The organism is Rhodoferax sp. LS1R11, assembly GCF_056521395.1.
Genome location: NZ_JBWMAW010000016.1, coordinates 54,507 through 94,948 on the forward strand (window position 1 = coordinate 54,507; position 40,442 = coordinate 94,948).

The 40,442-nt window shown below is 58.8% G+C and carries 53 protein-coding genes and 1 tRNA gene (1 of these 54 only partly in view); 34 read left to right on the forward strand and 20 right to left on the reverse strand.

Annotation, left to right across the window (positions count from 1 at the left end):
* On the forward strand, window positions 1–256 hold the 3' end of the coding sequence (pssA, locus tag AC097N_RS17155; RefSeq protein WP_479583196.1) for a CDP-diacylglycerol--serine O-phosphatidyltransferase. It extends 356 nt beyond the left edge of the window; the window shows 256 of its 612 coding nt (coding positions 357–612); its start codon lies beyond the left edge, outside the window; it ends in the stop codon at window positions 254–256.
* 69 nt (window positions 257–325) lie between these two features.
* Here pssA and AC097N_RS17160 read toward each other — a convergent pair whose 3' ends face one another.
* A complete protein-coding gene (locus tag AC097N_RS17160; RefSeq protein WP_479583199.1) occupies window positions 326–466 on the reverse strand; it encodes a hypothetical protein in 141 nt (46 codons plus the stop codon).
* Between the two features lie 501 nt (window positions 467–967).
* Between AC097N_RS17160 and AC097N_RS17165 the strand changes: the two genes are divergently transcribed.
* From AC097N_RS17165 to AC097N_RS17190, 6 genes are all read left to right on the forward strand, one after another.
* Window positions 968–1,186 (forward strand): hypothetical protein, encoded by a 219-nt coding sequence (locus tag AC097N_RS17165; protein WP_479583202.1) that lies wholly within the window; start codon window positions 968–970, stop codon window positions 1,184–1,186.
* A 249-nt stretch (window positions 1,187–1,435) separates the two neighbouring features.
* The gene (locus AC097N_RS17170; RefSeq protein WP_479583204.1) at window positions 1,436–1,720 is read left to right on the forward strand and encodes a type II toxin-antitoxin system Phd/YefM family antitoxin; all 285 of its coding nucleotides are present in this window, start codon (window positions 1,436–1,438) and stop codon (window positions 1,718–1,720) included.
* Window positions 1,721–1,833: 113 nt separating this feature from the next.
* The gene (locus AC097N_RS17175; RefSeq protein ID WP_479583207.1) at window positions 1,834–1,956 is read left to right on the forward strand and encodes a hypothetical protein; all 123 of its coding nucleotides are present in this window, start codon (window positions 1,834–1,836) and stop codon (window positions 1,954–1,956) included.
* A gap of 43 nt (window positions 1,957–1,999) precedes the next feature.
* Window positions 2,000–2,140: a PIN domain-containing protein gene (locus AC097N_RS17180; protein ID WP_479583210.1), complete on the forward strand. Its 141-nt coding sequence runs from the start codon at window positions 2,000–2,002 to the stop codon at window positions 2,138–2,140.
* A gap of 94 nt (window positions 2,141–2,234) precedes the next feature.
* Window positions 2,235–2,417: a hypothetical protein gene (locus AC097N_RS17185; protein ID WP_479583212.1), complete on the forward strand. Its 183-nt coding sequence runs from the start codon at window positions 2,235–2,237 to the stop codon at window positions 2,415–2,417.
* Window positions 2,351–2,659, forward strand: a complete 309-nt coding sequence (locus AC097N_RS17190) for a helix-turn-helix domain-containing protein (protein WP_479583215.1) — start codon at window positions 2,351–2,353, stop codon at window positions 2,657–2,659. Before AC097N_RS17185 ends, AC097N_RS17190 begins: the two co-directional genes overlap by 67 nt.
* On the opposite strand, the gene AC097N_RS17195 is transcribed toward AC097N_RS17190, so the two are convergent.
* The gene (locus AC097N_RS17195) at window positions 2,644–2,991 is read right to left on the reverse strand and encodes a sll1863 family stress response protein (RefSeq protein WP_479583217.1); all 348 of its coding nucleotides are present in this window, start codon (window positions 2,989–2,991) and stop codon (window positions 2,644–2,646) included. The genes AC097N_RS17190 and AC097N_RS17195 overlap by 16 nt on opposite strands.
* Window positions 2,992–3,391: 400 nt before the next feature.
* Here AC097N_RS17195 and AC097N_RS17200 point away from each other — a divergent pair, with 400 nt between their 5' ends.
* Window positions 3,392–3,559 carry a hypothetical protein gene (locus AC097N_RS17200; protein WP_479583218.1) on the forward strand — a complete coding sequence of 56 codons (168 nt, stop codon included), beginning with the start codon at window positions 3,392–3,394 and terminating at the stop codon, window positions 3,557–3,559.
* 32 nt (window positions 3,560–3,591) lie between these two features.
* Here the strand turns inward: AC097N_RS17200 and AC097N_RS17205 are convergent, their stop codons facing one another.
* From AC097N_RS17205 to AC097N_RS17225, 5 genes are all read right to left on the reverse strand, one after another.
* Complete coding sequence (locus AC097N_RS17205) at window positions 3,592–7,044, reverse strand: DEAD/DEAH box helicase (protein ID WP_479583220.1); 3,453 nt, start codon at window positions 7,042–7,044, stop codon at window positions 3,592–3,594.
* A gap of 54 nt (window positions 7,045–7,098) precedes the next feature.
* Window positions 7,099–8,115, reverse strand: coding sequence for a lipoyl synthase (gene lipA / locus AC097N_RS17210; RefSeq protein ID WP_479583306.1), 1,017 nt, complete (start codon window positions 8,113–8,115; stop codon window positions 7,099–7,101).
* A gap of 26 nt (window positions 8,116–8,141) precedes the next feature.
* Window positions 8,142–8,786: a lipoyl(octanoyl) transferase LipB gene (gene lipB, locus AC097N_RS17215; protein WP_479583307.1), complete on the reverse strand. Its 645-nt coding sequence runs from the start codon at window positions 8,784–8,786 to the stop codon at window positions 8,142–8,144.
* Between the two features lie 64 nt (window positions 8,787–8,850).
* A complete protein-coding gene (locus tag AC097N_RS17220) occupies window positions 8,851–9,144 on the reverse strand; it encodes a YbeD family protein (RefSeq protein WP_479583223.1) in 294 nt (97 codons plus the stop codon).
* Window positions 9,145–9,197: 53 nt separating this feature from the next.
* The gene (locus tag AC097N_RS17225) at window positions 9,198–10,097 is read right to left on the reverse strand and encodes a D-amino acid aminotransferase (RefSeq protein ID WP_479583225.1); all 900 of its coding nucleotides are present in this window, start codon (window positions 10,095–10,097) and stop codon (window positions 9,198–9,200) included.
* Between the two features lie 99 nt (window positions 10,098–10,196).
* Here AC097N_RS17225 and AC097N_RS17230 point away from each other — a divergent pair, with 99 nt between their 5' ends.
* The 9 genes from AC097N_RS17230 to AC097N_RS17270 are packed head-to-tail and all read left to right on the forward strand — an operon-like array spanning window position 10,197 to window position 17,330.
* On the forward strand, window positions 10,197–10,691 hold the full coding sequence (locus AC097N_RS17230; protein ID WP_479583228.1) for an ATP synthase subunit I: 495 nt from the start codon (window positions 10,197–10,199) through the stop codon (window positions 10,689–10,691).
* Window positions 10,692–10,710: 19 nt separating this feature from the next.
* Window positions 10,711–11,604: a F0F1 ATP synthase subunit A gene (atpB, locus tag AC097N_RS17235; RefSeq protein ID WP_479583230.1), complete on the forward strand. Its 894-nt coding sequence runs from the start codon at window positions 10,711–10,713 to the stop codon at window positions 11,602–11,604.
* Between the two features lie 55 nt (window positions 11,605–11,659).
* Complete coding sequence (gene atpE, locus AC097N_RS17240) at window positions 11,660–11,905, forward strand: F0F1 ATP synthase subunit C (protein ID WP_058721792.1); 246 nt, start codon at window positions 11,660–11,662, stop codon at window positions 11,903–11,905.
* A gap of 37 nt (window positions 11,906–11,942) precedes the next feature.
* Window positions 11,943–12,413: a F0F1 ATP synthase subunit B gene (locus AC097N_RS17245; RefSeq protein ID WP_479583233.1), complete on the forward strand. Its 471-nt coding sequence runs from the start codon at window positions 11,943–11,945 to the stop codon at window positions 12,411–12,413.
* 9 nt (window positions 12,414–12,422) lie between these two features.
* Window positions 12,423–12,953: a F0F1 ATP synthase subunit delta gene (locus AC097N_RS17250; RefSeq protein ID WP_479583234.1), complete on the forward strand. Its 531-nt coding sequence runs from the start codon at window positions 12,423–12,425 to the stop codon at window positions 12,951–12,953.
* 49 nt (window positions 12,954–13,002) lie between these two features.
* Window positions 13,003–14,556: a F0F1 ATP synthase subunit alpha gene (gene atpA, locus AC097N_RS17255; protein WP_479583236.1), complete on the forward strand. Its 1,554-nt coding sequence runs from the start codon at window positions 13,003–13,005 to the stop codon at window positions 14,554–14,556.
* 29 nt (window positions 14,557–14,585) lie between these two features.
* On the forward strand, window positions 14,586–15,476 hold the full coding sequence (gene atpG, locus AC097N_RS17260) for a F0F1 ATP synthase subunit gamma (RefSeq protein ID WP_479583238.1): 891 nt from the start codon (window positions 14,586–14,588) through the stop codon (window positions 15,474–15,476).
* A gap of 24 nt (window positions 15,477–15,500) precedes the next feature.
* On the forward strand, window positions 15,501–16,904 hold the full coding sequence (atpD, locus tag AC097N_RS17265; RefSeq protein ID WP_479583240.1) for a F0F1 ATP synthase subunit beta: 1,404 nt from the start codon (window positions 15,501–15,503) through the stop codon (window positions 16,902–16,904).
* Window positions 16,905–16,913: 9 nt separating this feature from the next.
* The gene (locus AC097N_RS17270) at window positions 16,914–17,330 is read left to right on the forward strand and encodes a F0F1 ATP synthase subunit epsilon (protein WP_479583242.1); all 417 of its coding nucleotides are present in this window, start codon (window positions 16,914–16,916) and stop codon (window positions 17,328–17,330) included.
* An 84-nt stretch (window positions 17,331–17,414) separates the two neighbouring features.
* Here the strand turns inward: AC097N_RS17270 and AC097N_RS17275 are convergent, their stop codons facing one another.
* Genes AC097N_RS17275 through AC097N_RS17285 form a run of 3 tightly spaced genes read right to left on the reverse strand, consistent with a single transcriptional unit; the run spans window position 17,415 to window position 19,466 of the window.
* Window positions 17,415–17,936 carry a TPM domain-containing protein gene (locus AC097N_RS17275; protein WP_479583244.1) on the reverse strand — a complete coding sequence of 174 codons (522 nt, stop codon included), beginning with the start codon at window positions 17,934–17,936 and terminating at the stop codon, window positions 17,415–17,417.
* 2 nt (window positions 17,937–17,938) lie between these two features.
* Entirely contained in the window at window positions 17,939–18,862 is a 924-nt protein-coding gene (locus AC097N_RS17280) for a TPM domain-containing protein (protein ID WP_479583247.1), read from the reverse strand.
* Between the two features lie 16 nt (window positions 18,863–18,878).
* The gene (locus AC097N_RS17285; protein WP_479583248.1) at window positions 18,879–19,466 is read right to left on the reverse strand and encodes a LemA family protein; all 588 of its coding nucleotides are present in this window, start codon (window positions 19,464–19,466) and stop codon (window positions 18,879–18,881) included.
* A gap of 139 nt (window positions 19,467–19,605) precedes the next feature.
* Between AC097N_RS17285 and AC097N_RS17290 the strand changes: the two genes are divergently transcribed.
* The 3 genes from AC097N_RS17290 to AC097N_RS17300 are packed head-to-tail and all read left to right on the forward strand — an operon-like array spanning window position 19,606 to window position 21,634.
* Window positions 19,606–20,055 (forward strand): YybH family protein, encoded by a 450-nt coding sequence (locus tag AC097N_RS17290; RefSeq protein WP_479583250.1) that lies wholly within the window; start codon window positions 19,606–19,608, stop codon window positions 20,053–20,055.
* A gap of 42 nt (window positions 20,056–20,097) precedes the next feature.
* The gene (locus AC097N_RS17295) at window positions 20,098–21,102 is read left to right on the forward strand and encodes a YheT family hydrolase (protein ID WP_479583253.1); all 1,005 of its coding nucleotides are present in this window, start codon (window positions 20,098–20,100) and stop codon (window positions 21,100–21,102) included.
* Window positions 21,095–21,634, forward strand: a complete 540-nt coding sequence (locus tag AC097N_RS17300; RefSeq protein WP_479583255.1) for a DUF2946 family protein — start codon at window positions 21,095–21,097, stop codon at window positions 21,632–21,634. Before AC097N_RS17295 ends, AC097N_RS17300 begins: the two co-directional genes overlap by 8 nt.
* A 92-nt stretch (window positions 21,635–21,726) precedes the next feature.
* On the opposite strand, the gene AC097N_RS17305 is transcribed toward AC097N_RS17300, so the two are convergent.
* Complete coding sequence (locus tag AC097N_RS17305; RefSeq protein WP_479583257.1) at window positions 21,727–22,278, reverse strand: c-type cytochrome; 552 nt, start codon at window positions 22,276–22,278, stop codon at window positions 21,727–21,729.
* An 89-nt stretch (window positions 22,279–22,367) separates the two neighbouring features.
* Between AC097N_RS17305 and AC097N_RS17310 the strand changes: the two genes are divergently transcribed.
* A tRNA-Arg gene (locus tag AC097N_RS17310) sits at window positions 22,368–22,443 on the forward strand.
* Window positions 22,444–22,556: 113 nt separating this feature from the next.
* Window positions 22,557–24,266, forward strand: a complete 1,710-nt coding sequence (locus AC097N_RS17315) for a DUF6538 domain-containing protein (protein WP_479583259.1) — start codon at window positions 22,557–22,559, stop codon at window positions 24,264–24,266.
* Between the two features lie 101 nt (window positions 24,267–24,367).
* Here the strand turns inward: AC097N_RS17315 and AC097N_RS17320 are convergent, their stop codons facing one another.
* On the reverse strand, window positions 24,368–25,513 hold the full coding sequence (locus AC097N_RS17320) for an FRG domain-containing protein (RefSeq protein ID WP_479583260.1): 1,146 nt from the start codon (window positions 25,511–25,513) through the stop codon (window positions 24,368–24,370).
* A 609-nt stretch (window positions 25,514–26,122) separates the two neighbouring features.
* Here AC097N_RS17320 and AC097N_RS17325 point away from each other — a divergent pair.
* Window positions 26,123–26,353, forward strand: coding sequence for a hypothetical protein (locus AC097N_RS17325; protein ID WP_479583262.1), 231 nt, complete (start codon window positions 26,123–26,125; stop codon window positions 26,351–26,353).
* Window positions 26,354–26,398: 45 nt separating this feature from the next.
* Here AC097N_RS17325 and AC097N_RS17330 read toward each other — a convergent pair whose 3' ends face one another.
* Window positions 26,399–27,010 carry a recombinase family protein gene (locus AC097N_RS17330; protein ID WP_479583264.1) on the reverse strand — a complete coding sequence of 204 codons (612 nt, stop codon included), beginning with the start codon at window positions 27,008–27,010 and terminating at the stop codon, window positions 26,399–26,401.
* A gap of 195 nt (window positions 27,011–27,205) precedes the next feature.
* Between AC097N_RS17330 and AC097N_RS17335 the strand changes: the two genes are divergently transcribed.
* From AC097N_RS17335 to AC097N_RS17350, 4 genes are all read left to right on the forward strand, one after another.
* On the forward strand, window positions 27,206–27,592 hold the full coding sequence (locus tag AC097N_RS17335) for a BRO-N domain-containing protein (protein ID WP_479583266.1): 387 nt from the start codon (window positions 27,206–27,208) through the stop codon (window positions 27,590–27,592).
* 281 nt (window positions 27,593–27,873) lie between these two features.
* Window positions 27,874–28,353: a hypothetical protein gene (locus AC097N_RS17340; protein ID WP_479583268.1), complete on the forward strand. Its 480-nt coding sequence runs from the start codon at window positions 27,874–27,876 to the stop codon at window positions 28,351–28,353.
* A 29-nt stretch (window positions 28,354–28,382) separates the two neighbouring features.
* Window positions 28,383–28,598: a hypothetical protein gene (locus AC097N_RS17345; protein WP_479583269.1), complete on the forward strand. Its 216-nt coding sequence runs from the start codon at window positions 28,383–28,385 to the stop codon at window positions 28,596–28,598.
* Window positions 28,591–29,313 carry a hypothetical protein gene (locus AC097N_RS17350; RefSeq protein WP_479583271.1) on the forward strand — a complete coding sequence of 241 codons (723 nt, stop codon included), beginning with the start codon at window positions 28,591–28,593 and terminating at the stop codon, window positions 29,311–29,313. The genes AC097N_RS17345 and AC097N_RS17350 overlap by 8 nt, the downstream gene beginning before the upstream one ends.
* A 574-nt stretch (window positions 29,314–29,887) precedes the next feature.
* On the opposite strand, the gene rsmI is transcribed toward AC097N_RS17350, so the two are convergent.
* Window positions 29,888–30,811, reverse strand: coding sequence for a 16S rRNA (cytidine(1402)-2'-O)-methyltransferase (gene rsmI / locus AC097N_RS17355; RefSeq protein ID WP_479583273.1), 924 nt, complete (start codon window positions 30,809–30,811; stop codon window positions 29,888–29,890).
* Between rsmI and AC097N_RS17360 the strand changes: the two genes are divergently transcribed.
* Genes AC097N_RS17360 through AC097N_RS17370 form a run of 3 tightly spaced genes read left to right on the forward strand, consistent with a single transcriptional unit; the run spans window position 30,811 to window position 32,491 of the window.
* A complete protein-coding gene (locus AC097N_RS17360; protein ID WP_479583275.1) occupies window positions 30,811–31,197 on the forward strand; it encodes a YraN family protein in 387 nt (128 codons plus the stop codon). The genes rsmI and AC097N_RS17360 overlap by 1 nt on opposite strands.
* 59 nt (window positions 31,198–31,256) lie before the next feature.
* Window positions 31,257–31,850, forward strand: coding sequence for a phosphoheptose isomerase (locus AC097N_RS17365; protein WP_479583277.1), 594 nt, complete (start codon window positions 31,257–31,259; stop codon window positions 31,848–31,850).
* A gap of 2 nt (window positions 31,851–31,852) precedes the next feature.
* Window positions 31,853–32,491 carry a BON domain-containing protein gene (locus AC097N_RS17370; protein ID WP_479583279.1) on the forward strand — a complete coding sequence of 213 codons (639 nt, stop codon included), beginning with the start codon at window positions 31,853–31,855 and terminating at the stop codon, window positions 32,489–32,491.
* A 51-nt stretch (window positions 32,492–32,542) separates the two neighbouring features.
* Here the strand turns inward: AC097N_RS17370 and AC097N_RS17375 are convergent, their stop codons facing one another.
* Genes AC097N_RS17375 through AC097N_RS17390 form a run of 4 tightly spaced genes read right to left on the reverse strand, consistent with a single transcriptional unit; the run spans window position 32,543 to window position 36,315 of the window.
* Window positions 32,543–33,457, reverse strand: a complete 915-nt coding sequence (locus AC097N_RS17375) for an NAD(P)-dependent oxidoreductase (RefSeq protein WP_479583281.1) — start codon at window positions 33,455–33,457, stop codon at window positions 32,543–32,545.
* Window positions 33,458–33,461: 4 nt separating this feature from the next.
* Complete coding sequence (locus tag AC097N_RS17380) at window positions 33,462–34,598, reverse strand: PilT/PilU family type 4a pilus ATPase (protein WP_479583283.1); 1,137 nt, start codon at window positions 34,596–34,598, stop codon at window positions 33,462–33,464.
* Between the two features lie 17 nt (window positions 34,599–34,615).
* Window positions 34,616–35,245, reverse strand: a complete 630-nt coding sequence (locus AC097N_RS17385; RefSeq protein WP_479583284.1) for a cyclic nucleotide-binding domain-containing protein — start codon at window positions 35,243–35,245, stop codon at window positions 34,616–34,618.
* A 26-nt stretch (window positions 35,246–35,271) separates the two neighbouring features.
* Window positions 35,272–36,315 (reverse strand): type IV pilus twitching motility protein PilT, encoded by a 1,044-nt coding sequence (locus AC097N_RS17390; RefSeq protein ID WP_479583287.1) that lies wholly within the window; start codon window positions 36,313–36,315, stop codon window positions 35,272–35,274.
* 34 nt (window positions 36,316–36,349) lie between these two features.
* On the opposite strand from AC097N_RS17390, the gene AC097N_RS17395 reads away from it, so the two are divergent.
* Window positions 36,350–37,054, forward strand: a complete 705-nt coding sequence (locus tag AC097N_RS17395; protein ID WP_479583289.1) for a YggS family pyridoxal phosphate-dependent enzyme — start codon at window positions 36,350–36,352, stop codon at window positions 37,052–37,054.
* 21 nt (window positions 37,055–37,075) lie between these two features.
* On the opposite strand, the gene AC097N_RS17400 is transcribed toward AC097N_RS17395, so the two are convergent.
* Both AC097N_RS17400 and AC097N_RS17405 read right to left on the reverse strand, forming a co-directional pair.
* On the reverse strand, window positions 37,076–37,552 hold the full coding sequence (locus AC097N_RS17400) for an Lrp/AsnC ligand binding domain-containing protein (RefSeq protein WP_479583291.1): 477 nt from the start codon (window positions 37,550–37,552) through the stop codon (window positions 37,076–37,078).
* 12 nt (window positions 37,553–37,564) lie between these two features.
* The gene (locus AC097N_RS17405; RefSeq protein WP_479583293.1) at window positions 37,565–37,990 is read right to left on the reverse strand and encodes an Lrp/AsnC family transcriptional regulator; all 426 of its coding nucleotides are present in this window, start codon (window positions 37,988–37,990) and stop codon (window positions 37,565–37,567) included.
* 122 nt (window positions 37,991–38,112) lie between these two features.
* Here AC097N_RS17405 and AC097N_RS17410 point away from each other — a divergent pair, with 122 nt between their 5' ends.
* The 3 genes from AC097N_RS17410 to AC097N_RS17420 all read left to right on the forward strand — a co-directional run.
* Complete coding sequence (locus tag AC097N_RS17410) at window positions 38,113–39,210, forward strand: ornithine cyclodeaminase (protein WP_479583294.1); 1,098 nt, start codon at window positions 38,113–38,115, stop codon at window positions 39,208–39,210.
* Window positions 39,207–40,163, forward strand: a complete 957-nt coding sequence (gene rocF, locus AC097N_RS17415) for an arginase (protein ID WP_479583296.1) — start codon at window positions 39,207–39,209, stop codon at window positions 40,161–40,163. The genes AC097N_RS17410 and rocF overlap by 4 nt, the downstream gene beginning before the upstream one ends.
* A gap of 72 nt (window positions 40,164–40,235) precedes the next feature.
* Window positions 40,236–40,442, forward strand: a 207-nt coding sequence (locus AC097N_RS17420; RefSeq protein ID WP_479583298.1) for a transporter substrate-binding domain-containing protein, incomplete at its 3' end; no start/stop codon positions are given.

The following is a 40,442-nucleotide window of genomic DNA, read 5'->3' on the forward strand; positions in this document are numbered from 1 at the left end:
CCTGGCACGCTACAACGTGACGGCGGAAGAACTGTCTGATGACGCGGGCAAGGTGAAATACTTTGAAGGCACCCCCATCCCGACCTCCCTGCTGCTCGTCCTGCTGATGTTTGTGGCGGCGCTGCAGGGCGCGCTGCGTGAGTCGCTCTGGTTTGGACAGGTGACCTTGGGTGGTTTCGTGCTGCACCCACTGGTCTTGTTGTTTGCCCTATCGGGCTCCCTGATGGTCAGCCGCATCCGGCTGCCCAAATTCTGAAAGCGCTGAATTGCCGTCAGAAGACCGAGGTTCGCCATCAAAGTACAGGCCATTCAGGCGGCGCTGGGCTCACCCCAAGGCCATGCCACGGCGGCCGACCTGGCCAATTTCGCCGGGGCCGGTGTGGACCTGATGATGAGCGAAACGCGGATGGTGTGACGGGGCAAACAACTCGGACCGATATGGCTCGATGTCTTGTTTATTGAGCATATTTATGTATAAAATCGGCCTCTAGCCCAGGCAGGACGTGCGAAAACAGCTATTAAATAGATAGCGGCTTCAGCAGCTCCGCCAATCGCCTTCAGTAAACAAAGGCTGCTTGCGCCCCGTGGCGCCGCTGTACATGCTCTCGCTCAGCGCGTTGCGCTCGTCGCTCTGCCCGGTGAGCTTGACCCAAGACAGCTTGGCCTGCCTCTTGAATCATTTTTACAATTTAATAATTAAATTATGAATTTGTAAAATGATCCGTCACCAAGACGCCCAAGCTGTATTTGGTGGACACCGGTCTGGCCGCTTTTCTGCTGGGCATTCGCGATTCAGCGCATCTGTCGATTCACTCCGCGCGCGGGCCTTGTTCGAGAATTTTGTGATCAGCGAACTGCTCAAGCACCGCTACAACCAGGGGCTGCCGTCCAACCTTTATTTCTAGCGCAACAACACGGGCGACGAGGTCGATCTGGTGATCGAGCAGGCGGAGCAGTTTTGGTGCCAGTGGAAATCAAGTCGAGCCAGACCTTCAATACGGATTTTCTGGCCGGCCTGCACAAATGGACCCGCCTTGCCGGGGCTGTCGCTTTGCCGCCGGTGCTGGTTTATGGCGGTGACGACAACATGATCCGCCAGGGTGTGACGGTTCAGTCGGGGAAGCAGATTTATATGGAAAATCAGTCGCTAGTACCAGTAACACTGCGCATGCCGCTATCAAATTGAGAGCTATTTCATTTTTAAGCTGGGATTATTCGGAACAAGTTCAATGCCAAGGTATCGGACTGTGCTTTCAAGCTTGCTGTGACCAAGCAAAAGCTGAACCGCGCGAACGTTTTTGGTTCGCCGGTAAATGAGGGACGCCTTCGTGCGCCGCATGAATGTGTTCCGTCTAGCATCTGAGTTCACCAAAATAGTGAAAGTGTGTACACTTGGATTCACCAGTGTGCAATGACACACCGAAAGGTCAAAATCATGGAAACGACTAAAGTAGGCATCAAGGAATTCCGCGCAGGCATGGCGGAGTACATCGCGTCCAGCACGCCTGTGGCAGTGACGCGTCACGGTCAAACCGTCGGCTACTTCATCCCTACGCAAGGGAACGCTGACGCGGACATCGCGGCACTGAAGAAGGCAAGCAAGACCCTGGATCAGTTGCTTGCGGCACAGGGCGTTGACGTCGAAGAAGTGGTCGCTGAATTCAAAACTGCACGCAAACCGTTAAGCCCTCGCAAAAAGCCCAAGGCCGCCGCGGCATGAGTGACAAGGCCATCGTCCTGGATGCGAACATCCTGATTCGTGCGGTGTTGGGCAAGCGGGTGTGAGAACTCCTACTTGCACATGCGGCGACAGTCAGATTTTTCGCGCCAGACGTGGCGTACGCCGATGCCCGGAAGTACCTGCCGGCTTTGCTGGAGAAGCGTGGCGTCAAAAGCGCAGCCGCCATGACGGTTCTCGACACCCTTAAATCCATTGTTCGTCCCCCTCGAACTTGATCACTATGCTGGTCTGAAACAACAAGCCCTCCAGCGAATTGCCATGCGCGATGCCGATGACTGGCCGGTTCTTGCGTGTGCCATGACGATAGATTGCCCGGTTTGGACGGAAGATGCTGACTTTTTTGGCACGGGCGTGGCGACCTGGACCACCGACCGGGTTGCGTTGTATTTGGTGGCGTGATTCAGGCCTGCCCCGACCGTTATCGCGGATTTCTACTGCCATGGCTGTCACTGGCTGTTGCGGTTGGCGACCCGGGACTTTGTGGAGATATGTCATGACGACAAAACCAAAATTCAAAAGTGACGCCCTTGCGGCGATTCACGCCTCTGCTATCGCATTGCAAAAAGTGGACGCAATTAATCAAACAACCATGCGCAAGTTTGATATGTCATGGCTGCAACACCCGTTGCGCTGGAGCCTCAGGAAATTAAAAAAATCAGAGAACTTGCTCATGTGAGCCAGCCTGTTTTTGCGAGATACCTCAACACAAGTGAATCTACGGTTCAAAAATGGGAATCAGGGAGTAAACAACCCAGTGGGATGGCGCTGAAGTTGCTGGCAGTTGTGCAAAAGCACGGTCTTGACGTTCTTGCCTGGAGACTATTATTTTTGGAACGCCAAGGAAGCGAACCAAATAGGTGGCTTGCAGCAATGTACCCAAAGCGGCCAACAGAATGGTCTGTTCACACCTTCTTGTGAATGCTTGAATTGCCTGTTTTTTCAGCAGTGGTCGCAGGAGCGCTGGGACTGGGAGTTTGAAATAAAGAGAAAAAAGAATGCGTAAAGGCATCGTGCATTTTTTCCATGTCGGTGACCATGCTTTCCCAAGAATCTACGCTGGCCGCTTTTAGCTCATCGAGTTTGGCGCCGGCAACTTTGGACTGCTGACGCAGCTTGCTCATATCCTCCTTGTATTTTTGCCGGGCTTCCTCTTTCGCTTCCTGCGCTGTGGCTTCAAGTCCACTCATTTTTTTATTCAACTTATCGAGTTGAAGTTCCATCTTTTCGATGTATGCGGTACGTTGTGTCATGGTAATAATTCCTTGCTGTTTTAAAGTAAATTGATGGCTTGATGACAGTCAGATAATGGATTGCATCAACGTCATGTTTTAAACATGTGAAAGAATAATAGCCAGTGATAAAGGCGAGGTCTGTGTGCTCCCGTACATAGGCTTAACCGAAAAACTTTCAATCCCCTATTAGGCCAATCTATCGAAGCCAGTCAAACTTCTGGGAAGTTGACAGTCACCACGGACACCACTGCAGCGTGACCCAGTGCAGCTTTGCCTTGACGCAAAATAACTCAGGGCCAGCGAGATGCCGATGCACAGCAAAGCGCAACTTGCATGCTGACTGGCCGGCACTCACAGTGTCAACATTGAGAGGAATAGAGCAACAACACTAAGACAGCTCTTAGCGATGGTGGACGGCGTGCTTGACAGCGTCTTTTGCATCCTTGACGAGGATGCAAAAGACGGCGGCGCAGTGGCCGGGCGCACGCGCAAGGATATTGAGAAGCAGACCGGCAAGCCAGTGATCTCCAAAGAGAACTTCAAACAGTTGACGGTTAAGAAGACGAAAAAGCTGAAGGGTGATTAGGGGCGAGTCGGTGTCACGGTGACCACATGTGCTTACTCCGATAGCGGCTTCAGCAGTTCCACCAAATCACCCTCAGTGAACAAAGGCTGCTTTCGCCCGACGGACCCGCTGTACATGCTCTCGCTCAGCGCGGCCTTGCGTTCCTGCAGGGCGAGGATACGTTCTTCAATCGTGCCCTGCGCCACCAGCTTGACGACCCACACACTTTGCGTCTGGCCGATGCGGTGGGCGCGGTCGGTGGCTTGTGCCTCCACCGCCGGGTTCCACCACGGGTCGTAGTGAATGACGGTGTCGGCCTGCGGCAGGTTCAGGCCCACACCGCCGGCTTTGAGGCTGATCAGGAACAGCGGCACCTGGCCGCTGGTGAACTGCTCGATCAGCGCGTCGCGCTTGTCGCTCTGCCCGGTGAGCTTGACCCAGGACAGCTTGCGCTTTTTCAGCTCGGCCTCGATCAGGGTCAGCATGCTGGTGAACTGCGAGAACAGCAGGATGCGGCGGCCCTCGGCCAGCATCTCGGGCAGCATCTCCATCAACTGCTCCAGCTTGGCCGAGGTGGTCACTTTCCTGGCCGCTTCGAGCTTGAGCAGGTGCGGGTCGCAGCACACCTGGCGCAGCTTCAGCAGCGCGTCCAGGATGGTGATTTGCGACTTGGCCAGGCCCTTGCTGGTGAGCGCTTCGCGCACGGTTTTCTCCATGCCCAGGCGGATGGTTTCGTACAGGTCCGCCTGCTTGCCCGACAGTTCTACGCGCATCACCGTCTCCACCTTGGGCGGCAGCTCGTTGGCCACCACAGCCTTGGTCCGGCGCAGCATGAAGGGCGTGATGCGGGCGCGCAGCTGGGTCAGGCGGTCCGGGTCGCCCTGCTTTTCAATTGGCGTGCGAAACAGTTCCTTGAAGCGCGTCTGGCTGCCCAGAAAACCGGGCATCAGAAAGTGGAACAGGCTCCAGATCTCACCCAGGTGGTTTTCCATCGGCGTGCCTGACAGGCACAGGCGGTGGCGGGTTTGCAGTTGGCCGACCACTTGTGCGGCGTTGGTGCTCGCGTTTTTGATGTTTTGCGCTTCGTCCAGCACCACCAGATGCCATTGCGCTTCAAGCCACAGTTCACGGTCGCGCTGCAGCAGGGAGTAGGGCGCAATCACGAGGTCATGCTGGTCGATGGTGTTCGCCACCGCATGCCGGTCTTTGCCGTGCAGCACCAGGCTGCGCAGCTCCGGGCAAAAGCGCGCCGCTTCGCGCTGCCAGTTGCCCATCAGGCTCACGGGCGCAATGATGAGCGCCGGGTGGGTCAGGCGGCCCGCGTCTTTTTCCACCTGAATGTGGGCCAGGGTTTGCAGCGTTTTGCCCAGACCCATGTCGTCGGCCAGGATGCCGCCCAGGCCGTGCTCGCGCAAAAACTGCAGCCAGTTCAGGCCTTGCTGCTGGTAGGGACGTAGGCTGGCCCGCACGCTGGCGGGCACCGCCACCTGGGGCAGCTCGGTTTGGCCGCTCAAGCCCTGCACCATCTCGCGCAGGGCCTGGGCGCCTTCCCATACCGCGCCTTCGCCCAGGGCCGCGCCCGTGCGCAAGGCGTCCAGGCGCGAGAGCTTGAGGCTTTGCTGGGTGAAGTCGTGCTCGCGGTCGCCCACGAGGTCCAGCAGCGCGGCCATCCAGGGTTTGAGGGCGTCGGTGGGCAGGCGGATGAAGCCTTGGTTGCCGGGCGAGGGCAGGTACACAAACGGCGGAATGCCGGGCAGGCCGGTGTCCGGGTCCAGCGGGCTGCTGGCAGCGGCGGCAATCAGGTCGGGCAGCCAGGGCAGGATGTTGTGGCGCTGGCCGTTGATTTCCATGCCCAGCGACAGGTCAAACCACGGCGAGGTGGCTTCATCTTCGCCTTGGGGCTGCAGTTGCACGTCCAGCGTGTCGGCGTGGGTGATCCAGTCGTTCAGGGCGTCGTCCAGCGTGACGTCAAAGCCCGCCTCGCGCAGCACGCTGAAGCCGTTGTCAGCCCAGTGCAGCCAGTCTTGCTGCGGCCCGTCGCCGGGAATGCCGAACATGCCTTTGTCCACCGACATCAGCCCGAAGTCATACAGGCGGGTGATGGCGTCGAGCTCGGCTTCGGGGTCGCGGTGCAATAAAAAGCGGCCCTTGGCGTCGTCAACCAGCACGCTGGTGCCTTGACCGGCCCACCAGCCCTTGTGACCCGCGTAGTCAAAGCGCAGCTGCGCCTGAATCAGCCCCCGGGTCCTGGTCTCGTCAGGGCGGGTGAGCGACAAATGCAGGCACGGGGTCGGCACGATGTCGCGCAGCGTGGTGAGCGCTTGCAGCACCGGCGGCAAGGGCAGCGTGCCCAGGTGTTCCATCAGGTTCGCCTGGTACTTTTGAAGCACCGAGGGTTTGAGTGGCGGGGCTTTGAGCAGCACTTCGAGCTGGGCTGCCGGGATGTTGTCGGCCTGCACCGTGCCGCACAAGCCCTGCGCGGCGTCCAGGTACAAGGGTGGGTTGTTCAGGCACAGCCGGGCGGCCGAGTCGGCCAGGCGGGCGCGCAAGGCCCAGCCGGGTTCGGTGGCTTGCTGGTTGGGGACCTCCTGCCATTGCCAGACCAGGCTTTGGGGCGGGCCCCAGTGAATGGTGGCGCCGGGGCCGTTGCGGCCGTCGTCCAGAAACAGGCGGCCGGTACCGGCCGCGAGTTGCAGCCCCAGCAGGCCCGCCTGCCCGCCCAGAATGGCGGTGGAGCTGAAGCTGAAGGTGTAGCGAGAACTCTCGGGCATGGCGCGCATGAGTTGCAGCACCTGCCGGTCTTCGTCGGTGGCCCGGTCATACACCGGTTGGCCTTTGTAGGGCGCGGTCTTGATGGTCTTGGGTTTGGCCCAGCCGCCGGTGACTTTGGGATAAGACACCACGGCTTCCATCTGCAGCCGCGGCGTGGGGCCGTGGGCGCCCAGCACCGTCAGCAGATACAGGTATTGCTCGGGCCGCTCATTGCTGCCATCGGGCGTCAGTCCTTTGGCTTTGTCCAGGTCCTGCAGCCAGCGCAGCAACTCGGCCTCGGCTTGAAGCCTTGCAATCTCCTGGGCGCGGGCTTGCGCTGCCAGACGCATGGCCTCGACCTGTTCGGGCGTGGGGGGTGACAACTGCGGCAACGCGGCGCCTGAACCGGCCTGGCCGCCGAGCAGCTGCAGGCCATGGTAGGCGGCCTTGAGCAGCAGCGCCACACCGTGTTTGCATTGGGTGCCCACGGGGCATTCACACTCGCAGTCCCAGTAGTCCACCTGGCCGTCGGGCATGAGGGCCAACTCGATCGACACCTCGTAAGGTTCGTGCCGGGTGCCTTGTACCTCGCCCAGCACCAGCCAGTGGTCTTGGAGCGGCTCGATGTCCAGGCTCAGCACCTTCTGGCTGCGGTACAGCATCAGGCCGCGGGTCCAGGCACCCGCATCGGCCAATGCCTGGAGCGACTGGGGCTTGAACCACATGCCGTGGTTCAAGGGAGAGTTTTGAATCAAATCAGGCTCCAGCCCAGGTAGGGCGCGCGTAAGTAGCTATTAAAGTAATAGCAATTATCGAACGACTGGTGTGCTCATCGCATGCTCGGCCTGCTGGTCGGCGTGGTAGCTGCTGCGTACCATCGCGCCCACGGCGGCGTGGCTGAAGCCCATCTCGTAGGCCTTGGCCTCGAACATCTTGAAGGTGTCGGGGTGCACGTAGCGCTTGACCGTGAGGTGCGAGTTGCTGGGCGCCAGGTACTGGCCGATGGTCAGCATGTTGATGCCGTGGGCGCGCATGTCGCGCATCACGTCCAGAATTTCCTCGTCGGTCTCGCCCAGTCCGACCATCAGGCCGCTCTTGGTCGGCACGTGGGGGAACAGCGCCTTGAATTTCTTGAGCAGGTTCAGGGAGAACTGGTAGTCGCTGCCCGGGCGCGCTTCCTTATAGAGGCGCGGCACGGTTTCCATGTTGTGGTTCATTACGTCGGGCGGTGCGGCTTTCAGAATCTCCAGCGCGCGGTCGTCGCGGCCGCGGAAGTCGGGCACCAGGATTTCAATCTGGGTGTTGGGCGACAGCGCCCGCGTTTTGGAGATGCAGTCGACAAAATGCTGGCTGCCACCGTCGCGCAGGTCATCGCGGTCCACGCTGGTGATCACCACATATTTGAGCTTGAGCTGGGCGATGGTTTTGGCCAGGTTGTCCGGCTCGTTCACGTCCAGCGGGTCGGGTCGGCCGTGGCCCACATCGCAAAATGGGCAGCGCCGGGTGCACTTGTCACCCATGATCATGAAGGTGGCCGTGCCTTTGCCAAAACACTCGCCAATGTTGGGGCAGCTGGCTTCCTCGCACACGGTCACCAGCTTGTTCTGGCGCAGCACGTCCTTGATCTCATAAAAGCGGGTGGTGGGCGAACCGGCCTTGACGCGAATCCATTCGGGTTTTTTCAGGATCTCGCCCTGCACGACCTTGACCGGGATGCGTGACAGCTTGGCGGCCGCCTTCTGCTTGGCCGAGGGGTCGTAGTTCTCGGTGGTTTGGGCTTCGCGGACCGTGGGGTTGGATACGAGGTCGTCGGGGCTATGGCTCATGGTCGGTAGCGGTGTAGGTGGCGTCGTCAAGGCGCCAGGTAGGTTGCGAGCTTGTGGCCCAAAAGGTCGGCCGCTTCATTCCAGCCGACAGAGACGCCAATTGTAGAAAGATCTACCGTTTGCAGGCCCGAATAACCACACGGGTTGATGCGCGAGTAGGGTTCCAGGTCCATCGCCACGTTGAGCGCCACGCCGTGGTAAGTGCAGTTGCGGCTGACCTTGATGCCTAAAGCCGCGATTTTTCCCAGGCCGGTGAAGTCGGGGTCCAGGCGGGCGGAGGCTGCCGGATCGGCCTTGGCGGGACGCTGGGGCAGCATGGCGTGCGAGCCCGGGTCATCCAGCCGTACATAAATGCCTGGCGCGCCGCCCACGCGGTGCCCGGTGACGCCAAAGTGCGCCAGCGTGCGGATCACGGCTTCCTCGATGCGGTACACATATTCCTTGACGAAATAGCCCGCCCGCTTGAGGTCCAGCAGCGGGTAGCCCACCACTTGGCCGGGGCCGTGGTAGGTCACCTGGCCACCCCGGTTGGTTTGCACCACCGGAATGTCGCCAGGCAAGAAAATATGTTCCGATTTGCCCGCCAGCCCTTGTGTATAGACCGCAGGGTGCTCACAAATCCATAGCCTATCGGGGGTCTCGGCGGTGCGCGTGGCCGTGAAGGCTTGCATGGCCTCAAAAGTGGGCACGTAATCCACCCGGCCCAAGTGCTGCAGGGGAATGCTCACGGCAACCTCAAAGCACCACTTTGACCATGGGGTGTGTGGAGAGCGTCCGGTACAACTCGTCGAGTTGTTCGCGGCTGGTGGCGGTGACGGTGATCGTCACGCCCAGGTACTTGCCGCCCTTGCTTTCGCGCAGCTCGATGGTAGAGGCGTCAAAAGCCGGATCAAACTGGTGGGCCACCATGGTGATCGCGTGCACCAGTCCCTCCACTTTCACGCCCATCACTTTGATGGGGAAAAGCGACGGGTACTCAATGAGTGACTCGGAGCGTGGAATTTCGGGGGGAATAGGCGGCGTGGACACGGTGGTTTGCAATGGTTAGGCGGTACAAAAATCAAGCAGCGTTTTGAACGTCGTCAGGCTCGGGCGGCATCGTGCCCCTGGGCTTTGGCTTGCTGGTAGCCGGCTTGCAGTTGTGCATAGACCGGTCCCGGTTGGCCCGCTCCGACGGGTTGGCCATCAAGCAGGGTGACAGGCAACACCTCTTTGGTGGCGGAGGACAAGAGCAGTTCGTCGGCGTTGACCACTTCCGCGCGGCTGATGCGGCGAAGCTCGAAGTCAATGCCCTGTGCGCGGCAGATGTCTTCGATCAAGCCGTAGCGGATGCCCTCCAGCACCAGGTTGTCTTTGGGCGGGCCGAAGACCTTGCCGCCTTTGACCACCCACACGTTGCTGGCTGCTGCCTCGCTCAAAAAACCGTCGCGGAACATGATGGTCTCCACGGCACCCGCCTCAAAACTGATCTGACGCGCAAACACCGCGCCCAGCAGGCTGGTGCTCTTGATATGCGCCTTTTCCCAGCGGAAGTCGTCCGCCGTCACGCAAGCCACGCCGGTGGTGCGCTGGGTGGCCGTGGGCGGCGTCATCACGTTGGTCATGACAAAGACGGTGGGCGTGATGTCTTGCGGCATCACGTGGTCACGCAGGGCCACACCGCGGGTGATCTGTACATAGACCAGTTGGTCAAGGCTTGCAGGCGTTGTTCCTTGGGACTTGGCGTAAGCGGCGACCAGCGCCAGTGCAATCCCGGCCCACTGCGCGTGGGACAACGGGTTGGCGATTTTTAGTTCGGCCAAGCTGCGGTCAAGTCGCGCCATGTGCTGGGCGAAACGGAATGGCTGACCTTGGTAGACGGGTACCACTTCATATACACCGTCCCCAAAAATAAAGCCGCGGTCCATCACGCTGACCTTGGCAAAAGGCAGCGTGCTGAACTCTCCATTGAGGTAGCAGGGCAGGGCAGGCAGGGTGTTCATGCGTTAATTATCGCCGCCGGGTATTGGGCAGACACGGGTTTCTACGTATAATCAGAGGCTTTGCGGCAGATGCCCGGTGTAACCTGCGTGTAATTTGAGATGTCAATAATCACAGTTGTTCCCGAATCTGAAGTAGATGAGTCCGGTGATCAGGATTTCAAGCCACTAACTGCCGAAGAGGCAAAGGCCCTCCTTGCATCGCGTCCCATGATGTCGCCCTGGCGAATTCTGGCGATGCAGTTTGCGGTGGGTTTGTTGGTGGCTTTGGTGACCTGGGCGATCATGGGAAGTATTGTTGCGGCCTGGTCTGCGGCTTACGGTGCGTTGGCAGTGGTTATTCCTGCCGCCCTGTTCGCACGCGGCATGGCGCGCCAGCAAAGAGCGTCGAATGCGGGTTCCGCGTTATCGGGGTTCTTTGTGTGGGAGTTGGTCAAGATTGCCGTGACGATCGCAATGTTGTTTGCGGCGCCAAGGCTGATCTTGGGATTGCACTGGCTGGCTTTGCTGGCTGGTTTCGTGGTGACGATGAAGGTGTACTGGGTGGCCATGTGGCTGCATTCGGGGCGCAAGGATTCTGTCAAGAAGATTGTTTGAACTGATAAATTGGTGACATATGGCTGCTGCTGAAACCGCTGGTACACATGCCCCGACGGCTGGGGATTACATCCAGCACCACCTGCATCATTTGCAAAAGAATTTTTCTTTTGAAAACGTCGAGCAACACAGTCTGGTTGACTTCAGTCTGTTCAATCTGGATTCTGTTTTTTACTCGGTGTTGCTGGGTGTCATCGGATGCTTCTTGTTGTGGCGTGCGGCGCGCAAGGCAACCTCGGGTGTGCCGGGGCGTTTCCAGGCCGCGGTCGAGATCCTCTCTGAGATGGTTGACACGCAGGCCAAGGGTGTGATTCACAACGTGAAGAGCCGCAAGCTGGTGTCTCCTTTGGCGCTGACCGTGTTTGTCTGGATTTTCCTGATGAATGCCATGGACATGCTGCCGGTTGATGCGCTGCCAGCCCTTTGGCACAGCGCCGGGCCTGCCATGGGTTACAAAGATTACATGCGAGTCGTTCCTACGGCTGATTTGTCGACGACTCTGGGTCTGTCCTTCAGCGTCTTGATGATTTGCCTGTTCTACAGCGTCAAAATTAAAGGCTTGGGCGGCTGGACGCATGAGTTGGTGGCGGCGCCCTTTGGTGACAAGGTGTTTTTGTACCCCATCAACTTTTTGATGCAGATGATTGAATTCGCAGCCAAGACGGTGTCTCACGGCATGCGATTGTTCGGCAACATGTTTGCTGGCGAACTGATTTTCATGTTGATCGCCTTGATGGGTGGCGCATGGGCCTGGCAATTCAACCCTGCTGAAGGGATGTTTTGGTTAGGATTCGGGCATGTGATTGCTGGAACGGTGTGGAGTATCTTCCACATCCTGGTGATCACGCTGCAAGCCTTCATCTTCATGATGTTGACGCTGATTTACGTGGGGCAGGCCCACGATTCACACTGATCGTTTTTTCTCTTTTCTTTTTCTTTTCTTTTCTTTTCTGTACTTAGGAGCAATCATGGAAAACATTCTCGGCCTCGTGGCACTGGCTTGCGGTTTGATCGTTGGTTTGGGCGCTTTGGGCGCATCTATCGGTATCGCACTGATGGGTGGCAAATTCCTCGAGTCGTCAGCACGTCAGCCTGAACTCATGAACGAACTGCAAACCAAGATGTTCATCTTGGCCGGTTTGATCGACGCAGCGTTCCTGATCGGTGTGGCCATTGCCCTGCTGTTTGCGTTCGCCAAGCCTTTCGCCATCTAATTTTGGGTAAGCTTTCACGCTTGAAAGGGAATAAGCTGTGAACATCAACGCAACCCTGTTCCTGCAGGCGATCGTTTTTGCGATCCTGGTGTGGTTCACGATGAAATTCGTGTGGCCCCCAATCACAAAAGCGCTGGACGAGCGGGCACAGAAAATAGCCGATGGCCTCGCTGCCGCCGACAAAGCCAAGTCTGAACTTTCTTCCGCCAACAAGCGCGTCGAAGCTGATCTGGCCCTGTCGCGCACCGAGACGGCCGCACGCCTGGCAGATGCCGAGCGACGTGGTCAGGCCATCGTTGAAGAAGCCAAGTCAAAAGCAACCGAAGAGGGCAGCAAGATCATTGCAGCCGCCAAGGTTGAAGCTGAGCAGCAAAGCATCAAAGCTCGCGAAGTTCTTCGTGAGCAGGTCGCAGCGCTGGCTGTCAAGGGTGCCGAGCAGATTCTCCGCAAGGAAGTCAATGCCGGTGTCCATGCTGATTTGCTTGGCCGATTGAAGACTGAGCTGTAAGAGGACGACATGGCTGAACTCGCCACTATTGCCCGACCTTACGCTGAAGCCTTGTTCAAGGCTTCTCAATCTGACTTGAACGGTGCGGCAGTCTGGGTCGAGGAATTGAAGGAAATTGCGGCCGACCCGCAACTTCAGCAATTCGCCGATAACCCCAATGCAAGCGCCGAGCAGGTGTTTGATGTCATCGCAGGCGTGGCCAAATCGGCCTTGCCAGCGATGGCCAAGAACTTTCTGCGCACCGTCATTGACAATGGTCGCCTGAATGCGTTGCCAGAGATTGCATCGCAATTTCGTGCACTGAAAAACGCCCAGGGTGGATCATCAGATGCCGTTGTGTACAGCGCGTTTGCCATTGGCGGAACCGAATTGGCCGACCTGGCAACCACGCTGGAAAAACGATTTGGTCGCAAACTCAATGTGACCGTCGAATTGCAGCCCGACTTGATCGGTGGCATTCGAGTGGTGGTGGGTGATGAGGTTCTTGACTCTTCCGTCAAGGCCCGTCTGGAACAAATGAAAGTGGCATTGACAGCCTGAGGCATCAGCCTCACGTTGTCAGCCCAATTAACGAAAGAAGGAAAGAGCCATGCAACTCAATCCCGCAGAAATTTCCGAACTGATCAAGAGCCGTATTGAAGGCCTGTCCGCTAACGCGAACATCCGCAATCAGGGTACTGTTGTGTCCGTGACTGACGGTATTTGCCGCATTCATGGCCTGTCCGACGTGATGCAGGGCGAAATGCTCGAATTCCCCGCCGATGCCGATGGTCAGCCCAGCTACGGCTTGGCTTTGAACCTCGAGCGTGATTCGGTGGGTTCCGTGATTCTGGGTGCTTACGAGCACATCTCCGAAGGCGACATCGTGAAATGCACGGGTCGTATTCTGGAAGTGCCTGTAGGTCCTGAGCTCAAAGGCCGCGTGGTCAACGCACTGGGTCAGCCCATTGACGGCAAAGGCCCTATCAATGCCAAGATGACCGACGTGATTGAAAAGGTTGCGCCAGGCGTGATCGCCCGTCAGTCCGTGAGCCAGCCCATGCAGACCGGCCTGAAGTCTATTGACTCCATGGTGCCCGTCGGCCGTGGCCAGCGCGAGCTGATCATTGGTGACCGCCAGACCGGTAAGACCGCTGTCGCCATCGACGCGATCATCAACCAAAAAGGTCAGAACGTAACCTGCGTTTATGTCGCAATCGGCCAGAAGGCCTCTTCCGTCAAGAACGTGGTTCGTGCTCTGGAACAAGCTGGCGCGATGGAATACACCATCGTGGTGGCCGCTACGGCCTCTGAATCGGCTGCCATGCAGTACGTCAGCGCCTACTCCGGTTGCACCATGGGTGAGTACTTCCGCGACCGCGGTGAAGATGCGCTCATTGTGTATGACGACCTCTCCAAGCAAGCTGTGGCTTACCGTCAGGTGTCTTTGCTGTTGCGTCGCCCACCAGGCCGCGAAGCTTACCCTGGCGACGTGTTCTATCTCCACAGCCGTCTGCTGGAGCGCGCCGCACGCGTGAACGAGAAGTATGTCGAAGACTTCACCAAAGGCGCTGTCAAAGGCAAGACCGGCTCGTTGACTGCATTGCCCATCATTGAAACGCAAGCTGGTGACGTCTCTGCCTTCGTGCCAACCAACGTGATTTCGATCACTGACGGTCAGATCTTCCTTGAAACTTCGTTGTTCAACGCTGGCATCCGTCCTGCGATCAACGCCGGTATCTCGGTGTCCCGCGTCGGTGGTGCTGCCCAGACGAAATTGATCAAGAACCTGTCAGGCGGTATCCGTACCGATTTGGCGCAGTACCGTGAACTCGCCGCTTTTGCCCAGTTCGCCTCTGATCTTGACGAAGCAACACGCAAGCAACTCGACCGTGGTGCCCGCGTGACGGAATTGCTGAAGCAGGCTCAATACAGCCCGCTGCCCATCAGCTTGATGGGTGCTACGTTGTTTGCCGTGAACAAAGGCTTCATGGACGATATCGAAGTCAAGAAAGTTTTGGCATTCGAACACGGCCTGCATTCCTACCTCAAGGACAAACACGCAGCCCTGCTCGCAAAGCTGGAAGCCGACAAGGCCATGGACAAAGATGCTGAGGCTGAAATGACAGCGGCAGCAACAGCGTTCAAGAAATTGTTTGCTTGATCCGCACCTGAAGGCACAAGGAGTCATTCATGGCAGCAGGTAAGGAAATTCGCGGCAAGATCAAATCGGTGGAAAACACCAAGAAGATCACCAAGGCCATGGAAATGGTGGCGGCCAGCAAGATGCGTAAGGCGCAGGAGCGCATGCGCGCCGCCCGCCCTTACAGCGAAAAGATCCGCAACATCGCAGCCAACCTCGGTCAGGCCAACCCCGAATACGTTCACGCATTCATGAAAACGAACGACGCCAAGTCGGTCGGCATGATTGTGGTGACCACGGACAAGGGTTTGTGCGGCGGCATGAACACCAACGTGTTGCGTGGTGTCACGGGCAAGCTGCGCGATTCGCAGGCTGCAGGCGTGACCACGCAGGCGGTGGCGATCGGTAACAAGGGTCTTGGATTCTTGAATCGGGTCGGTGCCAAGGTGGTGTCGCATGCAACGCAACTTGGCGATACGCCTCACCTGGACAAGCTCATTGGCCCGGTGAAGGTGTTGCTCGATGCTTATGTGAAGGGTGAAGTGAATTCGGTGTACCTGTGTTACACCCGTTTCATCAACACCATGAAGCAAGAGCCCATGATGCAACAACTGTTGCCGCTCTCCGCTAGCGCGATGCAGGCAGAGACACAGGCCCACGAAGCAGTCACAGGCGCTAAGCACGCATGGGACTACATCTATGAGCCAGATCCGCAGGCTGTGATCGACGATTTGCTGATCCGCTATGTTGAAGCACTGGTGTACCAGGCCGTGGCCGAAAACATGGCGTCCGAGCAATCGGCACGCATGGTGGCCATGAAGTCGGCAACAGATAACGCTGGCAGCGTCATTGGTGAGCTCAAGCTCATCTATAACAAAACCCGTCAGGCTGCGATCACGAAAGAACTTTCGGAAATCGTTGCTGGTGCAGCGGCGGTTTAAACGTATTTATTTTTGGAGCAAAAAATGGCTCAAGTCCAAGGCAAGATTGTTCAGTGTATCGGTGCGGTTGTTGACGTGGAGTTTCCACGCGACCAGATGCCGAAGATTTATGACGCGCTCAAAATGGATGGCTCCACGTTGACCCTCGAAGTGCAGCAGCAATTGGGTGACGGCATCGTTCGTACCATTGCGCTCGGTTCTTCCGATGGTTTGCGTCGCGGCATGGTCGTGCAAAACACCGCACAAACCATCATGGTCCCCGTGGGCAAAGCCACATTGGGTCGCATCATGGATGTGTTGGGTGCACCCATTGACGAACGTGGTCCAGTTAATTCTGAACGCACAGCTTCAATTCACCGCAAGGCGCCTTCGTACGACGAACTGAATCCTTCACAAGAGTTGCTGGAAACCGGCATCAAGGTGATCGACTTGATCTGTCCTTTCGCCAAAGGCGGCAAGGTCGGTCTGTTCGGTGGCGCCGGTGTGGGCAAGACCGTGAACATGATGGAACTGATCAACAACATCGCCAAGGCACACAGCGGTCTGTCCGTGTTCGCCGGTGTGGGTGAGCGTACTCGTGAAGGTAACGACTTCTATCACGAGATGGCTGACTCTGGCGTTGTGAATCTCGAGAAACTCGAAGACTCCAAAGTGGCCATGGTCTACGGTCAGATGAACGAGCCTCCAGGCAACCGTTTGCGCGTGGCGTTGACGGGTCTGACCATCGCTGAGTCTTTCCGTGACGAAGGCAAAGACGTGCTGTTCTTTGTGGACAACATCTACCGCTTTACATTGGCCGGTACCGAAGTGTCCGCCTTGTTGGGCCGTATGCCTTCCGCCGTGGGCTACCAGCCGACACTGGCCGAAGAAATGGGCCGTTTGCAAGAACGCATTACCTCGACCAAAGTGGGTTCGATCACGTCCATTCAGGCCGTTTACGTGCCAGCGGATGACTTGACCGATCCTTCGCCTGCAACAACCTTTGCTCACCTTGACTCCACCGTCGTGTTGAGCCGTGACATCGCGTCGCTGGGTATCTACCCTGCGGTGGATCCTTTGGACTCGACCAGCCGCCAGTTGGACCCGCTCGTTGTGGGTCAAGACCACTACGAAACCGCCCGCGCTGTGCAGGGTACCTTGCAACGTTACAAAGAATTGCGCGACATCATTGCGATTTTGGGCATGGACGAGTTGGCTCCAGAAGACAAACTGGCTGTGGCACGTGCCCGCAAGATCCAGCGTTTCCTGTCCCAGCCTTTCCACGTGGCTGAGGTGTTCACTGGTTCTCCTGGCAAATACGTCAGCTTGGCCGAAACCATCCGCGGCTTCAAGATGATTGTCGCTGGCGAGTGCGATCACCTGCCAGAGCAGGCGTTCTACATGGTTGGCACGATCGACGAAGCGTTCGAAAAAGCCAAGAAGGTTTAAAGGTTCACCATGAACACCATCCACGTTGATGTGGTCAGTGCTGAAGAGTCCATCTTCTCAGGCGAGGCGCGTTTTGTTGCCTTGCCTGGTGAGGCGGGCGAACTCGGCATTTATCCGCGCCACACACCACTGATCACTCGCATCAAGGCGGGTACGGTGCGTATCGAGAAGGCCGATGGCAGCGAAGAATTTGTCTTCGTGGCTGGCGGCTTGCTCGAAGTTCAACCTAACTGCGTGACGGTGTTGTCTGACACCGCCATTCGCGGCAAGGACCTGGATGAAGAGAAGGCCAATGCCGCCAAATTGGCGGCAGAAGAAGCCCTCAAGAACGCCAAGGGTGACATCGATATTGCACGTGCCCAATCCGAGTTGGCTGTTATGGCCGCTCAGATCGCAGCGCTGCGCAAATACCGTATGAAGAAATAAAGAAGAAGCGACGGTCTTCGGGCTGCCAATATCTTTGAAAGGCCTGATTTTTCGAAATCAGGCCTTTTGTTTTTGGGCTGCGCGTTAACGAATCACCGGGCTGTCTGGTAATTCATTGGGGTTCGTGCTCCCCGGTTCGGTTGGAAAATGTTGCACCAAGACGGTGGACACTTCTTCCAACGCTTGCGTTAATCCTTCTTCAAAACGCCCCTGCTGAAAGGCCGCGCTCATGCGAGACGTGAGATGCGTCCAGACAGGCGAGCCGGCCCTGGCATCAATACCGCGATCAGCCACTACTTCAATCGCATGTTCCGCCAGAAGCAGGTAAATCAGAACGCCATTGTTGTTGGCGGTGTCCCAGACACCGAGCTCACCAAACAGCGCCAAGGCACGTTGCCGGGTAATGGCCGGTGTTGATGCCTTACGCCACAGATAACCCAAGGGAAGCGCTGTTTCGACATAAATGCGGATCTCTCCGGTGTGGCGCTTTTCGCTGGAAGCCACCTGCCGTCGCAGTCGCTCTGCCATGGCGGTCGGAACAAGCTGATGGGTTGACGACTGCTCCAGCCAGGCGTGTTTGAAAAGGCGTTTAAGACGCGTCATCATCATTACCACCGCCCGGAGGCACCACCGCCTCCAAAGTCACCACCACCGCCAGAGCCGAACCCGCCGCCACGCCCACCAGACCCCGAACCCCAGCCACCGCCTCCCGTACCAAATCCGCCTCTGCCGCCCAGGCCCGAAAACCGGCTGACGTTGGCGAACAAGGCGAAGAGCAGTGCGCCCAAGGCCGCCAAGCCTCCGACTACCAGGCTGGAAGTGATGAACAGCGCAATCCCGCCTACTGCACCCCCTGTGACCAAGGGACCCAGTTTGGGCCCCAAGATACTGCGGGTGATCGCTGCGACGACTGGAACGGCGATGAACGCAAAAACCATGAGGTCCATCCATTGAAAACCAGGGTTGTCACGGCGCCCTTGGGTCGCGGGTGCAGGGAGTGCTTCGCCTGCAATGAGTTTCATGATTTGGTCCGTGCCCGCCTCCAGGCCGCCCGCGAAGTCGCCACTTTTGAACCCCGGCGTGATGGCGCCGTCAATGACCCGCTTTGCCATCAGATCAGGAATCGCGCCCTCCAATGTTTTGGCCACTTCAATGCGAAGCGTCCGGTCGTTCTTCGCAACCACCACCAGCAGGCCATCCCCGATGTCCTTGCGCCCGATTTTCCAGGTGTTGGCGACCCGGTTCGCATAGCTGGTGATGTCCTCAGGCTGGGTCGTGGGCACCAATAAAACCACAATTTGGGCACCACGGGCCTGTTCAAATGCCGTCAGCTTGCTCTCAAGTGCCTGGACTTGCGCAGCGCTCAGCGTACCGGTCTTGTCGATGACATGGGCCGTGAGCGCTGGTACCTCCTGCTGTGCCAGCACGGGCGCAATGAACGACAGCATGCCCAGCGTCAGAACCAGCAGGCTCCCGCGCATCACCCGCATGGAATGAGACAGGGTGTACATCAGCATCAAACGGACGGGCATAGGTTCAAGCAGGACACTACTTCTTGTCGAAATTGACGACGGGCGGCACCGAGATCGCCGCTTCGTTTTGCACCGCGAAGGTTGGTTTGGGCGGATAGCTGAAGACCATCGCGGTCAGGTTGGTGGGGAAACTGCGCGCCAGCACGTTATAGGCCTGCACCGACTGGATATAGCGGTTGCGCGCTACCGTCACACGGTTTTCGGTGCCTTCAAGCTGCACGCGCAGGTCAGAGAAGGCCTGGTTGGCCTTCAGGTTGGGATATTGCTCCGACACGGCCATCAGCCGGCTGAGGGCAGACCCCAACTCCCCCTGCGCTGCCTGAAATTTCTTGAACGCTTCAGGGTTGTTCAGCGTTTCGGGAGAGACCTGAATGGACGTCGCCTTGGCGCGGGCCTCGATCACGCGTGTCAGCGTGTCCTGCTCAAAAGCGGCCTCCCCTTTGACCGTGGCCACAATATTGGGCACCAGGTCTGCACGGCGCTGGTACTGGTTCAGCACTTCGCTCCAGGCTGATTTGGTCTGCTCGTCAAGACGTTGAAAATCGTTGTAACCGCAGCCCGTGAGTGCGAGTGCGCTAAATAAAACCAGGAGCCATCGTTTCATAAAAAATCTCCAACTTGGAAGGTCAACATTAGCATAAACGTTGACTAGGACACATGGGTTGTAATCAAGCCCGTGTGAGTTCCGCAAATAGGTTGCGGAAAATCACGGCAAAATTCACGGCAAGGCTCAAGAACACCACATGGCGAAATCGACACAACAGGCTGCAACCGCGGGTGCAACTTCAGACGAGGTGGAAGCGGCGTTCTATGAAGCCCTGCGAGCGGCGGATCTGGAAAAGCTCATGGCCTGCTGGGCTGATGAAGACGACATCATCTGTGTGCACCCGGGCGGACCACGCTTGGTCGGCCCGAGCGCCATTCGTGCCGTATTTGAAGCCATGTTTGCCAATGGCAGCATTCAGGCATGGCCTGAGGCGGTGCGCAAGATTGAAACACTGGGCAGTCGCGTCCACAATGTGCGCGAGCGCATTGAGGTCCTGACCAGTGAGGGCCCGCGTCTGGCCAGTGTCATTGCCACCAACGTGTACCACAAGACGGCCCAGGGCTGGCGCATGGTGGTTCACCATGCCAGTCCCGGCACCGCTCACGAAGCCCCTGAAACAGGCGAAACTCCCCATGTCCTTCATTGATAAAAATACGCCGCAGCCTCCGGTCTATATGCGGAGATAGCTATGAATTATGTAGCGCCTAACTGGCTGCCCGGTGGCAATCTCCAGACCATCTGGCCTGCGCTGTACTCTCGTCGGGTATTTGGTCCGATGCCGCAGTACCACCGTGAGCGCTGGACCACACCGGACGATGACTTCATTGACGTCGACTGGTTGCAGGGGCCTGCTGGCAAGACTTTGCTGGTCATGTTCCATGGACTGGAGGGCTCTTCCGGCAGCCATTACGCCCAAGCGTTTGCCGACTTTGCCCGGGTCCGCGGGTTTGAATTTGCCGTGCCTCATTTTCGCGGCTGCAGTGGCGAGCTGAACCATGGTCCCCGGGCCTATCACTCGGGAGATTTCGAGGAAATTGGCTGGATTCTGGCCCGCATGCGCGAACTGCATCAGGGCCCGATACTGGCTGTGGGCATCTCGCTGGGTGGCAACGCCCTCTTGCGATGGGCCGAAGAAATGGGGGCGCAGGCCGCCCGCGTGGTGGATGCGGTGGCCAGTGTTTCCTCGCCGGTGGACCTGACCGCCAGCGGCCAGGCCATTGGCCGAGGTTTCAACCGGCTGGTGTACACCCGCATGTTCCTCAACACCATGAAACCCAAGGCGATGACCAAGTTGGCTCAACATCCGGGCCTGTTCAACGCGCAGGCCCTGCAGGCCGCACGTGACTTGTACGAGTTTGACAACGTGTTCACCGCCCCCTTGCATGGCTTCAAAAGCACGGAAGACTACTGGTCCCGTGCATCGGCCAAACCCCATTTGCACCGGATAAGAATTCCCGCGTTGGTGGTGAACGCCCGCAACGACCCCTTCGTCCCCTCCTCATCCTTGCCCGTACCCGGCGAAGTGGGTTCGTACGTGACCTTGTGGCAGCCCGCCCAGGGCGGGCACGTGGGCTTCCCGAAGGGCCCTATCCCTGGCCATGTGCGCACCATGCCGGACGCCGTCGGTGGCTGGCTGGCGGCACAACTTTCCGGCCAGGAAACCTCTGAAACCGAGCACACCCACCATGGATGACATCGTTCGACAAGCACTGGCCAAATGGCCCAATGTACCTGACTGTTATGGCTGGCTGGGGCTTGATGCACGCGGCAACTGGTTCATGCGCGACGATCAGGCGCAGGCCCAGGGACCTTTCGCAGGCGGCACCTTGCAAAGCAAGGGTTCACAGTTAAAGCACGAAAAATTGATCGACTTCATCCAGCGCAACTATGAGCCGGATGGGCAAGGGCAGTGGTTTTTCCAGAACGGTCCCCAGCGCGTGTATGTCGAGCTGGAGGCGACCCCGCTGATCTGGCGTATCAATGAAACCTTTGGCATTCAGGACCATTCGGGCCAAGGTGCCCGGGTTCAGCGCTGCTTCGTGGATGAACTGGGGCACCTGTATCTGGAGGCCGATACCGGTTTTGGCCTCGTCCATACCCTGGACATGGGTTATGCGGCGGATGCCGTGGAGCAGGGCTTGTGGACCCCACAGGAGGTGCTGGTGGCCGATTTGCCCGAGCGATTCAAGTATGTGAGCAGTCCTGATTTGCTATCAAAAAAATAGCTGTATACGCACCATACACTTGGGCTACAGGCTAGATAGGCATAAAAAAAGCCGGTCGATGACCGGCTTTTTTGTGACCCCATGGTCTTGGTTTATTTGGCGGCTGGCGCAGCGGCATCTGCCGGTGCAGCGGCTGCAGGTGCCTTGGGCTCTGCAAATTTGCCACCGGACGCGTTCACCATGTAGACCACGGCGCGACCGATTTCGAGCGTCTCGAAATCACCGCCACCTTGTGGGCCCATGGCATTTTTGCCTTTGACCGCTGCGGTCAACAGTGCCTCATAGCCGGTGCTGATGCGTGGTGCCCAAGCGGCTGCGTCGCCAAACTTGGGGGCGCCCACAACGCCTGCTGTGTGACAGCTGGTGCATTGGGCTTTGAAGACTTCTTCGCCACTCTTGAGTGCGCGGTTGGCATCACGGATTTCGATCGTGCCGACTTTCTGGATGCGGGCTGCCAAGGCTTTTTCAAGGTTGACAGCACCGGCTGCAGGTTTGTTCTGCGTGGTCACGTAATAGACCAGGCCAATGATGCCGAAAATTGGAATCACAAACGAAAAGAAAACCATCAGCAGCAATTGCTTTGGGTTTTTGACGGGGCCTGTGTGGTCCTCGTCGTGAGCAGCGGCGTGGTTGTTATCGCTCATGGGGTCCTCTAAAAATCGGGTGCGTTGAAGGCAGCCGCCGATTATAGCGGTCGTGTCTTCGAAAACCCCTACAATGCAGCCTTCGGTTTGCGGCTGTAGCTCAGTGGATAGAGTATTGGCCTCCGAAGCCAAGGGTCGTGGGTTCGATCCCCGCCAGCCGCACCAGTCACACATAGAACCCAGCATTCATGCGGGTTACGCGCCAGTTAGGGCTCTTCAAGGATTGCACTGTCCCACAAACCTGTACCAGATACAGGCAAAATCGGAGTGTGCAAGAAGTGAAGAAGCCCCCCTATACAAAGAAGCGTGGGAACGTCTGGTGGTATCGCCGCCCGGTCCCTGCAAAGCTGCGTTCAATCGTTGGCAAGGTTGAGCTTGCTTGGTCGCTGGACACCAGTGACATGGGTGTGGCACGTACCCGAGCCGCTCTACGCAATGCCGAGGCTGCAGTGATCTTGCAGACGGCGAAGGATCAACTGAAGCAGCAGGCCAACGAGAAGGCCACCCCAGCCCCCGCCACATTGTCCCCAGCCGCGCTGCGGTACATCAGGGAGGCAGTGCGCGCTCATACGCTCAGTGAAGACGACGAGGTTCGACGGTCTAGGCCGGATGAGGACACCATGTTCGCCTATGAATCTATACGTGAAGATCAGTACGAAGATTCAGGACAGGCGCTGGCATCGGGGCGTGTGGCTGTGGGGCGGGTCGAGCGCGAACGGGTGAATGCTGCACTGCAGGCTGTGGGGCTTGTTGTGCCCTTAGATGCTCCTTCTTGGGAGGATGCTGCCTACAGCGTCACAGAAGGGCTCCATGGGGCGTTACAGGTCATCAAGGCGCGCAGCAATGGGGACCATACACCAACGCCGGAGAAGCCCGCCAAACCCTCGGAATTGGAGTCAAGAGCAGACAGCGCGCATGAGCTCTTGTTGGGGCATGTGATTGACGAGTACGTCACCAAACTCAAGGAGACCACGTTCACCCGAAAGGTCCGCCGATGCATGCAGTTGTTCGGGGAAATGGTGGGGCGTGACCGACCCGTGAGGGAACTGAAGCAACCCTTGGTCACCGGGTTCTTGCGTGACATCTGCATACTTCCCGCGGAATGGACAAAGCAGTACGACAAGGGCGTGTCTATCGCGGCCATGCTGGCGAAGGGGGCTGACAAGGGCATGTCGCCCACAACGTACAAGGACAACTATCAGGCCCCGTTGGCAAAGTTCCTTAAGCACTCATTGCGTGATTATGGAGATGACGGATTCCCCGCGCGCACCGTGGAGGGGGTTGAGTACACAGGTACGCGGCAGGCGGACGAAGACAAGCAGAGGGCTCTGTCCCCGTCTGACCTGTGCAAGCTGTATGAAGGAGAGCAGTTCGCGGCCATTGCAAGGGACCCACAGCAGGAGGCTTTGTATTGGTTTGCTGTGGTTCTACTGTTCACCGGGGCAAGGCCGCGCGAACTGTGTCAGGCGAATCCTCAGGTCGACTTCGGGCAAAAGTCTGGCAACTGGTTCATGGACCTGAACGCGAAAACAGCAGCCGGAGTCGGCGTTCGCAAGTCAATCAAGACAGGCGAGGCGAGGTGCATCCCGCTACATCCCGAACTAGTCCGGCTGGGGTTTCCTGACTATCTGCAACGTATCAAGCGCGAAGGCGCGGACAGGTTGTTCCCTTCCTTTCGGGTCAAAGGCGGCAACGCCTATAGCGCCAGTGGGGAGCTATTTACAAACCTCCTCAAGGCCGTAGGCCTGTACGACGATGCTGCCCCACCGGGGGAGCTTGTAACCGGGGCGTATGTCCTGCGCAAAACCTTCATCACGCAGTGTCGAAATCAGAGGGTCATCTCTATGGAGATTACAGGGCACGACGGTGGGCTAACCACTGAGATGCAGCGGAAGTCGTATGTAGATAGGCTAGAGCCTTTCGCGATAAAGCTTGGCGAGATACGCAAGTTGGTGATGCCGGTGCGGATTCCAGAGCGATGCGTTTAAACATCAAACTGCTTATCTGGTCGATGTCTGTCCGGTAGAGGCTAGGAGGACCCTTGGTTGTGTGCAGTTTGGAGGTTGTTGGGGGGCCCGCTCTACAACAACTACTTCACCTGTCTCACCTTCGCCGCATTGAACAGCATCTCATGTCGAATCATCTTCCCCACACCGTCCAGTCCGGGAAACATCGTAGCGGCGGTCAGGCCCATGAACGCCAAGTCTTCCAGAGCTTCGTGTGCTTGGGATACGGGTATATCGGCTGCGTAAAGATACGTCGTCTTGTGGAGGGATTCCTTGTTGTGTACGTACGCCGCAAGGTTCGATAAGTTGGTCACCAAGAAGCTTCCTTGTTGCGCAAGAAGGCGCGGGTTGTGTCTGGGCGGGACAACCAGTGCTGCTAGGTAGGGTCGAAGGGAACTAACGGTGATCTGTGATTGCGAATGCTGGGTTATGAATTCTTGTGATAGCGCGAATACCCTCGCGAACTCGACGCCTCCATGTCTTTGATTCATCTCGATAGCATCTGACAGAGCGAAGAATGCTGCAACGTAGGGCGATGACGTCCAATCTAGCAATGGGGTTGGTAACCCGTGGTGCTGGGCAAGTCCCAGGATGGTCGCGTAGTCTTCTGCGTTGGTTAGATCGAAGCGCATATTTAAGGATGCTTCCAAAAGGCCCTTGAATCTAAACAACTCGATAGAGCAGTACCTATCGAGGCGCGTGCGACCCACTCGACTCAATGTAGTTTCAAGTTGAAACTTGGAGCTACCATGGCCCCTAAACGCCGTGCAGTGATGGACTTTTCTGGACTTGTCTGCCCAAGACTTGAATGCGGACCATGATGTGCATGGACGAGAGGCTAGGGTGGAACCCAAGTGGGTCGGTGCCGCAAAGGAAATTGGCCTACTTGTACCCTGCGGGTCAATCCACACTCCAGTGAATCCACCGTCTTTGGTGCTCTTCAACTGGGCTCTGGCTTTGTCTTTGAACTCGCGCTCCTCTGGGGTAAGAACTGAGAAGTCTGGTATTTCTAGGTTCCCGATGCGCCCGGACCTGAACACGATTCTGGGTTTCAAATGCTCCACATTCTTAATCCGCCGAGCTGTCATCAGCACAGCAGCATCATCATCAACACCCGGTCCCCATATATGAATCATGAACTCATTTGGCTGGTCGTCGTCAATGCATAACATTGCTGGGGCAGTCCCGCCTGCTGTTGTTGTAACTTCCCCGAACCATTGCTTCCCCATCTTTGCTCCCTGCGTGATTTGTATAAGTGGTTACCCGGTCCAGTCTATCGGGAAATTTAGCCGCAATTTTGGGAGCGGGTATCTGATGAACGCAGGAGCGGTCCGCCCCCCCGTGGGGGGCAACTTCTTGCACAAGTCGGGCACCAGTAGGACGCCTTTTGAAGCTGTGGTGTCCAGCACTAGCGGGAGCATTGAAGGCGGGCTGCTGTGCGTCATTGCGCCCCGAGTGCTGGGCTGGTATCGACGGGGCAGAGCGAAGGCACTCCGGGCCTCTGGTGGGCTCTACGGGGCTGCGGGGTGCGTAGTCAATCCTGACGGAGCAGGCGGACGATTGAAGGTGTGCCGGGGTGCGCCGAACGGGAGCCCGTGAGGTGTGCGGCTGGTTGCTGAGTGTGGTTGCTTGGCGGGGCAGGCAGGGCACCCAAAGGGGCTTGGTTCCCGCCTCTGGAATTGGCCCACTTTGTGACCTCTCCCATTGGTGGGACGGTGCTATCAATAGTGCAGCAACGGCACGTTATCACAGCTTGTCTATTGGGGTATTTTGTGCTGGTGTGCCCCCTGTTTCCTTGGCATAGTTCGGGCCTTCTTAACCACTCAAGGACTCCCCGAATGAACCTCGTTACTACCCTCAATTCCCTCATTGCTTTCATGCTGGATGCAGTCGCCGTGCTCGCTGCAAAGCTCCTCCCAGTTGCTGGTGCTGGTGTCACCTACACACCCGGCAGCGCATGGCGTGTGGATGCATGGATGGAGGGCAGCAGCCGGGTCCTTCAGGTGGGCGGCTATGAGGCTTGTATTGACTTCAGGGCAGCAGGCAGGGCACTGATGTCAAGCAACTAGAACGGGGGCACGGTGGGGCCTCTGGTGGCCTCTATGGACCCTTCCTCAAGCAGCTACCGCAGCACCCTTGATGTACTGGTAAAGGGTCTCCCTGCTGATCTTATTGGCGGCTGCCACCTTGGTCTTGTTGGCCCCTTCTTTGGTAGCCTCTGCCACGATACGGGCGACCTTCGCGGCATCCTCCAGCTTCTTGGGTCTACCCTTGTACACGCCCTTGGTCTTGGCTACCGCGATTCCCTCCCGTTGTCTCTCCCTGATTAAGCTGCGCTCGTATTCAGCGAAGGCCCCCAGCATTGACAGCATAAGCTTGTCCATTGCGTCAGGGGTAGAGGAACCCTTGAAGGTCTTGCCTTCCTTGATGAACTGGACTGCCACACCACGACCAGTCAACTCCTCGACTATCTGCAAGAGGTCAGTCAGTGACCGGGCCAGCCTGTCCATACTGTGAACCACCACCGTGGACCCTACAGGCCAGTTACCAGACAGCAGGGCCTGAAGCTGGGGCCTGTTGGTGTCCTTGCCTGAGGCCTTGTCTGTGAAGGTGACAGTGAGAGCTTCGCCTTCGAGCTGCCTGTCTGTGTTCTGGTCTATTGAACTAACCCGCACATAGCCAATGCGGACGGGCTGCGGGGTCGTGATGGCTGTCTTGGGTGTCATGGCGTGTCCTTAGTTATGTCCGGCTAGAGTCTAGAGCCAAACGGATACACTGTCAACTAAATTAAAACCCCACCCTGTACTGACACACTTCTGACGTTCGCTTTGGGTACACCCTGAACTGACACAAGGTCACCCTCTGGACCCTATGTCTGGGAACCATAGGCAGTAGTGGGGGGTTTCACCTTTGCCCCCGGCATGGACCTTCGCGCTGTCATCAAGGACAACGAGCCGTGGTTTGTTGCCAAGGATGTCTGCGCTGCACTTGGCCTCAAGAATCCGACAGACCACACCCGTGTGCTGGACGATGACGAAAAGGGGCTGCTTTCAATACAGACCCTTGGAGGCCTGCAGAAAATCACATGCATCAACGAGTCGGGCCTCTACTCACTCATCCTCAAGTCCCGCAAGCCGGAAGCCAAGGCATTCAAGAAGTGGGTCACCAGCGTGGTCCTTCCTGCTATCCGCAAGGATGGTAGGTATATCAAAGACCCCAGCCTGTTTGTCACTGGTCTGAATGTCAAATCAGATAGCAGCCTATCGAGTCGCCATCTGGTGTCCGGCTGGTTTCGGCATGGGCGTTGAGGTGCACCTTTGGGAGGTGTCATGCCTAAAACCGGACTATTGAAGAGAGGAGCATTTTCCCCTCTGATTTTGCTCAGTCACCGAACCTGAATCGCTCCGTAAGTGATTGATCTGTAAGGCTCCATCGGTCAATACACACCAATCCGGCATCAATACAGCGGTCCATACCCTTCCCATTGCCCCCACCACCCCGTCCAGCTCTTAAGTTGTTCCTTAAGGTGCCACGGCTTTGGCCTTGTGGTGGCAGTCCCCCAACCACACATTCAAGGAAGAACCCCGCCATGTCTCGCACCTACCTCGCTGCTGACCTCACCAAGCTTGCAGCCTCCAACGTCCGTATGAACCGAACCAACGCAAGGGCGGCAGGGCTGAGTGTCTTCAATGGTCCCGCCTGTACTGTTCGTGGTCATGGCCGTGTGCGGACTGTGGCAGGAACCCACTGTGTGCGCTGCTTGGATGCGGCAGAGAACATCAAGAAGGAAGCACAGGCAGCAGGCCGCGAAGCTGCCCTCAAGGCCGCGCGGGCGGAAGTTGCAAGGGAGCAGAGGGCAGCAGAGCGGGCCAGACTCAAGGAAGCTGCCGCAGCCGTCAAGGCACAGGAAAAGGCTGACAGATTGGAGCAAGCAAAGGCCGCAGAACGAGCCATACGCAAGGCAGAGCGACAGGCAGCCCTTGCCCCTCAAGTGGCCCTTGTCGAGCCTGTACGGGCCATCCTGTGCCCTCCTGAAGATGACGACGATGACCGGTTGCCATGGGAGTGACACCCACCACCGACAACGAAAGCCCCACCATGAATCGACCTCCCGTCTATCGACAGTTGGCACTTCCCGTGCCCGTGTTCGACTACATCAAGGACCACCAGCGTGCCCACATGGCCCGCACCGGTGTGCACCTTTCCATCAACCAGACCGTGACAGCCATTGTGCTGGGTCACCAACAGAACGAAGAACGTGAAGCACGTAACAAGCAAAGCAAACAAGCAGCCATCCTCCACGCCAATGGCTGAGCCCCTATGGGTTGAGGAGTGGGTGCCCTTGGGGGACATTCAGCAACTTCAGGCCCTTCAGGTGCGCCACAAGCTGTATCCCGGCACCGTGAAGCAGTATCGGGACCTGATGGGGGTAGGAGTAGTGTTTCCACCCATCAAGCTGGGGCGCACCAAAGCAGGGGCGTTGTTCCTTGTTGATGGCTGGCACCGCATGGAGGCGGGCGCGCTGCAAACCAGTGAGGGGGGGCTCGGGGATAAAGAGGTCCTCGCAGTTGTCGCAGACCTGAATGAAGCTGAGATTCGCTGGGAGGCAGCACGGGCCAACATGTCCCACGGGGTGCCCCTTAAGGCCAGCGAGTTCCGGGGTGTTTTTCAGGCGTTCGTCACAGCCGGGAAGCACCGGGACGCGGGCGGCAAGCTCCTGAGCTATCGAGACATGGCGGCGCTTGTCGGCAAGGGCCACACCACGCTCCGAACTTGGATGCTGAAAGATTTCCCCAGTGTTGCACGGGCCATGGGAGGCAGTGAGAACGGCAACCAGTGGGCAGAATCTCCCAAACTGGTGGCGCGCACACTGGCCGATGAACAGTGTGATGAAGCCGTGAAGGCAGCACAGGCAGCACGGCAGGCTATGGCGGGGCTGTCACCCCAGCAACGCTACCGGGTCGCTGAGAACCTTCGGGCAGCATTGCAAGAGGCGGAGCGCCACGGCATGGAAGCTGAAGCGTTCTGATTCTGTGGTGGCCTTGCATCACGTTTCGTGAGAGTAGCTGTCCGGTGGCAACAGGGCACCCAGTCGGGGACCTTTGGGGGCAACCTTGAGGGCACCGACTGGGGCACTGTTCAAAATGAACAGCACAGTGAACAGACGGAGGGTTGGACCCCCTGTGAACCCGCATGGATACTGGGTTCTGGACCTTTCGGTGACCGGTTGCCCCTAAATGCGGTTCAAGCGGTGAGCCCTTCGCTTGCAGCGGTGGGGGCACCTGTTTTTTTCGCGGCTGCAACCCTCTGACAGTTACCGGGCCACCCCTATGGGGCCACTGTCCCACAAATTGCCCCACAACTCTGTGCCACAATAAAACTAGCAGTCTTTGCAGAGCCTTGATTCATAAGGGTTTGTAGCCGGTGGTGGTTCTGTGAGTGGCCCCCCGCCAGCCGCACCAGACGACACGCTTTCCAGCACGTCACAACACCTGAAAACCCGCATGTTGAATGACATCGCGGGTTTTTTCTTGCCAAAAAATCCATTTCTATTTTTGCATCGCCACTTTCTGCGGTGCGACGCAACTTGACCCCAGTGTGGCTCAAGCGCCTTTCAGATCCAGGGCCATCTGGTACAGCGCGTTCTTGGGCTCGCCGGTGATGTCGGACGTCAGCTTCACGGCGGTCTTGAGCGGGAGGTGTTCCAGCAGCAATTTCAAAACACGCGTGTCGGGCCCGGCTTGCACCGTGGTCGGTGCCGGATGAAGCACCAGGACAAATTCGCCCCGCAGCCGGTTGGCGTCCTGCGCTAACCAGCCGGGAAAGCTCTCGGCGTTGACCGTCGCGATGTCTTCAAATTGTTTGGTCAATTCCCGCCCGATCGTGACGGGGCGGGCGCCCAGCACCGACAGGGCCGAAGCCAGCGCCTCAATGCGATGGGGTGCCTCCAGCATGACCACGGCGCGCATCTCTTTGGCCAAGACCTCCACCGCGGTGGCGCGTTCCATGGATTTAGAGGGCAGAAAACCGGCGAACACAAATCCGCTTTGTTGCGCGGCGTCTTCGGCAATACCGGCGACGCTCAAGGCGGCGGTGACGCTGCTGGCGCCGGGCAGGGGGACGGCCTTCAGTCCGGCCAGGCGCACCGCTGCGACCAGGCGGGCACCCGGGTCACTGATGGCGGGCGTGCCTGCGTCGCTGGCATAGGCCACGCGCTGGCCCTGGCGCAACCGGTCGATGACCGTCTGCGCTGCCTCGGCTTCGTTATGCTGGTGCACGGCGAGCAGTTGCGAGGAGGACTTGTCAATCCCATAAGCACGCAGCATGGCCTGGGTGTGGCGCGTGTCTTCGCAGGCCACCACATCTGCCAGACCCAGCACATGCAGGGCACGCAGCGTGATGTCGGCCAGGTTGCCGATGGGTGTGGCGACGACAAACAATGCGCCGGGCGGATAATTCTGGTGACCCGCCGCCTCCGATGCGGCACGCAAGGCAGATGTATAGGTAGAGGCAAAAGCAGAAGTCAATGGAAATTCCTCAAATCAAGGCCAAGGCCCGCACGACCAAACAGGTCGGTGACGCGGCCGAAGATGCGGCGCTGCATCATTTGCAGCAATCCGGCATGCGCCTTCTGGAGCGCAATTATCGGACGCCCGGGCGGGGTGGTGGCGAGATTGATTTGATCATGCGTGCCCCCGATGGCACCACCGTATTTGTGGAGGTGCGCCAGCGCCGCAGCGCCAGCCACGGCGGGGCGGCCGCCAGTGTGGGCAGTACCAAGCAGCGGCGCATTATTTTTGCAGCGCGCCATTACCTGATGCGCCTGCGCGAACCACCACCCTGCCGCTTTGATGTCGTGGTGCTGGAGCAGGGCAACATCGAATGGCTGAAGGCGGCGTTTGATGCCTACTGAGCGGGTGGCGACTTCCCTTGCCTACAAATGGATACATCTGGCGAAGGTATCATCGCACCATGCTAGAGCAACGTATCCAACAACACTTTATTGACAGCGCCGACCTGAAATACCAGGCGGCGCAAGTCCTGAGCAAACCCATTGCAGACGCCGTGCAGGCCATGCTGACCTGCGTGACCAGCGGCGGCAAGGTGCTGGCGTGCGGCAACGGCGGTTCCGCCGCTGATGCGCAGCATTTCTCTGCCGAGTTTGTGGGCCGTTATGAGCGTGAACGGCCCGAGCTGGCCGCTATTGCGCTGACCACCGACAGCTCCATCATCACGGCCATTGCCAACGATTACGACTTCAACGTCATTTTTTCACGGCAGGTGCGTGCCCTGGGGCAACCGGGTGACGTGTTACTGGCCATTTCCACCAGCGGCAATTCGGCCAATGTGCTGGCGGCCATCGAGGCGGCGCACGAACGCGAAATGGTCGTGGTCGGTCTGACCGGGCGCGGCGGCGGCAAGATGACCCATGCCCTGCGCGATACCGATGTGCACATTTGTGTGCCCCACGAGCGCACGGCGCGGGTGCAGGAGGTCCACATTCTGGCGCTGCACTGCATTTGTGACGCGGTGGATGCCCAGTTACTTGGCGACCAGGAGCTTTGACCATGAAATTTGTAACCCAAAAACTCGTTTCGGTGTTGGCACTGGCCGCCTGCCTGGGCGGCGCCTTGAGCGCTTGCGCGCCCATCATGATTGGTGGCGCGGTGATGGGGTCGTTGATGGCCACCGACCGCCGTACCTCGGGCACACAGCTGGAGGACGAGGGCATTGAATTGCGTGGGGCCAGCCGCATTCGCGACAATCTTGGCGAGCGCGTGCACATCAACATCACCAGCTACAACCGTCAGGTGTTGTTGACCGGCGAGGCGCCCAGCGCACAGGACCGGCAACTGGTGGAGCAGGTCGTGTCCAAGGTGGAGAACGTGCGCTCCATCGTCAATGAAATCAGCATTCTGGGTAACTCCACGCTGACCCAGCGCTCCTCGGATGCGCTGGTCACGGGCAAAGTCAAAGCCGGCATGGTGGACGCCAAAGACCTGTTCGCCAATGCCTTCAAGGTGGTCACCGAGCGTGGCACCACGTATTTGTTGGGCCGGGTGACGCAGCGCGAAGCGGACCGGGCCACCGACATTGCCCGCGGTACCAGTGGTGTGCAGAAAGTGGTTCGCGTGTTGGAGATCATCACAGAAGATGAACTGCAGAACATGCTGCCCAAGCCAGCCGCCAACGAAGCCAAGAAGTAAACCCGTGACTGCGACCGGGCCAGTGCCCGGGCGGTCATTCGGGCTTGCGGGTCAACGCAGACGCTTGATCAGGCTGGAGGTGTCCCAGCGATTGCCGCCCAGGTGCTGCACGTCGGCATAAAACTGGTCGACCAGCGCGGTCACTGGCAGTCGCGCGCCATTGCGCTTGGCTTCATCCAGCACCAGCCCCAGGTCCTTGCGCATCCAGTCCACCGCAAAACCAAAGTCGAATTTGTCGGCTACCATGGTTTTGCCGCGGTTGTCGAGCTGCCAGCTTTGGGCGGCCCCCTTGCCGATGACGTCGAGCACCTGGTTCATGTCCAGTCCGGCATTTTGGCCAAAAGCAATCGCTTCGCTCAGACCTTGCACCAGACCTGCGATGCAAATCTGGTTCACCATTTTGGCGAGCTGCCCGGCGCCACTCTCACCCAGCAGGGTGAAGGCCCGGGAAAAAGCCATGCCCACAGGTTGGGCCAGCGCAAAAGCGGCTGGCTCACCCCCACACATCACGGTCAGCATGCCGTTTTCAGCGCCTGCCTGGCCGCCGGACACCGGGGCGTCCACAAATTGCAAGCCCAGGTTTTTGGCGGCTACCGCCAACTCGCGGGCCACGCTGGCCGAGGCGGTGGTGTGGTCTACAAACACCGCGCCCGGTTTCATGCCGGCAAACGCGCCATCGGCACCCAGCGTCACGCTGCGCAAATCGTCATCGTTGCCGACGCAGCAAAAAACGATATCGGCATGCTGCGCCGCCAGTCGCGGTGTTTCGGCATAATTTTGGCCGCTAGCGCCCGCAAACTGGGCGCACCATGCTACTGATTTTGTAGCGGTTCGGTTGTACACCGTGACCTGGTGTCCGGCCCGTGCCAAGTGGCCCGCCATGGGGTAACCCATGACGCCCAGGCCCAGAAAGGCGACGCGGGTGGCGGGAGCAGGTTCGTAAGTTTTGGCGTTGATGTGGTTCATGGCTTTAAACGATGGCGAAGTTTTCGGTACCGGCGCTCAGGTCTTGTGTTCTGCCGCGCTGGCTGTTGAGTTTGATCTGCAGGCGCAGGTCATTGAGCGAGTCTGCATTGCGCAGGGCATCTTCGTAAGTGATCAGGTTGTGCTCGTAGGCATCAAACAAGGCCTGGTCAAAGGTCTGCATGCCCATGTTGCGGCTCTTTTTCATGATCTCCTTGATCTCGGAGACATCACCTTTGAAGATCAGGTCGGAAATCAGCGGCGAGTTGAGCATGATCTCGACCACTGCCACCCGGCCTTTGCCGTCCTGCTTGGGAATCAGCCGCTGCGACACCATGGCCTTGAGGTTGAGCGACAAGTCCATGAGGAGTTGCGCGCGCCGTTCTTCCGGAAAGAAGTTAATGATGCGGTCCAGCGCCTGGTTGGCGTTGTTGGCGTGCAGGGTCGCCAGGCACAGGTGGCCGGTTTCGGCAAATGCCACGGCGTGTTCCATGGTTTCGCGGTCGCGGATTTCGCCCATCATGATCACATCGGGCGCTTGACGCAGGGTGTTTTTCAGGGCGGCGCCCCAGCTGTCGGTGTCCAGTCCCACTTCACGCTGGGTCACCACGCAATTTTTATGGGGGTGCACAAACTCCACCGGGTCTTCAATGGTGATGATGTGGCCGTAGGTGGTCTCATTGCGCCAGTCCAGCATGGCCGCCAGCGTGGTGGACTTGCCGGAGCCGGTGGCGCCGACCAGGATGCACAGGCCGCGCTTGCTACTGACCACGTCCTTGAGGACGACGGGCACACCCAGGCCGTCAATGGTGGGCAGGGTCAGTGGAATCACCCGCAACACCATGCCGACCTTGCCCTGCTGCACAAAGGCATTGATCCGAAAGCGCCCCACGCCGGGCGGAGAGATGGCAAAGTTGCATTCTTTGGTGCGCTCAAACTCGGCCACCTGTTTGTCATTCATGACCGAGCGCGCCAACGACAGTGTGTGCGCGGCGTTGAGGGGCTGGGGAGAGACTTTGGTGATCTTTCCGTCTACTTTGACGGCTGGCGGAAAGTCCGCCGTGATGAACAAGTCGCTGCCATTGCGGCTGACCATCAGCTTGAGCAGATCGTTGATGAATTTGGTGGCTTGATCGCGTTCCATAACGTTCTTTGTTCGAGTTATTTCTTGTCACTGAGGCGGGCACTGACGACGCGCAGACGCAGCGACAGTTTCCGTGCCAGCAGGGCAATCAGGTTGGCCGCCAGCGCGGGGTCCGCGTTGAGCAAATCGTCCATCGCATCGGCACCGAGCACGGCGATTTCGCAGTCACTCATCGTGGTGCAGGCTGAAAAACGTTTGCCGCTGTCCAGCAGCGACATCTCACCCAGAATCTCACCGGGCGCGGCTTCCGCCAGGCGCAGATGTTCACCCCAGGGTTGGGCGCGGTCCACGGCAATGCTGCCGCTCAGCACCACGACCATGTAGTTGCCGTATTCATCCTGGCGAATGATGTCGCGGTTGGCGGCGACCGTGGCGAAGTCGAAAAAGCGCTCCATCCGCTGGATGGCGTCGCTGTCAAGGTGGCGCATGTATTTGTCTTTGGCCCACAGGGCCTGCAGCATCTTGGTGCCACGGCTGGCACTCAGTCGGGTCGCACCGACCTCCACCGCACGGGCCTCCCAGGGCACCAGCAGGTCGGCGTCCACGCCCAGTCCGGCGAAGGCGGTGGCGAACAGCATGGAGTCCACCTTGTCCTCGTCCGGCTCGGGTTTGGTTTTGTTGCGAAGGAGTTCGAGAATTCCTTTCATTGCGCGCTCCAATAGGTGGACCGGGGTCAGCCGGGAAAATTCTCGGGAATCTTGGCTTTGGACCGCGCCTCAGAAGCACTGATGATGTTGCGCTTGACCAGGTCGGTCAGGTTCTGGTCCAACGTTTGCATGCCCAGGCTGTTGCCGGTCTGGATGCTGGAGTACATCTGCGCCACCTTGGCTTCGCGAATCAGGTTGCGGATGGCACTGGTGCCCAGCATGATTTCATGCGCTGCCACGCGCCCCTGGCCGTCTTTGGTCTTGCACAGTGTCTGTGAAATCACCGCCTGCAGTGACTCGGACAGCATGGCGCGGACCATCTCTTTTTCTTCCGCGGGGAACACGTCGATGATCCGGTCAATGGTTTTGGCCGCGCTGGAGGTGTGCAGCGTGCCAAACACCAGGTGCCCGGTTTCTGCGGCCGTCATCGCCAGGCGGATGGTTTCCAGGTCGCGCATTTCGCCGACCAGAATTGCATCGGGATCTTCCCGCAGGGCAGAGCGCAGCGCGGCGGCAAAGCTCAGGGTGTGGGGGCCGACCTCGCGCTGGTTGACCAGGCATTTTTTGGACTCGTGCACAAACTCGATCGGGTCTTCCACGGTCAGGATGTGGCCAAACTCGGTCTCGTTCAAAAAGTTGACCATGGCGGCGAGCGTAGTGGACTTGCCCGAGCCCGTAGGCCCGGTCACCAGCACCATGCCGCGCGGTTTCAGGGCCAGGTCGGCAAAAATCTTGGGGGCATTCAACTGCTCCAGCGTCAGGATCTTGCTGGGAATGGTCCGGAACACGGCGCCCGCGCCGCGGTTGTGGTTGAAGGCATTGACCCGGAAACGCGCCAGGCCTTCAATTTCGAACGAGAAGTCAATCTCCAGAAACTCTTCGTAGCTTTTGCGCTGCGTGTCGTTCATGATGTCGTACACCATGGCGTGCACGGCCTTGTGGTCCAGCGCCTCCACGTTGATGCGTCGCACATCGCCGTGCACACGAATCATGGGGGGCAATCCCGCGGAAAGATGCAAGTCAGAGGCTTTGTTCTTGACGCTGAAGGCCAGCAGTTGGGTGATATCCACAGGTACTCAATCGTTTGTTACGCTTGCGTCAATTATGACCATGATTCAAAGCAATCTAAAAGCAGTTCAGGACCGTATTTCAGCCGCTTGTCAGGCGGCCGGGCGCCCGGCAGAGGCCGTCAGTTTGCTGGCGGTCTCCAAGACGTTTGATGCCTGCGCCGTATTGGATGCGCACGCCGCCGGGCAAACCGCTTTTGGTGAAAATTACATTCAGGAAGCTGTGCAGAAGATCACGCAGCTGCGGCATTTGCCCTTGCAGTGGCATTGCATCGGCCCGATCCAGAGCAACAAGACGCGCCTGGTGGCCGAGCACTTTGACTGGGTGCACACGGTGGACCGCCTCAAGGTGGCGCAGCGTTTGAGCGAGCAACGTCCGCCCGGTTTGCCGCCGCTGCAGGTCTGCATTCAGGTCAATGTGGATGGTGGTGATACCAAGTCCGGCGTGCTGCCCGAAGACGCCTTGGCGCTGGCCCGGCAGGTGGCTGTGCTGCCTAATTTGCGCTTGCGCGGCATCATGAGCATCCCGGAGCCTGCTCCTGATTTTGTAGCTGCATGCGAACTATTCACAAGGGTTAGAGCCGTATTTGATCAAATAAATGCGGCGGGTCTGGTGCTGGACACCCTGTCGATGGGCATGAGTGCCGACATGGAGGCGGCTATTCAATCGGGCAGCACCCTGGTGCGCGTGGGGTCGGCCATCTTTGGCGCGCGGTCTTACCCGGCCGCAACGGCGGGATGAATGTGGTCTGCCGCCAGGGGGTCACCGCAGCGGCAAATGCGTGGTGTTTTTGACTTCTTCCATCACCGCATAGGTCCGTGTTTCGCGCACGCCCGGTAGCTGCCACAGCACGGTGCCGGCGAATTCGCGGTAAGCCGTCATGTCGGCCATGCGGGTTTTGAGCAGGTAGTCAAAGCCACCCGCCACCATGTGGCACTCCATGATTTCGGTCCGCACCTGCACCGCGGCCTTGAAGGCCTCAAACACATTGGGCGTGGTGCGGTCCAGCAGCACTTCCACAAACACCATCATCCCGGCGCCCAGCTTGAGCGGGTTCAGCCGCGCCTCGTAGCCCAGGATGTAGCCGTCCTTGGTCAGGCGCTGCACCCGTGAGAGCACGGCCGTGGGGGACAGCGTGACGGTCTCGGCCAGCTTGAGGTTGGAGATGCGGCCATCCTCCTGCAGGCAGTGCAAGATTTTGAGGTCGATGCGGTCAAGGTCGGACAGGGTTGAACTCATGGGGTGGGGGGCTCAGGACAGGCGGTAGGTTTCCAGGTGGATGCTGGTCTCGGTGCTGCTGATGCCGCGGATCAGGCGGATGCGCTCCAGCACCTGGGACAGCTCCGATAAATTGGAGGCCCGCAACTCGGCCAGCAGGTCCCAGCGGCCGTTGGTGTCATGCAGGATGGCCACGCCCGGCTCGCCCAGCAGGCTGGCAATCACCGAGCGGGTCTCGTTGCCTTCCACGGCAATACTCATCCAGGCGCTGATCTCGGCGGGCTGGGCGTCGGGCCGCAGGCGCACCGTGTAGCCCACGATGATGCCCGCGTCTTCCAGCTTGGTGACGCGGTTGGTCACCGTGCCGCGCGACACCCCGAGCTTGCTGGCCAGCGTGGCCACGCTGGTGCGCGCGTCTTTGCGCAAAAGGGAGAGTAATTGTTGATCGGTCGCGTCCATATTGTCATTATGACAATTGACGCTGTCTAAGTGATAGAAATTTGTCAAAAAGAAAGCATACCTGTCGATTTACATTGACACGCGCCATGGAGACACTACTCTTCACTTACCGGAGCCCCATCATGAAACGTCCCTCACTCATCCAAACCCAATTTCTCAGCGTTCAGGACGTGGCCATCCTCGTGGCCAAGGTCGGCACGGCCGCGACCCTGGGCCGCATGGCGGACTACATCCATGAGGACTACCTGCGGTGGCAGGACTTTGATAAGTGCGCCCGTGTCGCCAGCCACTCCACGGACGGTGTGATTGAACTCATGCCCATCGCCGACGCCAAGACCTACACCTTCAAATACGTCAATGGCCATCCCAAAAACACCCTCACCGGTTTGCCCACCGTGATGGCCTTTGGCGTGCTGGCCGATGTCGCCACCGGCATCCCCGAGTTGCTCAGCGAGTTGACCCTGACCACTGCCTTGCGCACCGCCGCCATGTCGGCCGTGGCCGCCAAAGCGCTGGCCCGGCCCAACAGCAGGCGCATGGCCTTGATCGGCAACGGCGCACAAAGCGAGTTCCAGGCACTGGCCTTTCATCACCTGGTGGGCATTGAAGAAATCACCCTGTTTGACACCGACCCGGTGGCCACCCAGAAGCTGGTCGACAACCTGCGCCACACCGCCTTGCGCCTGACGGTGTGCACCAGCATTGCCGAGGCTGTGCGCGGCGCCGACATCGTGACCACGGTCACCGCTGACAAAACCAACGCCACCATCCTCACGCCGGAGCTGATCGAGCCCGGCATGCACATCAACGGCGTGGGCGGTGACTGCCCCGGCAAGACCGAGCTGCACCCCGATGTGCTGCGTGCGTCCACCGTGTTCGTGCAGTACGAGCCCCAAACCCGCATCGAGGGTGACCTGCAGCACCTGCCCGCTGATTTCGCCGTGACCGAGTTGTGGCAGGTGTTGAGCAGCCAGGCGCCAGGCCGCACGACGGACGCCGAGATCACGCTGTTTGACTCGGTTGGCTTTGCGCTGGAAGATTATTCGGCCCTGCGCTACTTGCGTGACGTGGCGAATGAGTGGCGTCTGGGGCAAGTGGTGTCGCTCATTCCCGAGCTGGCCAACCCGAAAGACCTGTTCAGCCTGATCCGGCCTGTGGCCAGTGACACCCCCAGAGCCTTGCCCCAGGCGGCCTTGCAAGACATGGCGCTGGCGGCATGAGCCCCGTTCCCCCGCCCCATCGTGCGCCCGGCGGCGTCAGCCTGATTGGCGTCCCCACCGATGTGGGCGCAGGCACCCTGGGTGCCCGCATGGGGCCTGAGGCGCTGCGGGTGGCTGGCATTGCGAAGGCCATTGCCCAGTTCGGCCTGGACGTCAAGGACTGCGGCAACCTCAACGGCCCGGCCAACCCCTGGGCGGCGGCCGTCAACGGATTTCGCCACCTGCCCGAGGTGGTGCAGTGGAACCAGCTGCTGCATGACGCCATGTATGCCGAATTGCAGCTGGGGCGTTTGCCCATCATGCTCGGGGGTGACCACTGCCTGGGCATCGGGTCGATCAGCGCCGTGGCCCGCCATTGCCGCGACACGGGCAAGAAACTGCGCGTCTTGTGGTTTGACGCCCATGCCGACTTCAACACCGCCACGCTCACGCCCAGCGGCAACATCCACGGCATGCCGGTGGCGTGCCTGTGCGGCCACGGCCCCCGGGAACTGATTGAGATTGGCGGCCATGTGCCCGCGCTGAAACCGAAAGAACTGCGCCAGATTGGCATTCGCAGCGTGGACGAAGGCGAGAAACGGCTGGTGCATGACATGGGCATCGAGGTGTTCGACATGCGTTTTATTGACGAGATGGGCATGCGCCATGCCATGGAGTTGGCGCTGGCCCTGGTGGATGCCAACACCCATTTGCACGTGAGCCTGGACGTGGATTTTCTGGACCCCGAGATTGCCCCCGGCGTGGGCACCACCGTGCGCGGCGGCCCGACCTACCGCGAGGCGCAGCTCTGCATGGAGATGATTGCCGACACCGGGCGCCTGGCCTCGCTGGACGTGGTGGAACTCAACCCCGCGCTGGATGTGCGCAACCAGACGGCCGAACTGGCCGTGGATTTGATCGAGAGCCTGTTTGGCAAAAGTACGCTGATGCGCAAATCCGGCGCATCGTCCTGATCCCCCGATTGCCCCGATACCGAGTTCCACCACCCGCCGGGGCAAGTCCCCGGCATTTTGAAAGCCCCCTCCATGAAGAAACTCCTGCTGGCCCTCGCTATCGGCACCCTGAGCGCGGGCGCCTTCGCCCAAGGCAAAGACCTCAAAGTGGCCATCGACCCCACCTACGAGCCCTTCACCTTCAAGACCGCGGACGGCAAACCCACCGGCTTTGATGTGGACATCGCCAGCGCCCTGTGCGAACAGATCAAACGCAAATGCGTCTTCGTCGAACAAGTC

Bases quoted from the DNA above. Each gene is read 5' to 3' on its own strand.
- AC097N_RS17350 (WP_479583271.1), top strand. From the start codon at position 28,591: ATGGCTGAGCCCCTATGGGTTGAGGAGTGGGTGCCCTTGGGGGACATT.
- AC097N_RS17185 (WP_479583212.1), top strand. From the start codon at position 2,235: ATGACGACAAAACCAAAATTCAAAAGTGACGCCCTTGCGGCGATTCAC.
- AC097N_RS17270 (WP_479583242.1), top strand. From the start codon at position 16,914: ATGAACACCATCCACGTTGATGTGGTCAGTGCTGAAGAGTCCATCTTC.
- atpD (WP_479583240.1), top strand. From the start codon at position 15,501: ATGGCTCAAGTCCAAGGCAAGATTGTTCAGTGTATCGGTGCGGTTGTT.
- AC097N_RS17330 (WP_479583264.1), bottom strand. From the start codon at position 27,010: ATGACACCCAAGACAGCCATCACGACCCCGCAGCCCGTCCGCATTGGC.
- AC097N_RS17335 (WP_479583266.1), top strand. From the start codon at position 27,206: ATGGACCTTCGCGCTGTCATCAAGGACAACGAGCCGTGGTTTGTTGCC.
- AC097N_RS17305 (WP_479583257.1), bottom strand. From the start codon at position 22,278: ATGAGCGATAACAACCACGCCGCTGCTCACGACGAGGACCACACAGGC.
- AC097N_RS17250 (WP_479583234.1), top strand. From the start codon at position 12,423: ATGGCTGAACTCGCCACTATTGCCCGACCTTACGCTGAAGCCTTGTTC.
- AC097N_RS17275 (WP_479583244.1), bottom strand. From the start codon at position 17,936: ATGATGACGCGTCTTAAACGCCTTTTCAAACACGCCTGGCTGGAGCAG.
- AC097N_RS17290 (WP_479583250.1), top strand. From the start codon at position 19,606: ATGGCGAAATCGACACAACAGGCTGCAACCGCGGGTGCAACTTCAGAC.
- AC097N_RS17160 (WP_479583199.1), bottom strand. From the start codon at position 466: ATGCTCAATAAACAAGACATCGAGCCATATCGGTCCGAGTTGTTTGCC.
- AC097N_RS17285 (WP_479583248.1), bottom strand. From the start codon at position 19,466: ATGAAACGATGGCTCCTGGTTTTATTTAGCGCACTCGCACTCACGGGC.
- AC097N_RS17345 (WP_479583269.1), top strand. From the start codon at position 28,383: ATGAATCGACCTCCCGTCTATCGACAGTTGGCACTTCCCGTGCCCGTG.
- AC097N_RS17340 (WP_479583268.1), top strand. From the start codon at position 27,874: ATGTCTCGCACCTACCTCGCTGCTGACCTCACCAAGCTTGCAGCCTCC.
- AC097N_RS17225 (WP_479583225.1), bottom strand. From the start codon at position 10,097: ATGAACACCCTGCCTGCCCTGCCCTGCTACCTCAATGGAGAGTTCAGC.
- lipB (WP_479583307.1), bottom strand. From the start codon at position 8,786: ATGCAAGCCTTCACGGCCACGCGCACCGCCGAGACCCCCGATAGGCTA.
- lipA (WP_479583306.1), bottom strand. From the start codon at position 8,115: ATGAGCCATAGCCCCGACGACCTCGTATCCAACCCCACGGTCCGCGAA.
- AC097N_RS17375 (WP_479583281.1), bottom strand. From the start codon at position 33,457: ATGAACCACATCAACGCCAAAACTTACGAACCTGCTCCCGCCACCCGC.
- AC097N_RS17280 (WP_479583247.1), bottom strand. From the start codon at position 18,862: ATGCCCGTCCGTTTGATGCTGATGTACACCCTGTCTCATTCCATGCGG.
- AC097N_RS17360 (WP_479583275.1), top strand. From the start codon at position 30,811: ATGGAAATTCCTCAAATCAAGGCCAAGGCCCGCACGACCAAACAGGTC.
- AC097N_RS17405 (WP_479583293.1), bottom strand. From the start codon at position 37,990: ATGGACGCGACCGATCAACAATTACTCTCCCTTTTGCGCAAAGACGCG.
- AC097N_RS17400 (WP_479583291.1), bottom strand. From the start codon at position 37,552: ATGAGTTCAACCCTGTCCGACCTTGACCGCATCGACCTCAAAATCTTG.
- AC097N_RS17365 (WP_479583277.1), top strand. From the start codon at position 31,257: ATGCTAGAGCAACGTATCCAACAACACTTTATTGACAGCGCCGACCTG.
- AC097N_RS17230 (WP_479583228.1), top strand. From the start codon at position 10,197: ATGTCAATAATCACAGTTGTTCCCGAATCTGAAGTAGATGAGTCCGGT.
- AC097N_RS17180 (WP_479583210.1), top strand. From the start codon at position 2,000: ATGCGCGATGCCGATGACTGGCCGGTTCTTGCGTGTGCCATGACGATA.
- AC097N_RS17300 (WP_479583255.1), top strand. From the start codon at position 21,095: ATGGATGACATCGTTCGACAAGCACTGGCCAAATGGCCCAATGTACCT.
- AC097N_RS17170 (WP_479583204.1), top strand. From the start codon at position 1,436: ATGGAAACGACTAAAGTAGGCATCAAGGAATTCCGCGCAGGCATGGCG.
- AC097N_RS17395 (WP_479583289.1), top strand. From the start codon at position 36,350: ATGACCATGATTCAAAGCAATCTAAAAGCAGTTCAGGACCGTATTTCA.
- AC097N_RS17325 (WP_479583262.1), top strand. From the start codon at position 26,123: ATGAACCTCGTTACTACCCTCAATTCCCTCATTGCTTTCATGCTGGAT.
- AC097N_RS17385 (WP_479583284.1), bottom strand. From the start codon at position 35,245: ATGAAAGGAATTCTCGAACTCCTTCGCAACAAAACCAAACCCGAGCCG.
- atpB (WP_479583230.1), top strand. From the start codon at position 10,711: ATGGCTGCTGCTGAAACCGCTGGTACACATGCCCCGACGGCTGGGGAT.
- atpG (WP_479583238.1), top strand. From the start codon at position 14,586: ATGGCAGCAGGTAAGGAAATTCGCGGCAAGATCAAATCGGTGGAAAAC.
- atpA (WP_479583236.1), top strand. From the start codon at position 13,003: ATGCAACTCAATCCCGCAGAAATTTCCGAACTGATCAAGAGCCGTATT.
- AC097N_RS17295 (WP_479583253.1), top strand. From the start codon at position 20,098: ATGAATTATGTAGCGCCTAACTGGCTGCCCGGTGGCAATCTCCAGACC.
- AC097N_RS17410 (WP_479583294.1), top strand. From the start codon at position 38,113: ATGAAACGTCCCTCACTCATCCAAACCCAATTTCTCAGCGTTCAGGAC.
- AC097N_RS17380 (WP_479583283.1), bottom strand. From the start codon at position 34,598: ATGGAACGCGATCAAGCCACCAAATTCATCAACGATCTGCTCAAGCTG.
- AC097N_RS17320 (WP_479583260.1), bottom strand. From the start codon at position 25,513: ATGGGGAAGCAATGGTTCGGGGAAGTTACAACAACAGCAGGCGGGACT.
- AC097N_RS17370 (WP_479583279.1), top strand. From the start codon at position 31,853: ATGAAATTTGTAACCCAAAAACTCGTTTCGGTGTTGGCACTGGCCGCC.
- AC097N_RS17195 (WP_479583217.1), bottom strand. From the start codon at position 2,991: ATGACACAACGTACCGCATACATCGAAAAGATGGAACTTCAACTCGAT.
- AC097N_RS17190 (WP_479583215.1), top strand. From the start codon at position 2,351: ATGGCTGCAACACCCGTTGCGCTGGAGCCTCAGGAAATTAAAAAAATC.
- atpE (WP_058721792.1), top strand. From the start codon at position 11,660: ATGGAAAACATTCTCGGCCTCGTGGCACTGGCTTGCGGTTTGATCGTT.
- rocF (WP_479583296.1), top strand. From the start codon at position 39,207: ATGAGCCCCGTTCCCCCGCCCCATCGTGCGCCCGGCGGCGTCAGCCTG.